The 54601-nt window shown below is 69.8% G+C and carries 58 protein-coding genes and 1 tRNA gene (2 of these 59 only partly in view); 36 read left to right on the top strand and 23 right to left on the bottom strand.

What is annotated here, in order from left to right; all coding sequences use genetic code 11:
* Both EL288_RS10615 and cadR read right to left on the bottom strand, forming a co-directional pair.
* Positions 1-24 carry the start of a nitroreductase family protein gene (locus EL288_RS10615; RefSeq protein WP_010931084.1) on the bottom strand. It extends 561 nt beyond the left edge of the window, so the window shows 24 of its 585 coding nt (coding positions 1-24); it begins with the start codon at positions 22-24; its stop codon lies off the left edge, out of view.
* A 102-nt stretch (positions 25-126) separates the two neighbouring features.
* Entirely contained in the window at positions 127-561 is a 435-nt protein-coding gene (gene cadR / locus EL288_RS10610; RefSeq protein ID WP_003812014.1) for a Cd(II)/Pb(II)-responsive transcriptional regulator, read from the bottom strand.
* Between the two features lie 82 nt (positions 562-643).
* Here cadR and EL288_RS10605 point away from each other — a divergent pair, with 82 nt between their 5' ends.
* From EL288_RS10605 to EL288_RS10590, 4 genes are all read left to right on the top strand, one after another.
* Complete coding sequence (locus tag EL288_RS10605) at positions 644-2959, top strand: heavy metal translocating P-type ATPase (protein WP_033452205.1); 2316 nt, start codon at positions 644-646, stop codon at positions 2957-2959.
* Positions 2960-3257: 298 nt separating this feature from the next.
* Positions 3258-4046 (top strand): amino acid ABC transporter substrate-binding protein, encoded by a 789-nt coding sequence (locus EL288_RS10600; RefSeq protein WP_010926540.1) that lies wholly within the window; start codon positions 3258-3260, stop codon positions 4044-4046.
* Positions 4047-4112: 66 nt separating this feature from the next.
* Positions 4113-4793: an amino acid ABC transporter permease gene (locus EL288_RS10595; protein ID WP_003812020.1), complete on the top strand. Its 681-nt coding sequence runs from the start codon at positions 4113-4115 to the stop codon at positions 4791-4793.
* The gene (locus EL288_RS10590; protein ID WP_003812022.1) at positions 4790-5560 is read left to right on the top strand and encodes an amino acid ABC transporter ATP-binding protein; all 771 of its coding nucleotides are present in this window, start codon (positions 4790-4792) and stop codon (positions 5558-5560) included. The genes EL288_RS10595 and EL288_RS10590 overlap by 4 nt, the downstream gene beginning before the upstream one ends.
* Here the strand turns inward: EL288_RS10590 and EL288_RS10585 are convergent.
* Positions 5557-5859: a SelT/SelW/SelH family protein gene (locus tag EL288_RS10585; protein ID WP_003812024.1), complete on the bottom strand. Its 303-nt coding sequence runs from the start codon at positions 5857-5859 to the stop codon at positions 5557-5559. The genes EL288_RS10590 and EL288_RS10585 overlap by 4 nt on opposite strands.
* 159 nt (positions 5860-6018) lie before the next feature.
* Here EL288_RS10585 and EL288_RS10580 point away from each other — a divergent pair, with 159 nt between their 5' ends.
* The 6 genes from EL288_RS10580 to EL288_RS10555 all read left to right on the top strand — a co-directional run bounded on the left by EL288_RS10580 (position 6019) and on the right by EL288_RS10555 (position 10647).
* Positions 6019-6423: a group III truncated hemoglobin gene (locus tag EL288_RS10580; protein ID WP_003812026.1), complete on the top strand. Its 405-nt coding sequence runs from the start codon at positions 6019-6021 to the stop codon at positions 6421-6423.
* A complete protein-coding gene (locus tag EL288_RS10575; RefSeq protein WP_126621923.1) occupies positions 6416-7642 on the top strand; it encodes an NnrS family protein in 1227 nt (408 codons plus the stop codon). The genes EL288_RS10580 and EL288_RS10575 overlap by 8 nt, the downstream gene beginning before the upstream one ends.
* Positions 7639-8085 (top strand): CopD family copper resistance protein, encoded by a 447-nt coding sequence (locus EL288_RS10570; protein ID WP_010928030.1) that lies wholly within the window; start codon positions 7639-7641, stop codon positions 8083-8085. The genes EL288_RS10575 and EL288_RS10570 overlap by 4 nt, the downstream gene beginning before the upstream one ends.
* 69 nt (positions 8086-8154) lie before the next feature.
* Complete coding sequence (gene xth / locus EL288_RS10565) at positions 8155-8937, top strand: exodeoxyribonuclease III (RefSeq protein ID WP_010926539.1); 783 nt, start codon at positions 8155-8157, stop codon at positions 8935-8937.
* A 41-nt stretch (positions 8938-8978) separates the two neighbouring features.
* Entirely contained in the window at positions 8979-10484 is a 1506-nt protein-coding gene (locus EL288_RS10560) for a M81 family metallopeptidase (RefSeq protein WP_126621922.1), read from the top strand.
* 87 nt (positions 10485-10571) lie between these two features.
* Positions 10572-10647: transfer RNA gene (locus EL288_RS10555), tRNA-Ala, on the top strand.
* Positions 10648-10769: 122 nt separating this feature from the next.
* Here EL288_RS10555 and EL288_RS10550 read toward each other — a convergent pair.
* Genes EL288_RS10550 through EL288_RS10530 form a run of 5 tightly spaced genes read right to left on the bottom strand, consistent with a single transcriptional unit; the run spans position 10770 to position 15707 of the window.
* Positions 10770-11558: an SDR family NAD(P)-dependent oxidoreductase gene (locus tag EL288_RS10550; protein WP_126621921.1), complete on the bottom strand. Its 789-nt coding sequence runs from the start codon at positions 11556-11558 to the stop codon at positions 10770-10772.
* A 2-nt stretch (positions 11559-11560) separates the two neighbouring features.
* Positions 11561-13009, bottom strand: a complete 1449-nt coding sequence (locus EL288_RS10545; protein ID WP_232018726.1) for an amidase — start codon at positions 13007-13009, stop codon at positions 11561-11563.
* Between the two features lie 31 nt (positions 13010-13040).
* The gene (locus EL288_RS10540) at positions 13041-13859 is read right to left on the bottom strand and encodes an alpha/beta fold hydrolase (protein ID WP_003812040.1); all 819 of its coding nucleotides are present in this window, start codon (positions 13857-13859) and stop codon (positions 13041-13043) included.
* 18 nt (positions 13860-13877) lie between these two features.
* Entirely contained in the window at positions 13878-14732 is an 855-nt protein-coding gene (locus EL288_RS10535; RefSeq protein WP_010926531.1) for a polysaccharide deacetylase family protein, read from the bottom strand.
* A gap of 3 nt (positions 14733-14735) precedes the next feature.
* Entirely contained in the window at positions 14736-15707 is a 972-nt protein-coding gene (locus EL288_RS10530) for a tripartite tricarboxylate transporter substrate binding protein (RefSeq protein WP_003812044.1), read from the bottom strand.
* A 122-nt stretch (positions 15708-15829) separates the two neighbouring features.
* Between EL288_RS10530 and EL288_RS10525 the strand changes: the two genes are divergently transcribed.
* From EL288_RS10525 to EL288_RS10505, 5 genes are all read left to right on the top strand, one after another.
* Positions 15830-16567, top strand: a complete 738-nt coding sequence (locus EL288_RS10525) for a Crp/Fnr family transcriptional regulator (RefSeq protein ID WP_033459340.1) — start codon at positions 15830-15832, stop codon at positions 16565-16567.
* Positions 16568-17141: 574 nt separating this feature from the next.
* Entirely contained in the window at positions 17142-17768 is a 627-nt protein-coding gene (locus tag EL288_RS10520) for an isochorismatase family protein (protein WP_126621919.1), read from the top strand.
* Positions 17769-17792: 24 nt separating this feature from the next.
* A complete protein-coding gene (dctP, locus tag EL288_RS10515) occupies positions 17793-18800 on the top strand; it encodes a TRAP transporter substrate-binding protein DctP (RefSeq protein ID WP_003812049.1) in 1008 nt (335 codons plus the stop codon).
* A gap of 41 nt (positions 18801-18841) precedes the next feature.
* Positions 18842-19363, top strand: coding sequence for a TRAP transporter small permease (locus EL288_RS10510; RefSeq protein WP_003812051.1), 522 nt, complete (start codon positions 18842-18844; stop codon positions 19361-19363).
* 3 nt (positions 19364-19366) lie between these two features.
* The gene (locus EL288_RS10505; protein WP_010926530.1) at positions 19367-20665 is read left to right on the top strand and encodes a TRAP transporter large permease; all 1299 of its coding nucleotides are present in this window, start codon (positions 19367-19369) and stop codon (positions 20663-20665) included.
* Between the two features lie 54 nt (positions 20666-20719).
* On the opposite strand, the gene EL288_RS10500 is transcribed toward EL288_RS10505, so the two are convergent.
* The 6 genes from EL288_RS10500 to EL288_RS10475 form a co-directional block, all read right to left on the bottom strand.
* Positions 20720-21523 (bottom strand): family 1 encapsulin nanocompartment shell protein, encoded by an 804-nt coding sequence (locus EL288_RS10500; RefSeq protein ID WP_003812055.1) that lies wholly within the window; start codon positions 21521-21523, stop codon positions 20720-20722.
* Positions 21520-22566, bottom strand: coding sequence for a Dyp-type peroxidase (locus EL288_RS10495; RefSeq protein ID WP_003812057.1), 1047 nt, complete (start codon positions 22564-22566; stop codon positions 21520-21522). Before EL288_RS10495 ends, EL288_RS10500 begins: the two co-directional genes overlap by 4 nt.
* A 77-nt stretch (positions 22567-22643) precedes the next feature.
* Positions 22644-23204 carry a DUF488 domain-containing protein gene (locus tag EL288_RS10490; protein ID WP_010926528.1) on the bottom strand — a complete coding sequence of 187 codons (561 nt, stop codon included), beginning with the start codon at positions 23202-23204 and terminating at the stop codon, positions 22644-22646.
* Positions 23201-23434, bottom strand: coding sequence for a hypervirulence associated TUDOR domain-containing protein (locus EL288_RS10485; RefSeq protein WP_033447224.1), 234 nt, complete (start codon positions 23432-23434; stop codon positions 23201-23203). The genes EL288_RS10490 and EL288_RS10485 overlap by 4 nt, the downstream gene beginning before the upstream one ends.
* A gap of 80 nt (positions 23435-23514) precedes the next feature.
* The gene (locus EL288_RS10480; RefSeq protein ID WP_003812062.1) at positions 23515-24027 is read right to left on the bottom strand and encodes a redoxin domain-containing protein; all 513 of its coding nucleotides are present in this window, start codon (positions 24025-24027) and stop codon (positions 23515-23517) included.
* A 58-nt stretch (positions 24028-24085) separates the two neighbouring features.
* Positions 24086-24631 (bottom strand): carboxymuconolactone decarboxylase family protein, encoded by a 546-nt coding sequence (locus EL288_RS10475; protein ID WP_003812065.1) that lies wholly within the window; start codon positions 24629-24631, stop codon positions 24086-24088.
* Between the two features lie 137 nt (positions 24632-24768).
* On the opposite strand from EL288_RS10475, the gene EL288_RS10470 reads away from it, so the two are divergent.
* From EL288_RS10470 to EL288_RS10455, 4 genes are all read left to right on the top strand, one after another.
* Positions 24769-25611 (top strand): AraC family transcriptional regulator, encoded by an 843-nt coding sequence (locus tag EL288_RS10470; protein ID WP_126622041.1) that lies wholly within the window; start codon positions 24769-24771, stop codon positions 25609-25611.
* Between the two features lie 73 nt (positions 25612-25684).
* The gene (locus EL288_RS10465; protein WP_003812071.1) at positions 25685-25924 is read left to right on the top strand and encodes a FitA-like ribbon-helix-helix domain-containing protein; all 240 of its coding nucleotides are present in this window, start codon (positions 25685-25687) and stop codon (positions 25922-25924) included.
* Complete coding sequence (locus EL288_RS10460; RefSeq protein WP_003812073.1) at positions 25921-26346, top strand: PIN domain-containing protein; 426 nt, start codon at positions 25921-25923, stop codon at positions 26344-26346. Before EL288_RS10465 ends, EL288_RS10460 begins: the two co-directional genes overlap by 4 nt.
* A gap of 109 nt (positions 26347-26455) precedes the next feature.
* Entirely contained in the window at positions 26456-26920 is a 465-nt protein-coding gene (locus EL288_RS10455) for a MarR family winged helix-turn-helix transcriptional regulator (protein WP_003812075.1), read from the top strand.
* 97 nt (positions 26921-27017) lie between these two features.
* Here EL288_RS10455 and EL288_RS10450 read toward each other — a convergent pair whose 3' ends face one another.
* The gene (locus EL288_RS10450; RefSeq protein ID WP_003812078.1) at positions 27018-28523 is read right to left on the bottom strand and encodes a tripartite tricarboxylate transporter permease; all 1506 of its coding nucleotides are present in this window, start codon (positions 28521-28523) and stop codon (positions 27018-27020) included.
* A 498-nt stretch (positions 28524-29021) separates the two neighbouring features.
* Between EL288_RS10450 and EL288_RS10445 the strand changes: the two genes are divergently transcribed.
* Positions 29022-29534 (top strand): hypothetical protein, encoded by a 513-nt coding sequence (locus tag EL288_RS10445; protein ID WP_003812080.1) that lies wholly within the window; start codon positions 29022-29024, stop codon positions 29532-29534.
* Between the two features lie 20 nt (positions 29535-29554).
* On the opposite strand, the gene EL288_RS10440 is transcribed toward EL288_RS10445, so the two are convergent.
* Complete coding sequence (locus EL288_RS10440) at positions 29555-30532, bottom strand: Bug family tripartite tricarboxylate transporter substrate binding protein (protein ID WP_003812083.1); 978 nt, start codon at positions 30530-30532, stop codon at positions 29555-29557.
* A 41-nt stretch (positions 30533-30573) separates the two neighbouring features.
* Positions 30574-32160: a sulfatase-like hydrolase/transferase gene (locus EL288_RS10435; RefSeq protein WP_003812086.1), complete on the bottom strand. Its 1587-nt coding sequence runs from the start codon at positions 32158-32160 to the stop codon at positions 30574-30576.
* 126 nt (positions 32161-32286) lie between these two features.
* Between EL288_RS10435 and EL288_RS10430 the strand changes: the two genes are divergently transcribed.
* Complete coding sequence (locus EL288_RS10430; protein ID WP_225665750.1) at positions 32287-33198, top strand: LysR family transcriptional regulator; 912 nt, start codon at positions 32287-32289, stop codon at positions 33196-33198.
* Positions 33199-33204: 6 nt separating this feature from the next.
* Here EL288_RS10430 and EL288_RS10425 read toward each other — a convergent pair whose 3' ends face one another.
* Positions 33205-34398: an MFS transporter gene (locus tag EL288_RS10425; protein ID WP_003812089.1), complete on the bottom strand. Its 1194-nt coding sequence runs from the start codon at positions 34396-34398 to the stop codon at positions 33205-33207.
* 121 nt (positions 34399-34519) lie between these two features.
* Positions 34520-34942 (bottom strand): VOC family protein, encoded by a 423-nt coding sequence (locus EL288_RS10420; protein ID WP_010926524.1) that lies wholly within the window; start codon positions 34940-34942, stop codon positions 34520-34522.
* Between the two features lie 279 nt (positions 34943-35221).
* Here EL288_RS10420 and loiP point away from each other — a divergent pair, with 279 nt between their 5' ends.
* Positions 35222-35995, top strand: coding sequence for a metalloprotease LoiP (gene loiP, locus EL288_RS10415; protein WP_010928014.1), 774 nt, complete (start codon positions 35222-35224; stop codon positions 35993-35995).
* A 131-nt stretch (positions 35996-36126) separates the two neighbouring features.
* Here the strand turns inward: loiP and EL288_RS10410 are convergent, their stop codons facing one another.
* Complete coding sequence (locus EL288_RS10410; protein ID WP_010928013.1) at positions 36127-36867, bottom strand: SDR family oxidoreductase; 741 nt, start codon at positions 36865-36867, stop codon at positions 36127-36129.
* Between the two features lie 114 nt (positions 36868-36981).
* Between EL288_RS10410 and EL288_RS10405 the strand changes: the two genes are divergently transcribed.
* Entirely contained in the window at positions 36982-37902 is a 921-nt protein-coding gene (locus tag EL288_RS10405) for a LysR family transcriptional regulator (RefSeq protein WP_033448431.1), read from the top strand.
* 15 nt (positions 37903-37917) lie between these two features.
* Here EL288_RS10405 and EL288_RS10400 read toward each other — a convergent pair whose 3' ends face one another.
* Together EL288_RS10400 and EL288_RS10395 are read right to left on the bottom strand one after the other, a co-directional pair.
* On the bottom strand, positions 37918-39066 hold the full coding sequence (locus EL288_RS10400) for a mandelate racemase/muconate lactonizing enzyme family protein (RefSeq protein ID WP_033448434.1): 1149 nt from the start codon (positions 39064-39066) through the stop codon (positions 37918-37920).
* Between the two features lie 7 nt (positions 39067-39073).
* Positions 39074-39799, bottom strand: a complete 726-nt coding sequence (locus EL288_RS10395) for a GntR family transcriptional regulator (RefSeq protein WP_003812103.1) — start codon at positions 39797-39799, stop codon at positions 39074-39076.
* Between the two features lie 99 nt (positions 39800-39898).
* On the opposite strand from EL288_RS10395, the gene EL288_RS10390 reads away from it, so the two are divergent.
* The 4 genes from EL288_RS10390 to EL288_RS10375 are packed head-to-tail and all read left to right on the top strand — an operon-like array spanning position 39899 to position 44191.
* Positions 39899-40666, top strand: coding sequence for an ABC transporter permease (locus tag EL288_RS10390; protein ID WP_003812106.1), 768 nt, complete (start codon positions 39899-39901; stop codon positions 40664-40666).
* 19 nt (positions 40667-40685) lie between these two features.
* Positions 40686-41507, top strand: coding sequence for an ABC transporter ATP-binding protein (locus EL288_RS10385; protein ID WP_003812108.1), 822 nt, complete (start codon positions 40686-40688; stop codon positions 41505-41507).
* 22 nt (positions 41508-41529) lie between these two features.
* Complete coding sequence (locus tag EL288_RS10380; protein ID WP_003812109.1) at positions 41530-42537, top strand: ABC transporter substrate-binding protein; 1008 nt, start codon at positions 41530-41532, stop codon at positions 42535-42537.
* Between the two features lie 16 nt (positions 42538-42553).
* Positions 42554-44191 (top strand): GMC family oxidoreductase, encoded by a 1638-nt coding sequence (locus tag EL288_RS10375; RefSeq protein WP_033448439.1) that lies wholly within the window; start codon positions 42554-42556, stop codon positions 44189-44191.
* A gap of 13 nt (positions 44192-44204) precedes the next feature.
* Here the strand turns inward: EL288_RS10375 and EL288_RS10370 are convergent, their stop codons facing one another.
* Positions 44205-45209, bottom strand: coding sequence for a Bug family tripartite tricarboxylate transporter substrate binding protein (locus EL288_RS10370; protein ID WP_003817045.1), 1005 nt, complete (start codon positions 45207-45209; stop codon positions 44205-44207).
* Between the two features lie 232 nt (positions 45210-45441).
* On the opposite strand from EL288_RS10370, the gene EL288_RS10365 reads away from it, so the two are divergent.
* From EL288_RS10365 to EL288_RS10325, 9 genes are all read left to right on the top strand, one after another.
* Positions 45442-47184, top strand: coding sequence for an IlvD/Edd family dehydratase (locus EL288_RS10365; RefSeq protein WP_015063696.1), 1743 nt, complete (start codon positions 45442-45444; stop codon positions 47182-47184).
* Positions 47185-47190: 6 nt separating this feature from the next.
* Positions 47191-47871 (top strand): GntR family transcriptional regulator, encoded by a 681-nt coding sequence (locus EL288_RS10360; RefSeq protein WP_003812116.1) that lies wholly within the window; start codon positions 47191-47193, stop codon positions 47869-47871.
* A gap of 96 nt (positions 47872-47967) precedes the next feature.
* Entirely contained in the window at positions 47968-48648 is a 681-nt protein-coding gene (locus EL288_RS10355) for a GntR family transcriptional regulator (RefSeq protein WP_033448442.1), read from the top strand.
* A 40-nt stretch (positions 48649-48688) separates the two neighbouring features.
* Entirely contained in the window at positions 48689-50401 is a 1713-nt protein-coding gene (gene ilvD / locus EL288_RS10350; RefSeq protein WP_033459665.1) for a dihydroxy-acid dehydratase, read from the top strand.
* Positions 50398-51294 (top strand): NAD(P)-dependent oxidoreductase, encoded by an 897-nt coding sequence (locus EL288_RS10345; RefSeq protein WP_033459667.1) that lies wholly within the window; start codon positions 50398-50400, stop codon positions 51292-51294. The genes ilvD and EL288_RS10345 overlap by 4 nt, the downstream gene beginning before the upstream one ends.
* Positions 51291-52097, top strand: a complete 807-nt coding sequence (locus EL288_RS10340) for a hydroxypyruvate isomerase family protein (RefSeq protein WP_015063694.1) — start codon at positions 51291-51293, stop codon at positions 52095-52097. Before EL288_RS10345 ends, EL288_RS10340 begins: the two co-directional genes overlap by 4 nt.
* The gene (locus EL288_RS10335; protein WP_010926514.1) at positions 52085-53044 is read left to right on the top strand and encodes an SDR family oxidoreductase; all 960 of its coding nucleotides are present in this window, start codon (positions 52085-52087) and stop codon (positions 53042-53044) included. Before EL288_RS10340 ends, EL288_RS10335 begins: the two co-directional genes overlap by 13 nt.
* Positions 53045-53099: 55 nt before the next feature.
* A complete protein-coding gene (locus EL288_RS10330; protein WP_003812137.1) occupies positions 53100-54131 on the top strand; it encodes a TRAP transporter substrate-binding protein in 1032 nt (343 codons plus the stop codon).
* 9 nt (positions 54132-54140) lie between these two features.
* Positions 54141-54601, top strand: the 5' portion of a protein-coding gene (locus EL288_RS10325; RefSeq protein WP_003812139.1) for a TRAP transporter small permease. It continues 31 nt past the right edge of the window; 461 of the gene's 492 nt are visible here — the first part of the coding sequence; the start codon lies at positions 54141-54143; its stop codon lies beyond the right edge, outside the window.

Below are 54601 nucleotides of genomic sequence, written 5' to 3'. Positions count from 1 at the left end.
CGCGTGCAAGGGAGATACGGTCATAGGCGCGGAAAATCTCGACGAGAAGAAAACATATTCTCATCATAGCCCAGCGCAGGGGGCCGGCCGGCCTATTCCCGGCCGCGCGCCAAGGGCATCGCCGCGCTAGCCGAGGTGGGTGTGGCGCTCGGGACGCTCTTCGACCTGCATCTCGCTCAGGCCGTGCAGGATGCCGCAGTCCTCGGCGTCCGGGCGGGCCGAGGCGCAGCGCTGGCGCAGCTCGCCCAGCTGGGCCTTCAGCTGGGTCAGCTCGGCGATGCGGGCGTCCACGTGGGCGATGTGCTCGTCGAACACCTGGTTGATCGGAGCGCAGCCGGCCTCGTGGTTGTCCGCCAGGGCCAGGACGGTGCGGATCTCGTCCTGCGTCATGTCCAGCGCGCGGCAATTGCGGATCAGGCGCAGCCGCTCGACATGGGCCTCGCCGTAGCTGCGGTAGTTGTTCAGGCCGCGCTCGGGCGCGGGCAACAGCCCTTCCTTCTCGTAATAGCGCACGGTTTCCACCGTGGTGCCCGCCGTGCGGGCCAGTTCGCCGATTTTCATGGGGGCTCCTTGATCCGGGTGCTTGACCCTATAGTAACTCCAGGGTGTGAAATGCGTCCAACATCCAGAAAGGACGTACCAGATGCCCTCCACGACCCGCGACCTTGCCCTCGATACGCCATCCGGCCAACGCACGGACGGCCACGACCACGCAGGCCATGACCATGCCGGGCACGACCATGCCCACGACCATGGCATCCCGGCCTGCTGCGGCCATGGGCACGGCCAGCCGGCCGCGCCCGCGGCCGCCCCGGCCTGGCAGCCCGGTCCGGGCCAGCAGGTCACGCGGGTGCGCATCGGACAGATGGACTGCCCCACCGAGGAAACGCTGATCCGCAAGAAGCTGGCCAGCCTGCCCGAGGTGCACGAGCTCGACTTCAACCTGATGCAGCGCGTACTGACCGTGCTGCATGCCGACGGCGCGCTCGATCGCATCGACGCGGCGATCCGCTCGCTGGGCATGACGCCCGAGCCCCTGGCCGGCGACGCCCCGGCGACCCCGGCCGGCGCGGCCGCGCCTTCGCGCGGCTGGCGCCTGCTGGCCGCCGGCGGGGTGCTGGCGGCGCTGTCCGAGCTCGCCCACTTCACCGGCCAGCCGGTCTATGTCGCCGCCGCCCTGGCGCTGGCGGCCATCCTGGCCTGCGGGCTGTCGACCTACCGCAAGGGCTGGATCGCGGTGCGCAACGGCAACCTCAACATCAATGCCCTGATGAGCATCGCCGTGACCGGCGCGATGCTCATCGGCCAATGGCCGGAAGCGGCCATGGTGATGTTCCTGTTCAACGTGGCCGAGCTGATCGAGGCCCGCGCCCTGGACCGCGCCCGCCATGCGGTGCGCGGCCTGCTGGACCTGGCGCCGCAGACCGCCACCGCGCGCCAGCCGGACGGCTCGTGGGCCGAGGTGCCGGCGGCGCGACTGCGCCCGGGCGACCTGGTGCGGGTGCGCCCGGGCGAGCGCATCGCCGCCGACGGCACCATCAGCGAAGGCCAGTCCGCGATCGACCAGTCGCCCATCACCGGCGAAAGCCTGCCGGTGGAAAAAGGCCCGGACGACGACGTCTACGCCGGCACCGTCAATGCCTCCGGGTCGTTCGACTACCGCGTCACGGCGGCGGCCGGCAATACCACGCTGGACCGCATCATCCACGCGGTCGAACAGGCCCAGGGCGCGCGCGCCCCGACCCAGCGCTTCATCGACCGCTTCTCGCGCATCTACACGCCGGCCGTGGTCGGGCTGGCGGTGCTGGTCGCGCTGGCGCCGCCGCTGCTGCTGGGCCACGCCTGGCTCGACTCCGTGTACCGCGCGCTGGCGCTGCTGATCATCGCCTGCCCCTGCGCGCTGGTGATTTCCACCCCGGTCAGCGTGGTCAGCGGCCTGACCGCCGCCGCGCGGCGCGGCATCCTGATCAAGGGCGGCGTCTACCTGGAGGAAGGACGCAAGCTGCGCTGGCTGGCGCTGGACAAGACCGGCACGCTGACCCAGGGCAAGCCGGTGCAGACCGACCTGGAACTGCTGCACGACGCCAGCGCGGGCGGGCGCCCGGCGCTGCGCGCCGCGGTCAGCCTGGCGGCGCGCTCGGACCACCCCGTGTCGCGCGCGCTGGCCCAGGCCGACCACGCCCTGGACGCGCCGCTGGACGAGGTGAACGGTTTCGCCGCCCTGCCCGGCCGCGGCGTGCAGGGCGAGATCGGCGGCGAGCGCTTCCAGCTGGGCAACCGCCGCCTGATGCGCGAGCTGGGCGTCAGCACGCCCGATATCGAGGCCCGCATCGACGCCTATGAAGCGGCCGGCAAGACCGCCATCGCCCTGGCCGACGGGCAGCGCGTCCTGCTGCTGGCCGCGGTGGCCGACACGCTCAAGGCCAGCAGCGCCGCCGCCGTGGCCGACCTGCACCGGCTGGGCGTGCGCACCCTCATGCTGACCGGCGACAACACCCGCGCCGCCCAGGCGGTGGCCGCCCAGGCCGGCATCGACGAGGCGCGCGGCGACCTGCTGCCGCAGGACAAGCTGGACGCCGTCGAGGCCAAGCTGGATCCGGCCCTGCGCGTGGGCATGGTGGGCGACGGCATCAACGACGCGCCGGCGCTGGCGCGCGCCGACATCGGCTTCGCCATGGGCGCGGCCGGCACCGGCACCGCCATCGAAACCGCCGACGTGGCGCTGATGGACGACGACCTGCGCAAGATCGGCACGTTCGTGCGCCTGTCGCGCGCCACCCACCGCATCCTGACCCAGAACATCGTCCTGGCGCTGGGCATCAAGGCGGTGTTCCTGGTGCTTGCGATGGCCGGCCAGGCCACGCTGTGGATGGCGGTGTTCGCCGACGTCGGCGCCAGCCTGCTGGTGGTCGCCAACGGCTTGCGGCTGCTGCGCGCGGGCAGGCACCAGGCGTCCTGATGACGGGGTGCCTGTCCCCGCAGGGGGGACGGGTGCCTGTCCCCAGCGGGGACTGGCACCTGGGGCGCGGGAAAGTGCAAGCATGGGGTGCCTGTCCCAGCGGGGACGGGCACCTGGGGCGCCGGCAAGTAGAAGTCAGCGGGAGCCAGTCCCCGTCCGGGGACAGGCTCCCGGGTATATTGCTTTTTCTTATGTTTTCACGATTTCTTATTCTTTGTGGAAAAATAGGCGCGTTGCTAGAGTGCTCAGTTCCGCGGGGCGCTGCGCCCCGTCCACCTCTTCCTGTGGAGCACGCGCCATGAACTTCTCCTTGCGCAAACTGCTGCTTGCCGGCCTGGTGCCGCTGGCCATGGTCGGCACGGCCGCCCAGGCCGACGACCTGGCCGCCATCAAGGCGGCCGGCGTCATCAAGATCGGCACCGAGGGGACCTACGCCCCGTTCAGCTATCACGACGCCAGCAACAAGCTGACCGGCTTCGACGTGGAGATCGGCCGCGCCATCGCCCAGAAGCTGGGCGTGAAAGCCGAGTTCGTCGAAGGCAAGTGGGACGGGCTGATCGCCGGCCTGGACGTCAAGCGCTACGACGCCGTCATCAACCAGGTCGGCATCACCGATGCGCGCAAGGCCAAGTACGATTTCTCGGACCCCTACATCTCGTCGCAGGCCGCGCTGATCGTGCGCGAGGACAACCAGGCCATCAAGTCGTTCGCCGACCTGAAGGGCCGCAAGTCGGCCAATACCCTGACCAGCAACTTCGGCAAGCTGGCGCAGAGCTATGGCGCCGAAGTGGTGCCGGTGCAGGGGTTCAACGAAGCCATCGACCTGCTCATGTCGGGCCGCGTCGAGGCCACGGTCAACGACAACCTGTCGTTTCTCGACTTCAAGAAGCAAAAGCCCAACGCCAAGGTCAAGGTGGCCGCCTACGACAAGAGCAAGGAGTTCAGCGAATCGGGCGTGCTGATCCGCAAGAACAACCCCGAGCTGCAGGCCGCCATCAACAAGGCGCTGGCCGAGCTGAAGGCCGACGGCACCTACCGGAAGATCTCCGAGCAGTACTTCGGCGCCGACCTGTCGGCCGCCCAGTAAAGCCCGCCGCCGGCCCCGCCCGGCGGCGCCGCCCTTCCCCGCCCGCAACGCACAGGAGCCCCCATCGTGCCGGCCTGGCTACAGCTCATGCTCGATTCGTTCTGGCCCCTGCTGCATGCGGGGTTGATGTTCACCGTGCCGCTGACGCTGCTGTCGTTCGCCGCGGGCCTGGCGCTGGCCTTCGTGGTGGCGCTGCTGCGGCTGTTCGGCCCCTGGCCCATCGTGGCGCTGATGCGCTTCTACGTCTGGCTGATCCGCGGCACGCCGCTGCTGGTGCAGTTGTTCGTGATCTTCTATGGCCTGCCCAGCGTCGGCATCGTGCTCGACCCGCTGCCGGCCGCCCTGATCGGCTTCACGCTGAACGTCGGCGCCTACAACTCGGAAGTGATTCGCGGCGCCATCGAATCCATCCCCAGGGGCCAATGGGAAGCGGCCTATTCGCTGAGCATGACGCGCGGCCAGGCCATGCGCCGCACCGTGCTGCCGCAGGCCGCGCGGGTGGCGGTGCCGCCGCTGGCCAATTCGTTCATCGCGCTGGTCAAGGACACCTCGCTGGCGGCGGTGCTGACCGTGCCCGAAATCTTCCAGGCCGCCCAGCGCATCGCGGCGGTGACCTACGAGCCGCTCATTCTCTATACCGAGGCGGCGCTGATCTACCTGGTGTTCAGTTCGGCCCTGTCCTCGCTGCAGGTGCGCCTGGAAAAACGCTTCGGCCAGCACGCCGTCTTCGCGGAGCAACATCGATGATAGGGCTGCAAGGCATAGACAAGAGCTTCGGCGGCAACCGGGTATTGCACGGCGTGGACGTCGTCATTCCCGAGGGCAGCGTCACGGCCCTGATCGGCCCTTCGGGCAGCGGCAAGAGCACGCTGCTGCGCTGCGTGAACCTGCTGGAGATTCCCGAGGCCGGTGTGCTGCGGCTGGGGCCGGAAACACTGGCGTTCGACGGTCGGCGCCCGGCGCGCGACGCCGTGCAGCGCATCCGCCGCCAGACCGGGATGGTGTTCCAGAACTTCCAGCTGTTTCCCCACCAGAGCGTGATCGACAACGTCATGGAAGGCCTGGTCACGGTGCAGCGCTGGGACAAGCCGCGCGCCCGTGCGCGCGCCATGGAGCTGCTGGAGAAAGTCGGCATGACCGCCAAGGCCGACGCCTGGCCGGTCACGCTGTCGGGCGGCCAGCAGCAGCGCGTGGCCATCGCCCGCGCGCTGGCGCCGTCGCCGCGCGTCTTGCTGTGCGACGAGCCGACCTCGGCGCTGGACCCGTCGCTGGCCATCGAAGTGGTGGACGTGCTGCGCCGGCTGGCCGGCGAAGGCATGACCATGCTGATGGCCACCCACGACCTGCGGCTGGCCGCCAGCATCGCCCAGCAGGTGGTGTTCCTGGAGGGCGGCGCGGTGGTCGAGGCGGGTACGCCGCGCGAAGTCTTCGCGCAGTCGCGCGATGCGCGCACCGCCGCGTTCGTCTCGACCCTGACCCAGGGCCTGCCCGAGGAATGGAGCGCGCCCGCCTAGGGCTTGGGACGGCCGTCGATATGGCCGAGCGGACGGCCCGGATCGAGATGGTCGCGCACCCGCTGCTTGAGCACCTTGGCCTCGGGAAAGCCGCCGTCGACCTCGCGGTCCCACAGCGGCGCGCCGTTGTAGTGGATGCGGAACACCCCGCCGGTGCCGGGCACCAGGGCCACCTCGCCCAGGTCGGCGCCGAAGGTCGAAAGCAGCTCCTGCGCCATCCAGGCCGCGCGCAGCAGCCACTGGCACTGCGTGCAATACTGGATGGCGATGCGGGGGGGATGGTCTGGCGGCGTGATCATGGCGGCTGGGCTGCGGAATACGCGGGCGCATGCCCGTCGGCCCAGTGTAAAAGAGAAAGCGCCGCGCTTGCGCTGCGTCAAGGCCCGAGCCCTTCCTTCCCCATGCCTAAGATATAAGATGTATTATAGATACATCTTATAAACCGCAGGAGAGGCCTCGTGGGCGCGCCCGATCTCTGTACCGAAGAAGACATCACGCAACTGGTGCACCAGTTCTACGCCGAAGTGCGGCGCGACGCCGAGTTGGGGCCGATCTTCAACACCCATGTCGACGACTGGGACGTCCACCTCGCCAAGCTGGTCGACTTCTGGTCGTCGATACTGCGCGGCACCGGACGCTTTCGCGGCACGCCCATGCCCAGGCACGTGGCCCTGCCCGGCCTGCACGCGGGCCTGTTCGAGCGCTGGCTGCGGCTGTTTCGCGCCACCGCCGCGGCGCAGCCCAACCAGGCCATGGCCGAACAGGCCTGCCTGATGGCCGGCCGCATCGCGCAAAGCCTGTGGTACGGCTATCAGCTGCACCGCAGCCCCGACCAGGCCCCCACGGACCTCGCCCATGGCTGAACTGCTGCAAATCGACGAGCCCGCCGCCGCACGCGCCGCGCCGCAATGGCGCGCCTTCCTGGAACTGGGCTTTCGTCCGCTCTACCTGGTGGGCGCGGCCTGGGGCGCGCTGTCGGTGGCGCTGTGGATCGGCGCGCCGCAGTGGCTGGGCGGCGCCATGGCGGGCGTCATCTGGCATGCGCATGAAATGCTGTGGGGCTTCATCGGCGCCATCGCGGTGGGCTTCCTGCTGACCGCCGCGGCCACCTGGACCGGCGTCAACCCGCTGCGCGGCGCGCCGCTGGCCGCGCTGGCCGCGCTGTGGCTGGCGGCCCGCGCCGCCTTCCTGCTGCCGGGCATGGCCGCCTTCTGGACCGGCGTGGCCTGCGAGCTGCTGTTCTTCGCCTGGGCCGCGGCCGCGCTGGGCCGGGCCATCTACCGGCGCGGCGCCAGCCGGCGCAACGACGGCGTGCCCTTGCTGGTGCTGGGGCTGGGCGCGGCCGACGCCCTGTATCTGCTGGCCGCCCGCGCCGGCGACTACCCCTTGCTGCTGCAGCGCTTCAACGCGGGCCTGCTGTGCATGGCCGTGATCGCCCTGCTGATCGCGCGCCGCATCATTCCCTTTTTCGCCATGCGCGCCATCGCCGGCCTGCAGATCCCCATGCATACGCGCAGCGGCCAATGGCAACTGGCCGCCGGCCTGGTCGCCGTGGCGGCGACGCTGGCGCAGGCCGGCGCGCTGACCGCCGTGGCGCTGGCCGCGGCCGGCCTGATCGCGCTGGCGCAATGGCTGTCCTGGCGCCCCTGGGCCACGCGCGGCGTGCCCCTGCTGTGGATCCTGTACGCCGGCTACCTGGGCCTGGCCGCCGGCCTGCTGGTGGCGGCGGCAAGCGCGGCGGGCGGCATCGCGCGCGCCGCGTGGCCTGCGCACGTCATCGGCATGGCCGGCTTCGGCCTGCTCATCATCGGCATGATCACCCGCACCGCCCTGGGCCACCTGGGCCGGCCGCTGCGCACCGACCGCCTCATGCTCGCCTGCTACCTCCTGGTCATCGGCGCGGCCGCGCTGCGCCTGGCCGCCCTCTGGCCCGGCCCGCACACCCTGGCCGCGCTGCACGGCGCCACCGCCGCCTGGGTGCTGGCGTTCGTCCTGTACCTGTGGCGTTTCGCGCCCCTGCTGGTGCGCCCGCGCCTGCGCGCACCAACCGCCGCCGCCATGCCCGTGCGGTCCCGCCCATGACCTACCCCATCCTGCTGGCCCTGCACCTGCTGGCCGCCTTCGTCTTCATCGGCACCGTCTTCTTCGAAGTCCTGATCCTCGAAAGCGTGCGGCGGCAAGTGCCGCGCGAAGCCATGAACGCGGTCGAGCGCGGCATCGGCAACCGCGCCCGCGCCATCATGCCGTGGGTGCTGCTGGCGCTGTTCGGCGCCGGCATCGGCATGGCCTGGCAGCACCGCGGCGCGCTCGAGCAGCCGCTGGCCAGCAGCTTCGGCCTGCTGCTCAGCCTGAAGATCGTGCTGGCGCTCAGCGTCCTGGGCCATTTCGCCGCCGCCATGCGCTGGCGCCGGCGCGGCCAATTGCGCGGCCGGCGTTCGCGGCGGCTGCACCTGAGCGTGTTCTGCCACCTCGTGGCGATCGTGTTGCTGGCCAAGGGGATGTACTACATCGACGCGTTGCGCTGAGCGTTTCCTGCCCGCCTGGCCCAAATCTGCGAAAATCCGCCGTTGGCCGAACTTTTGCAGTGAGAACCCGTGAAACTCGCGACTTGGAACGTCAACTCCCTGAATGTGCGCCTGCCGCAGGTGCTGGACTGGCTGGCCGCCAATCCGGTCGATGCGCTGTGCATCCAGGAACTCAAGCTGACCGACGACAAATTCCCGCTCGACGCCTTTACCGAGGCCGGCTACCACGCCGCCTGGGCCGGCCAGAAGACCTATAACGGCGTGGCCATCATCTCGCGCGAGCCCGGCTTCGCGCTGGTGCGCAACAACCCGCGCTACGAAGACCCGCAGCAGCGCATCCTGGCCGTGACCCTGCCCAGCCCGGCCGGCGACGTGCGCGTGATCTGCGCCTATTGCCCCAACGGCCAGTCGGTCGACAGCGACAAGTACGTCTACAAGCTGGCCTGGTTCGACGGCCTGCGCGACTGGCTCGAGGAAGAAATGCGCACCTATCCGCGCCTGGCCATCCTGGGCGACTACAACGTCGCGCCGGCCGACGCCGACGTGCACAACCCCGAGAAATGGGAAGGCCAGGTGCTGGTCTCCGAGCCCGAACGCGCGGCCTTCCGCGCGCTGCTGGACCTGGGCCTGACCGACTCCTTCCGCCTGTTCGAGCAGCCCGAGAAATCCTTCAGCTGGTGGGACTACCGCCAGTTCGCGTTCCGCCGCAACGCCGGCCTGCGCATCGACCACGTGCTGCTGTCCGACGCGCTCAAGCCGCACTGCGTGGCCTGCGTCATCGACAAGGCGCCGCGCGCCAACGAACAGCCGTCCGACCACGCGCCGGTCATCGCCACCCTGGCGTTCGGCTGACGCCCGGCGCCGCGGCGGCGCCCCACGCCCGGGAGGCAAGCATGCATATCCTGGTTGCCGGTTTCCAACACGAAACCAACACCTTCGCGCCTTCCAAGGCCGGCTATGACAACTTCCTGCGCGGCGAAGGCTTTCCCGCCCTGGTGCGCGGCGACGACCTGCTGGCGCTGCGCGCCGTCAACATCCCCGCCGGCGGCTTCCTGAACGCGGCCCTGGCGGACGGCCACAGCGTGCACCCCGTCATCTGGGCCGGCGCCAGCCCCTCGGCGCACGTCACGCGCGACGCCTTCGAGCGCATCGCCGGCGAGATCGAGGCGGCCGCCCGCGCCGGCCGCTACGACGCCGTCTACCTGGACCTGCACGGCGCCATGGCCACCGAACACCACGACGACGGCGAAGGCGAACTCCTGCGCCGCCTGCGCGACGCCGTCGGCCCCGCCACGCCCATCGTCGCCAGCCTGGACCTGCACGCCAACGTGACTCGCGCCATGCTGGCGCATGCCAGCGCGCTGGTGGCCTATCGCACCTATCCGCACGTCGACATGGCCGACACCGGCGCGCGCGCCGCCGCCCTGCTGCAAGCGCGCGCGCAGGCCGGCAAGCACTGGCATGGCGCCGCGCGGCGCCTGCCGTTCCTCATTCCCATCAACGGCATGTGCACCCAGCTCGAACCCGCCCGGGGCGTGTATGCCCTGCTGGCCGAGCTCGAGCGCAGCGAACCGGGCATCGCCAGCCTGTCCTGCGCCCTGGGCTTTCCGGCCGCCGATTTCCCCGAGTGCAGCCCGGTCGTCTGGGCCCACGGCCCCGACCGCGACGCCGTCGAGCGCGCCGTGCAGACCCTGGCCGACCGCATCGCCGGGCTCGAAGCCCAGTGGGCGCCCGACTTCCTCGCCCCGGACGAAGCCATCCGCCAGGCCCGGCAGCTGGCGCAAGGCGCCCGCCGCCCCGTGGTCATCGCCGACACGCAGGACAACCCCGGCGCCGGCGGCGACGCCAACACCACCGGCATGCTGCGCGCCCTCATCGACGCGGACGCCGACAACGCCGCCATCGGCCTCATGTGCGACCCCCAGGCCGTCGCCCAGGCCCTGGCCGCCGGCGTGGGCAAGCGCGTACGGCTGCGCCTGGGCGGCCAGTCCGGCGTCGCCGGCGACGCCCCCTGCGAAGCCGAATTCATCGTCGAACACCAGTCCGACGGCAAGACCCGCTACGACGGCCCCATGATGCACGGCATGGCGGCCGACCTCGGCCCCACCGTCTGCCTGCGCCACCGCGGCGTGCGCGTCATCGTCAGCAGCAACAAATCCCAGACCCTGGACCGCAACCTCATCCGCCTGGGCGGCATCGACCCCGAAGACCTCGCCATCCTGGTCGTCAAGAGCTCGGTGCACTTTCGCGCCGACTTCGAACCCATCGCCCACGCCGTGCTGATCGCCAAGGCCCCCGGCCCCATGCAGGCCGACCCCGCCGACCTGCCCTGGACGCGCCTGGCGCCCGGCATGCGCACCCGCCCGCGCGGCCGGCCCTTCGTCCCTGCCCGGCCCTGAAAGCCTGGCGGCCCGTCAAGCCGGCGAAAATTTTCCGCCGGCCGCTACCAAAACGGCCGGAATCCGTGTATAGTTGCGGACTTCATTGGGGCGGTAGCTCAGCTGGGAGAGCGTCGCGTTCGCAATGCGAAGGTCGGGAGTTCGATCCTCCTCCGCTCCACCAAACACCAGACGGAAAAGCCTTGGACACGCCACGTGGTCCAGGGCTTTTTTGTTTCCGGCGTGCCTGTCCCGGCGGGGACAGGCGCGCCCTCCCCGCGCCGCAACAAGCGCCTTGGGTCTGCCTCAGAACGCCGAGTACCCGCCGTTGGCGGCGATGGCCTCGCCGGTGATCATGCGCGACTCGTGGCTGGCCAGGAACAGCGCGATGTGGGCAATGTCGATCGGGTCGCCCTCGCGGCACGGATAGCGTTGCGCCGCGCCGGCTTGCGCCGGTGCGCCGGCGTCCAGGTTGCGCAGTATGCGTTCGGTGCGGATGCGGCCCGCGCAGATGGCGTTGACCCGCACTCCATGCGGCGCGTATTCGGCGGCCAGCGCGCGGGTCAGGGCAATCACCGCGCCCTTGGCGGCCGTGTAGGCATGCCCGCCGAAGCTGCCGCGCAGGCCGGCCCCGGACGACATGTTGACGACCGCGCCGCCGCCGGCGCGCACGATGGCCGGCACGGCGTGGCGGCAGCACAGCATGGTGCCGTCCAGGTCCAGGCGCAGGGTGCGGTTCCACAGCGCCAGCTCCACCTTGTCCACCGCCGTATCGCCCGCCACCGATCCGCCGGCGCAGTTGAACAGCGTATCGATCCAGCCGTAGTGATCGACGGCCCGCCGTACGGCCTGGCGCACGCTGTCGTCGTCGGTCACGTCGGCGGCCACGCCTATCGCCTGCCCGCCCTGGCCGCAGATCCGGCCGGCCAGTTGCTCGATGGCGTCGGGGCGCCGATCCAGCAGCGCCAGCGCGGCGCCTTCGGCCGCGAAGCGCAGCGCGGCGGCGCTGCCTATGCCGCCGGCCGCGCCGGTGATCAGGGCGACCCGCCCCGCCAGCCTGCCGGCCGCCGGCGCGCAATCGGTGCGGCCTGCCATGTTCAGGCCCCTGCGCCTGCCGCAGGCGGGAACCGTCCCGCCCACGGCGCGGCGCGCTCGAGCTGCGCGGCCAGGCGCAGCACCAGGTCGTCGCGGCCCAGGGCGCCGATCAGCTGCACGCCGATGGGCAGCCCCTGCCCGTCGATATGCAGGGGCACGCTGGCCGCCGGCTGCCCCGAGGCGTTGATGACGGCCAGGAAGGTCGTGTAGCGGGCCGCCTTCTGGCGAAACGATACGAAGTCGTCCGCCATGCTGATTTCGCCCAGCGGCACCGGCGGGCGCGTCAGGGTGGGCGACAGCAGCAGGTCGTAGCCCTGCATGCAGGCCGCCATGGCGCGGCCCACCGCGTGCAGCGCCTGGATCATGCCGGCGTAGTCGGTGGCGGAAATGCCGCGCGCGCGCCGATAGCCGTCCAGGATGGCCGGCTCCAGGTCGTCGTCGCGCAGGCCGCGCCGCAGGACGGCCAGGCGGGCGTCGACGGCCAGCGCGATATGCGTGCACAGAATGCCGATATGCGCCCGCACGAAGGCCTGGTAGTCGATGGGCGGCGCGGCGATGGCTTCGGTGGCGTGGCCCAGTTGCCGGCACAGGGCCTCGGCCTGCGCCAGCGCCGCCGAGCACGCCGGATCGACCTCGATGCCGTCCCAGGCATGCTGCCACACGCCGATGCGCAATGGCCGCTCGAAAGGCTGGTCCAGGGCGGCCAGGTAGCCGCCTGCCGGCGGCGCCGGCGCCGCATAGGGAGCGCCGCGCTCCATGCCGGCGATCGCATCGAGCGCGGCGGCGGTGTCGCGCACGCTGCGGCTCAGCACGCCATCGCCCGCCATGCCGCCCCATGCCTCGCCGCGCGCCGGCCCCAGGGGCACCAGGCCGCGGCTGGGCTTCAGGCCGAAGACGCCGCAGCAAGACGCCGGAATGCGGATCGACCCGCCGCCGTCGCTGCCGTGGGCCAGGGGCACCACGCCGGTGGCGACCGCGATGGCGGCGCCGCCGCTGGAGCCGCCGGCCGAACGCTGCGGCGCCCAGGGGTTGCGGGCGGGCCCGCCGTTGACGAGCGCCTCGGTGGTGGGCGCCATGCACAGCGCCGGCACGGTGGTGCGGGCAAAGGGCAACAGGCCGGCGGCGTCGAAGCGTTCCACCAGCGTGGCGTTGCCGGCAAAACGCATGTCCTTGCACAGCGCCAGCCCGATGCTCGAGGGCAGGCGGTCGCAGGCCAGGCCGGAGTCCTTCAACAGGAACGGCAGGCCGCCGAACACGCCCGTCGGCCGCCAGGCCGCCGCGCGCGCCAGCGCCGCGTCGTAGTCGGGATAGCACAGGGCGTTCAGGGGCTCGGCGCGCTGCCGGGCCAGCGTGATCGCGCATTGCATCAGGGCCTGCGGGTCGGTGGCGCCGGCCCGCAATTGCGCGGACAGCGCCAGGCCGTCCTGCTGCACGTATTGTTCGATGTTCATGACAGACGCCAAGGTCGACGAGCGCGATGGGTCAAGGCCAGGCCGGTCCGCCGTGGCGGGCCAGGAAGCTGCGCAGGTCCGCCACGCAGCGTTGCGGCAGGTACTCGCAGATGCTGTGCCGCTCGCCTTCGTAGACCAGGATCTCGGCCCGCTTGAGGTGGTCGCGCATGGGCTGGTAGGCGTCCATGGCGCCGATGCGGCCGGCCCCCGGAATCACCACCAGCGTCGGGCAGGTGATGCGGTGCAATTGATCGCCCCACTCCTGTTGCGCCATGTAGCCGACGAACCTGCCGATATAGGCCATGTCGTGATCGGACAGCGCATCGAGGAACTGCTCGCAGCGCGGCGTGCCGACCAGCTCCGGAGGGAAGCGATCGTCGATGGTGTCGGCCAGGAATTGCCGCAAGCCCTTTTCGGCCACTCGTTCGAGCCAGGTCGAAGCCTGGCTGTTGCGCAGGCCTGGCGCCGAACCGAACAGCGCCAGGGTCTCGATGCGTTGCGGGTGCTGCATGGCCAGATGCTGGCCCACGTAGCCGCCGGCCGAATTGCCGGCCAGGTGCACGCGCTCGCAGCCCAGGTGATCGAGCAAGGCCAGGATGTCCTCGGTCAGCACCTGCAGGTCCAAGGGCTTGTCCGCCGGCGGCACGTCGGACAGCCCATGCCCGCGCAGGTCGGCGCGCACCACGCGGTAATCGCGGCTCAGGCCGGGCACCCAGGAGTAGAAGCGCTGGGCATTGGCCATGGCGCCGTGCAGCAGCAGCAAGGTGGGTGCCTGCGTCCAGGGGTCGGTATAGTCGTCCAGGTAATAGCTCAAGCGCACGCCGTCGCGCTCATAGTAGTGCTGCATCATCGTCCTTTCCCTCGTTGGTCATGCGGCGCCGGCGGCCAGCGCCTGCCGTTGCCGGTACGCGTCCACCGCTTCCTCCATGCGCACGAACGTCGCGCCCTCGTCGATCAGGCGCCGCAGCAGGCGCTCGAGCATGCGCATGCGGTGGCCGCGGCCGATCACGAAAGGATGGAAGGTGTAGGTGATGACGCCCCAGTCGAAGTTCTCCTTCAGGTACAGGAAGTCCTCGATCCAGTTGTCCATCACGCTGTTGGCATTCATCAGGCCGGGGATGACGCTCTGCCCGGCGCGCACGAACTCGAAGTGCGGATAGTCGTCCAGCGACCAGCTGACAGGCACCTCGATGAGGCGGGTGGGCGCGCCGAACACCGCGGGTTCGTCCAGGGGAAAACTGTCTCCCTGGCGCACCGGATACGGCAGATAGTCGTGCCCCATCATGCTGCTGTCGTAGTCGAAGCCGTGCTCGAGCAGCAGCGCCAGGGTGTGCGGACTGAGGTCCCACGATGGCGAGCGGTAGCCGCGCGCGGCCCGCCCCGTCAGCGCGCGGATCGCCTCGTTCGCGCGCACCAGGCCGTCGAGCTCTTCCTCGCGCGTCATCAGGTTGGGCGCGACGTGCGTCCAGCCGTGGTGGCCGATTTCATGGCCGGCCTCGTGCACGCGCCGGCAATGCTCCGGATAGCTGGCCAAGGTATGGCCGGGGATGAACCAGGTCGACGGCAGGCCCAGCCGTTCGAGCAAGTCCAGCACGCGGTCGGCCGCCACGGCGCAGAACTCGCCGCGCGACACCGGCGTCGGACTGTCCATGCCGCGCGCCAGCCACACCGAGATCGCGTCGAAATCGAAGGTCAGGCAAACCAGGGATTGTTTGGCGGCCATGGCTTACTCCAGTCGGATGTCCGCTTCCTTGACGAAGGCGCCCCAATCGCCAATCATCGTCTTCATCTGCGCCGTATGCTCGGCGGCGCTGTTGCCGATCAGGGTCAGGCCCAGGTCGCGGGTGCGCTGTTGCACGGCGGGGTCGCGCAAGGCGCCGGTGTAATAGGCATTCAGCTTCTCGATGACCGCATCGGGCGTCCTGGCCGGGGCGTAGACGCCCCAGTACGTATCGGCGTTCACGCCCTGGATGCCGCGCGACACGAAGGTCGGCACCTCGGGCAGCAGCGGACTGGGCGCCTCGCCCGTCACCGCCAGCGCGCGCAGCTTGCCCGACTGGATATGCGGCAGGCCCGTCGTGGTGCCGCCGAAATACATCTGCACCTGCCCGCCCAGCAGCGCCGACATGGCCGGCGCCACGCCCTGGTACGGCACATGCACGACATCGATGCCCGCGGCGCGGCGGAACATCTCGCCCGCCATGTGGGTCGAGGTGCCGTAGCCGCCCGAGGCGAAGTTCAGCGTACCCGGCTTGGCCTTGGCCAGCGCGATCAGCTCGTCGAGGGTGTTGGCCGGCACCGACGGGTGCACCAGCAGCACCAGCGGCGCGCGCGCCAGCATCGTGACGCCGCGGAAATCCCGCAAGGTGTCATACGGCAGGTCTTTCATCAGCGAAGGGTTGACCAGCATCGACAGGTCGCCGCCCAGCACGGTGTAGCCATCCGGGGCCGCTTGCGCCACGTGCGAGGTGCCGATGACCGACGCGCCGCCCGGCCGGTTGTCGACCACCACCGATTGCCCCGCGGCGTCGGCCACCGGCTTTTGCAGCAGGCGCACCAGCACATCGGTGGTGCCGCCCGGCGGATAGGGCACCACGACGCGCAGCGCCCGTTCGGGAAAGCCCTGGGACAGCGCGGCGGCCGATACCCCGGCCATCGATACCGCCAGCACGGCAAGCAGCATGCTCTTGATCTTCATGTATATCCTCGCGACTAGGGTCTGATGTCTGATGCGCCATGATTCTAGGAGGCGCCCCGGGCCACGAATATGATCTACATTACATTCCCGCGCCCCTGCGGCGGCGCCATCACAGTCAAGCAATGAGCCAGGCAGCCAATCCGACCGCCCTCCCCGCCTGGGACCCGCCGGCGATCCTGGCGCAACTGCGCGCCAATACCTGCTTCGGGCACATGGCCGAACCGACGCTGGCCGCGTTCGCCGCCATCGCCCAATGGCGCCGGCTGGACCATGGCGAACTGCTGGCCGGACGCGGCACGCCCGCCCCCGGCGTGGTGATCATCCTCAAGGGCGCCATCCACACCAGCTCGTTTTCCGACGACGGCCACGAGTTCGCGCTGTCGATGCTGGAATTCGACGGCCTGTGGGGCGTCGCGGCGGTACTGGATGGCGGCGGGATGCTGCGCGACAGCCGGGCCTACCAGCAGACCGACATCCTGCTGCTGCCGCGCGCGGCCTTCCTGGACATACTGGACGGCGACCCCGGACTGTATCGCTACTTCGTCAAGCTGCTGTGCAGCCGCATACGCACCGCCCATGCCATCATCGACGAACTGGCGCTGCGCAGCCTGCCGCAACGGCTGCCGCGCCTGCTGGGCGCCCTGACGGCCGGGCGGCCCGGCGACGACGAACGCGGCATCGCCGTGGCGCAGACCCAGGACGCCCTGGCCACCCTGCTGGGCGTGTCGCGCCATGCGGTCAACCGCGAACTCAGGCAATTGGCGAACCAGGGCCTGGTCGGACTGGGTTACGGGGAAATCTGGGTGCGGGACCTGGAACGCCTCAAACAGCTCTGGCACGAACGCGGCGCCCAACCCTGAACCAGGCCGCCGCCGCGCGGCCGTCGATGACGCATGCACACAAGTGCATACGTGTACATTTTCAAGGCTGTTTTCCACTAAAGCAAATCCGACATGGCACAGGCGGCCAAGCCGGACAACGGCACGCCGGCAAACCATCATCGCGCTCAATAGCCCTATAAGTAAATACTATTGATGCAATCTTGCTAAGGAAAACCCCAATTCCGCGCCCGTTCATCCCGGCCTAGACTTCCGCAAAACATCAATGCACACGTGTGCCTTACAAGCTACCATGCAGTCAGCTTGCATGAACATGACCAGAACGCGGGGGATGCAATGGGATATCGGTCACCAGCCGTGGCGGCCAAGCCGCCTGCCATGCTGTCCAGACGCCTCCCGGCCAGGCGCGCGCACGCCTGCGCGCGCCCGCTTCCTGCCCTCTCCAACGCGCGCGCCTCGCGCCTGACGCCCTTCCCGAGCAAGGCCTGGCCGGTCCAGGCCCACGGCTAGGCGTTTTCCGCCATCCCTTTCTGTCCGCGCGGCGGGTCCGGTCCCGCGGCGCGGCACGCCCACATACTTTCCATCAGGAGCGTTCATGCTAGACCTCGACAATGCCCGAGGCGGTTTCATCGGTTCACACCCGTTCGGGCGACGCCCGGCCCTGGTGGTGATCGATTTCCAGCGGGCTTTCACCGACCCGGACGTCAGTCCGCTGGCCAGCGATTGCGCGCCCACCATCGCGCAGGCCAATCGCCTGATCCAGGCGATGCGCGGACGCGGTCCGGTGGTGTTCACGGTGGTGGGCTACGACGGCAACCATGGCGACGGCGGCTGTTTTCATCGCAAGTGCCCGCCGCTGAAGGACCTGGTACGCGGCTCGGCGGGCTGCGCACTCGACGAGCGACTGGATTACGACGCGGCGACCGACGTGCTGCTGCACAAGACGCAGGCCTCGGCGTTTTTCGGTACGCCGCTGGCCGCCATGCTCGCGCACGCGGGCTGCGACGCCGTGCTGATCGCCGGCTGCACCACCAGCGGCTGCGTGCGCGCCAGCGCGGTCGACGCCATGCAGCACGGCTTTCCGCCTTTCGTGGCGCAGGACGCCGTCACGGACCGTTCCGCGGCCCAGCACCTCAGCAACCTGATCGACCTCAAGAGCAAGTACGCGGAAGTCCTGCCGACCGACGCGCTCCTGCCCCTGCTTCTCAACCCGACGGCCTGAGCGCCACTGCGGAGTACATCAATCATGAACAAGACCTGGATCGCCAAATTGCTGCCGGCCGTGCTGCTGGCGCTGTCGGCCAACGCCGGCGCGGCGGACAAGCCGATCGAACTGACGCTGTCGACCTATGCCCCGCCTTCCTATGAGTACATGTGGAAGCCGCTGGAGACCTTCATCGCGTATGTGGAGAAGGAAAGCCAGGGCCGCGTGAAGATCAAGGCCTTCCACTCCGCCCAGCTGTTCGACGGCTACGAGGAATTGCCGGCGCTGTCGCGCGGCGACATCGATATCACCACCGTGGTCTCGACCTACGCCAGCGGCGCCATGCCGGTGCTGAATCTGTTCACCATGCCGTTCGTGTTCCAGGATACGGCGCACCTGGAGCGCGCCGCCAAGGCCGGCCTGCTCGATGTGAGCATACGCGGCGAAATGCGCGACAAGCATGGCATCGAAGTGCTCGGCCTGGCGCCTATCGATCCCTACCAGATCTATTCGCGCCGCGCGCCGGTCCGCACGGCCGCCGATTTCAAGGGCAAGGTGTGGGCCACGACCGGCGCCGCCGACGCGCGCGCGATCCAGCTGCTGGGCGGCTCGCCCACCAGCATGCCGTCGTCCGAGCTGTACCTGGCGTTGGACCGCGGGGTGGTGGACGGCACGCCGCGCCCGCTGATCACCGGGCTGGGACGCAGCCTGCACGAGGTGGTCAAGCACCTGTCGCTGGCGACGCTGGCCATCGACACCTCGCTGCTGTCGATGAACAAGGCGAAGTTCGATTCGCTGCCGCCGGATATCCAGGACATCATCCGCCGCGGCGCGCAGGTGCGTGACGAGGAGCAATTCCGCCAGGTGTATGCCTACATCGAACAGGGCGTGGCGAAGTTCGAGAAGAATGGCGTATCCGTGTACACGATCGAACCCGCCGCCTTGCAGGATATGCGCGCCGCGACCCAGCCCGCGGTCCAGGAGTGGGTCGCGCAGGAGCCCGCGGCCAGCCGCCACCTGGAGCTGCTGGAAAAGACCCGGGCGAACTGAGGCCCTTTCGACATGACCGCCTATCGATCTGGATCCCCCCCATGAAATCGCTTCTTGATCGGCTGACACGGATCGGCCACGGAACCAACCGGGCCGCCGTTTTCATCGCGCAGGCAGCCTTGCTGCTGATGATGCTGCTGACCGTTTACTCGGTCATCGCGCGGTACGTGCTCCAGCGGCCCAGCGTCCACGCCGTGGAGATCAGCATTTACCTGTTGCTGCTGGTGACCTGGCTTTCGGTGGGCTGGACCCATCTGCTCGAGCGCCACGTCAGCATGGAAATGCTCAGCATCCGCGTGCGCGGACGCGGCAAGCGGCTGCTGAACGTGTTTCGCGAGCTGGTGGTGCTGGTGTTCTGCGGCTTCCTGCTGCATGCCGGCGTCCAGATCGCCGCCACGGCACTGGCGCGCAATTACCGCTCGACGTCCCTGCTGGCCTTTCCCATGTGGATCGCCTACGGACTGATCGCGGTCGGCGCGCTGCTCTTGGCGATCGCCGCCGCGTGCAAGCTGAACCATCCCGACGGCAACGCCGCCATTGCGCCACCCAGCCCGGAGGCATGACCCGTGGACGCCGTACTCATTCTGACCGTGATACTCGGGCTGTTCGGCCTGCTGCTGGTATTGGGCATCCCGATTTTCGCCGCGCTGGGCGTGCCCAGCATTCTCGGCATCTATCTGGTGGGCGGCGCCTCGGCGCTGAACGTCGTGCCGTCGGTGCTGCATCGCGGCATCGCCAGCTACTCGCTGATCTGCATTCCGCTGTTCATCCTGATGGGCGAGACGCTGGCCCGCACCAGCATCGGCGCGCGCCTCTATACCTTGTTCTACACCTGGCTGAGCCGCGTGCGTTGCAGCCTGGCGATTGCCAGCGTGGGGGCCTCGGCCATCTTCGGCGCCATGAGCGGCGTCAGCGTGGCCGGCGCGGCCACCATAGGCCGCGTCGCCATTCCGGAGATGCTCAAGCGCCGCTATGACCCTGGCCTGGCCGGCGGATCGGTAGCCGCGGCGGGTTCGCTGGCCTTGCTGATTCCGCCCAGCGTGGGCTTCGTGCTGTATGGCGAGATCGCCAGCCAGTCGATCGGCAAGCTGTTCAGCGCCGCCATCGTGCCCGGCCTGCTGCTCAGCGTCCTGATGATGCTTTATCTGTACGGATTGAGCCGCATCAAGCCCTCGGTGGCGCCGGACGAAGCGCAGAAGGTCTCGTGGCGGGAGCGCTGGCAGGCGCTGCGCGATGTATGGGCCGCCATTGTGCTGATCGTCGCCGTGCTGGGCACGATCTATCTGGGCATCGCCACGCCGACCGAGGCTTCGGGCCTGGGCGCGGCCGGCGCGCTGCTGGTGGCGCTCGGCTACCGCGAACTGGACCGCGCGAAGCTGCGCGAGATCGTCCGCTCCACCATCGTCACCAGCAGCATGATCCTGCTGATCGTGGCGGCCGCGCTGTTGTTCGGCCATGTCCTGATGCGCCTGCAGGCGCCGCAGATGCTGATCGCCTGGGTCGCCGCGCTGGCCCAGCCGGATTGGGTGATCCTGCTGCTGATCCTGGTCTTCCTGCTGATCGTCGGGATGTTCCTGGACATCGTCTCGATCATCCTGATCACGACCCCGATCGTGCTTCCGGTGATCACGTCGCTGGGCCTGGATCCGATCTGGTTCGGCGTGGTCATGATCATCATGTGCGAGATGGCGGTGATCACGCCGCCCATCGGCCTGAACCTGTATGTCATCAAGGGGGTGGCGCCGGAGATCTCGCTGCGCGACATCACCATGGGCGCCCTGCCGTTCGTGCTGGTGGAAGCGCTGGCCGTGCTGATCCTGGTGCTGTTTCCGCAACTGGCCTTGTGGCTGCCCAGCCACATGTAGGCCGGGGGGAAAGCGCGGCGGGCCTGGCCATCGGCCGGACCCGCCGCGTCCGCCCTATCCCTTGGGCGCCACCGGGACCGACGCCTCGCTCGTGAGCATGAGGAAGGTCAGGGTTTCGCGCAGGTACAGGCGCACGACCTTGTCGGTGTGGCTCTGGTAGCCGATCGACAGGTCCTGTCCGAGGTGCAGTTCGAAGTCGCCGCCGCGCGTGGAGAGCACGCAGCCGCCGTTCAGGGCCGGCGCCCAGATGATGTCGCCGCTGACGATGCGCTTGATGTGGTCGATGGTGGGGTAGCCGTCGTCGCTGCCCTCGCTCAGGGCGGTGTAGGCGTCGGCGCCCAGCAATACCGAGTACGGCCCGTCCACGCCGGCCAGGCGCAGCTGCTCGAGGGCGCGGCCGACGGCCGCCGGGTAGTCGGCGGCGTCCGTGGGCAGTTCGAGCCGGCTGTTGGACGAACCCTCGCGGATGCCGACGATGCCGGCGGCCTTGTAGCCGTCGAAAATGGCGCGGTCCTCGGCATACGCCAGTTCGGTGGCGGCGTCCTTGGCGGGCTGCCAGTCGGCATCGTTGGCGCCGCGCTCGACGGCGTCGATTTCGTCGCGCTGCAGCTCGAAGGGCACGGTCAGCTCGACCAGGGCCTTGACTTCGCGCAGCTTGGCGTCGACGCCCTTCTGCGGCGCGGCGATGCCGCGCAGGTGGCCGGTGCCCACGGCCGCCAGGCCGAAGCCGCCAGGATCCTTGACATCGACCACGCGCCGGCCGGCGACCGAACGCTTGAAGGTGCGCGCCACCTCTTCTTCGATTTGCGCCCAGGCGGCGGCGGAAATGGGAGCCAGGTCGCGATACAGGTTGTTCATTGCTGGGGGTTTCCTTTCAGGGAGCCAATGTTCAGCGAGCCGTCATGCGGCGCGCGCGCGGCCGGCGCGGGGTCAGGCCGGCTGCCGTCGGTGTCTTGCGGGTCGCGTTCGGCCAGCGCTTCGAGCAGGTCGGCCGAAGGCGCGAAGAACAGGCCGCCGGTCACCGCGCGGCTGAAGTCGAGCAGGCGGTCATAGTTGCCCGGCGGGCGTCCCACGACCATGTTCTCGAGCATTTGCTCGATGGGCGCGGGCGAGCGGGCATAGCCGATGAAATAGGTGCCGAACTCGCCGGAGCCGGGCCGGCCAAACGGCATGTTGTCGCGCAGGATCTTGATTTCCTGGCCGTTTTCTTCGAGCGTGGTCAGGGCGCTGTGCGAGTTGCTGGGCTTGACGGCCTCGTCCAGTTCGATGTCCGACAGCTTGGTGCGCCCGATGATGCGCTCCTGGGTCTCGACGGACAGCGCGTTCCAGCCGTCCATGTCGTGCAGATATTTCTGCACCAGGACGTAGCTGCCGCCGGCGAAATCCGGATCGGCGTCGTCCACCAGGGTGAAATCCAGCGCTTCGCGCCCGGTGGGGTTTTCGGTGCCGTCGACGAAGCCGACCATGCTGCGCAGGTCGAAATAGCGAAAGCCGTGCACTTCGTCGACCACGGTGACGGCGTCGCCCAGCTGCGCCATCACATGGGTGGCCAGCTCGAAACAGAGGTCCATCTGCTCGGCGCGGATGTGCAGCAGCAGGTCGCCCGGGGTGGCCGGAGCGCGGCGCTCGCCGGCGCTGAATTCGCGAAAGGGGTGCAGCTCGGCCGGCCGCGGCTGGCCGAACAGGCGGTCCCAGCCCGCGGCGCTGAAACCGCATACACAGGAAAGATTGCCGGCCGGCACCCGCTTGCCGACGGCGCGCGCCAGGTCGGCCAGCTTGCCGCACAGGGCGCGGACCTTGTCGGCGGCTTCGTTGTCGGCGCCGACAGTGGCGACGAGGAAAATGGCGCTGCGTGTGATCGGACTGACGACGGCCTGTGGTTCCGGATTGTTCTGAGGCATGGGTCTCTATAGGCGGTTGGCAAGGTCTGCGGTCGGGCTGGCACTCATTCTAGTCGGCGCCGCGCCTTGTAGCCACATCACGGCATGGGCGGGCGCACAGCGGCGTCCGCGCCAGGATAGACCACCATGCCGTCCGGGCGCACGAGCGCGCCCGGCGTCAGGCTGGCCGGATCGATGCGGCCCGCTTCCATGATATGGAACACGGTCTCCCCCCGGGCCAGCAAATGGTCGGCCACGATGCGGCGGTGGCAACGCCACCACACGGCCTCCGAACACATGACGGCGCTGCGCTGTGCGCGCCCGCGCGCAACGAGATGCTCCAGGCCCGCATGGAAGGCCTGCGAAAGCGCGTAGTCCGCGTAGTTGTGGAAGCTGTCGTTGTCCCAGTAGCCGTTGACCTCGCGCGGCACCGTGCGCGATCTGGGCCGCAGCCCGCCCAGCGCGGCCAGGTGTTCGTAGGCGATGCCGCGCCCGTCCAGCGAGCCGGGCAGCGCGTCCTGGTTGAACTGCGGGTTGGCGCGCGAGCGCGGTACGGTCCGGATATCGACCACGAGCTCGATGCCGGCCGCCTCCAGCAAGGCGACGAAGGCCTCGAGACTGCGGTTGGAATGGCCTATGGTATGAAACGGCGGCCTCATGCCCCGCCCTTTGCGCGCACGCGCCGCAGCACCTCGCCGCGGTGCGCGGCGATGTGATCGGTCTTGTCGCTCTTGATTTCGTACTGCGGATGGTCGGGCGAGGCGCGATGCGTGTGCCCCTTGTAATCGAAGTCCCGCGTGTGGATGGCGATGATGGTGCCCGACACCTGGCCGGCCTCGGAGTTCCAGGCCACGTGGTCGCCGATCCTGAATGCCGTCTTGCCGGTCATGCCATCGCCTCCTGTCGCGAACGCCCGGCCGGCGCGCGGCCGGGCCTCCCGCATAGGCTACCGCATGGCGCGCCCGGACGTCACGCCGGCGGCGCGCCCGCGGGCTCGGCGTCCTCGGCCAGCAGCCGGCCGATCGCCGCGCCCAGGGCCAGGTCGTCGAGCCGGCCCAGGTGGTGCAGGCGGATCCGCCCGCGGCGGTCCAGCAGCACCAGGCTGGGCGTACCGCCCAGGCTGTAGGCGCGCATGGTCATCGGCATGTCGCCCTCGGGATCGGGGCGGTCGATCCCGATCGGAAAGCTCCAGCGGTACTCGTGATTGAAAACCCGCAGCGCCTCGGGCCCCATGACCGCATGATGCTCGAAGACCGTATGCAGGCCGATCACCACCACGCCGTCGTCGCGAAACAGGCGGTGCAGGCGCTCGGCCTGCGGCAGGCCATGCGCAAGACAGCCCGGGCACAGCATCTGGAAGGCGTGCAGCACCACCACCTGCCCGCGCAGCCGGGCCAGCTCCAGCGGGTGCGGGGTATTGAGCCATGCGTCCACCTGCAAGGGCGGCGCGGTAACGGTGGCGAGGGCTTCGTGGCGGGACATGGCGGCTCCTGGGGAATGGACGCGGCCCGCGGCGCGGCGCGGCGGGCCGGCGCGACGCTCAGGCTGCCTGGCGCAGCGCGACCTTGGGAAAGTCTACCGGGACGGCAAACGCGACGTTGACATAGTTGGTGAACAGGTTGAGCGCCACGTGGGCAAGGATCTCGACGATTTCCTCGTCGCTGAAACCGGCGGCCCGCACGGCCTGCACCTCGGCCTCGCCGACCTGCCCGCGCGCCTCGACCAGCTGCAGCGCGAAGCGCAGCGCCGCCGCCGTGCGGGGATCGGCCGAACGGCCGTCCTGCGCGGCCGCCATGTCCCCGGCGCTGGCGCCGGCCTTGCGGCCCAGCGCGGTGTGCGCGGCCAGGCAGTATTCGCAGCGGTTGCGGTTGGCCACCGCCACGGCGATCTGCTCGCCGAGCCGCGCGGCAATGACGCCGCCGCCCAGCGCGCCGAAGGCCTCCCACATGCTCTTGAGCGCCGCGGCGGAGTTGGCCACGGCCTTGAACATATTCGGCGTGGCGCCGAACGCGCCTTGGATCTGCGCCAGGATCGCCTGGCGCTCGGCGCCGGCCTGGGAGGGATCGATCAGGGGAACACGTGACATGGCTTGCTCCTGGAAACGGTAGGGATAAGGTCCGCCGTGACGGACCAGCCCATCGTACGTAGAATATCTGGACAAAAAATCGAGTTTCGTCCATGAAAGTTTCCAAATCGTCTAAAACCTCGGCCGCGCCGGCGCCCGTGGACAGGCTGTCGGCCCTGCTGGAACGCTTCCGCGTGCGCACCGCCCTGTTCCACGCCGGCACGCTGTGCGGCCACCACCGCTTCGAGGCGCAGCCCGGGCGCGCCTTCCTGCACGTATTGCGCCGCGGCGATATGGAAGTGCGCCACCGCCCGGGCGAAACCGCGCTGCCGCGCCTGCGGCTGGCCGAGCCCACTCTGCTGTTCTACCCGCGTCCCTTGCATCACGAGTTCATCAACCCGCCCGCCGAGGGGCCCGACTTGACCTGCGCCACGCTGGATTTCGAAGGCGGCGACCGTCATCCGCTGGTGCGCTCGCTGCCGCCGGTCGTCTGCGTGCCGCTGGACGCGGTGGCCGGCCTGCGGCCCGCGCTGGACCTGCTGTTCGCCGAGGCCGATCAGGTGCGTTGCGGTTCGCGCGTCCTGGCCGACCGCCTGTTCGAGGTCGTGCTGATCCAGCTGCTGCGCTGGATGCTCGACCACCCGGCCCAGGTCGGCGTGAGCGACGGACTGATCATGGGCCTGTCGGACCCGCGCCTGGCCAAGGCCCTGGCGGCGTTGCACGGCGCGCCAGGCCAGGCCTGGCCGTTGACGCGGATGGCGGATATCGCGGGCATGTCGCGCAGCGCCTTTGCCGCGGCGTTCAAGACGGCGACGGGGGTCACGCCCGCGGCCTACCTGGCCGATTGGCGGCTGAGCCTGGCGGCGTCCATGCTGCGCGCCGGCCACCCCATGAAGCGCATCGCGCCCGAGCTGGGCTTTGCCGGCGTGCCGGCGCTGTCCAAGGCCTTCCGGCAGCGGATGGGCGCTTCGGCGCGCCAGTGGCTGGACGCCCAGCGCTGAAGCCGCGCCATTGCCGAAATGATTGCATTTTGCTAAAATGAAATCATTGCATGCAAAAAATGGAGGTGCTGTCGTGTCTTCGATTACGGTAAGAAATGTTCCCGAGGAAGTGCATCGCGCCTTGCGCGTACGCGCGGCCACGCATGGGCGCAGCACCGAGGCCGAGATCCGCGCCATCCTGGAAAACGCCGTGCTGCCCGATGGCCGCGTCAAGCTGGGCACCCTGCTCAGCCACATCGGCCGCGGCGCGCGCGGCATGGACCTGACCATCGAGCGCAATCCGGCGCCCGCCCGCCCGGCCAGTTTCGAATGATCCTGCTCGACACCGACGTGCTGCTCGAGCCGCTGCGGCCGGCCCCCGACCCGGCCGTCGCGGCATGGCTGGATGCCCAGCACGTCGAAACCCTGTACCTGGCCGCGCCCGGCGCGGCCGAAATCCAGCTCGGGCTGGCCCGCCTGCCGCGCGGCAAGCGGGCCGAGGCCCTGCGCCACGAATTCGAGCGGCGCGTCCTGCCGCTGTTCATGGGCCATGTCCTGCCCTTCGACACGGCCGCGGCCGATGCCTACGCCGCCGTCATGATGCGGGCCGCGGCGGCGGGCCATGCGCTGTGCGCAATCGATGGCTGCATCGCCGCCATCGCCACCGCGCACGGCCTGGCCATCGCCACGCGCCATCCGGCCAGGTTCGAGGCGGCCGGGCTCGCCGCCGTCGATCCCTGGCACGCCGCCGCTTGACGGCAGGCTGACAACGCCCCTGCCCCATTTCTTCTAGAATGATTCTTGCGTACGCGCCCGCCCGGTTGGCGCGCGGTCGAAAATGTACAGATCATAGGCCGGCCTTGCCATGTCAGACGTCCAGACCTCTTCCCCCAGCCCCGCGCCGCCACGCGGCCGCAAGCTGGATAAAGCCGATTTTGCCGCCCTGGCGGACCTGCGCTACGCGCTGCGCCGCTTCATGGCCTTCAGCGAAGCCGCGGCCACCGAAAGCGGCCTGACCGCGCAGCAACACCAGGCCCTGCTGGCCATCAAGGCATCGGACGACACGCTGAGCGTAGGCGAACTGGCCGACCGGCTGCTGATCCGCCATCACAGCGCCGGCGAACTGGTCGACCGGCTCGCGCGCATGGATATGGTGCGGCGCATTCCCAGCAACGCCGACCGCCGCCGCGTGCTGGTGGCCCTGACCCCGCTGGCCGAGCACACGCTGGATACGCTGTCGGCCGCGCACGTCGAGGAACTGCGCTCGGTCGGACCGCTGCTGCGTACGCTGCTGAGCTATTTCGATTCGCCGGCGTATCGGCGCAAGTAAGCCGTCGCGGGGCGCCAGGCCCCATGCGAAACATAGCCACCCCAAAAAAAACGGGTGCCGTCGCCAACACCCGCAATCACTCAACTTCACGCTGCGATCATTCTTCTTCGACGAAGGTCTCGTCGCGCTTCTTGCGGATCGACGGCAGCGCCACGATGATCACCAGCAGGGCCGCCGCACCCAGCAGCGAGGCCGACAGCGGCCGCTCGACGAAGGTCAGGAAGTCGCCGCGCGACAGCAGCAGCGCGCGCCGGAAGTTCTCTTCCATCATGGGGCCGAGCACCAGGCCCAGCAGCAGCGGCGCGCCCTCGCATTTCAGCTTGGACCATACATAGCCCACCACGCCGAAGATGGCGGTGACGAACACGTCGAAGACGTTGTAGTTCAGCGAGTACACGCCGATGGTGCAGAACACCAGGATGGCCGGGTACAGGATGCGGTACGGGACCTTGAGCAGCTTGACCCACAGGCCGACCAGCGGCAGGTTCAGCACCACCAGCATCAGGTTGCCGATCCACATCGAGGCGATCAGGCCCCAGAACAGCTCGGGGTGGCTGGTCATGACCTGCGGACCCGGCTGGATGTTGTGGATGGTCATCGCGCCGACCATCAGCGCCATCACGGCGTTGCCCGGGATGCCCAGGGTCAGCAGCGGGATGAACGAGGTCTGCGCGCCGGCGTTGTTGGCCGATTCGGGGCCGGCCAGGCCGGCCGGATGGCCCTTGCCGAAGCGCTCGGGATTGCGCGACAGCTTCTTTTCCAGCGAGTACGAGGCGAAGGCCGACAGCACCGAGCCGCCGCCCGGCAGGATGCCCAGGCACGACCCCAGCGCGGTGCCGCGCACGATGGCCGGCGCGGCTTCGCGCATTTCCTGCTTGTTCGGATACAGCGAACCGACCTTGTCGGTGATGTCGACGCGGTTTTCCTTCTGTTCCAGGTTGGTGAGGATTTCGGCGAAGCCGAACACGCCCATGGCGACGATGGCGAAGTCGATGCCGTCCTGCAGCTCGGGGATGCCGAAGTCGTAGCGGGCCACGCCGGAGTTCACGTCGGTGCCGACCATGCCCAGCAGCAGGCCGAGGATGATCATGGCCACCGCCTTGAGGATGGAGCCCGACGCCAGCACCACGGCGCCGATCAGGCCCAGCACCATGAGCGAGAAATATTCGGCCGGGCCGAACTTGAAGGCGACTTCGGCCAGCGGCGGCGCGAAGGCGGCGATCAGCATGGTGGCGACAGTGCCGGCGAAGAACGAACCAATGGCCGCCAGCGCCAGCGCCGCGCCGGCGCGGCCGTTGCGCGCCATCTGGTGGCCATCGAGCACGGTCACCACCGCCGATGTCTCGCCGGGCAGGTTGACCAGGATGGCCGTGGTCGACCCCCCGTACTGCGTGCCGTAGTAGATGCCGGCCAGCATGATCAGGCCGGCCACCGGCGGCAGCACATAGGTGATGGGCAGCAGCATGGCGATGGTGGGCACCGGCCCCAGGCCGGGCAGCACGCCGACCAGGGTGCCCAGCACGCAGCCCAGCAGCGCGTACAACAGGTTTTCCGGCGTGAACGCTACCGAAAAGCCAAGCGCCAGATTTTGCAGCAGTTCCATTTCGCCCCTTTCCTTTCTTTTGCTGCTGCCCCCGTCGCGGCACATGGTCACGATACCGGCCGAACGGGGCACAGAGTGGTGTAACGGATTGCGACCGGAACGCCGCCATCAGGAAAACGGAATAGATCGTAGCACGATGCTTTTGCTTGAAAACCCCGGGTTTACGATTAGCTTACGGTCTGCTTTCAAACTGAAAGCATCGCTGCAACGCGCTGATATTACGATGAAATAATTGGTCCGCAGTACGATTTTGCGGGCCTTCCGCGCGTGATTCTCGTGCCGGCCTAATCCAAAAGAATTAATTCATATCGCTCTACGATATAGTTTTTCTCATCCAGACGGCGGATGGAATGAGGCCGGACTCAGCCCCGCGGTTGATTTCCGCCGTTCGCGCCGATACGGTTGCGCAACGCCGACCCCGCCGCCCATGCCGCCCATGCCGCTCTTGAACCCGCCTGCCCCCCGCCATTCGTACCGCCTGCCCGCGAGAAACCGCCGATGATGCGCCATGAACGCCTGCGCTTCTGGCTGGCCGGCCTGGCGGCGGCGGCCACCGGCTGGCTGTGCTACGCCGGCCTGGCGCGGCTGGCGGGCGCGCTGGGCGTGGCGACCTGGATTCCCTATCCGGCGCCGCGCCGCCAGTGGCTGCTGATCGGCGAGAGCTGGCAATCGGCCGAATTCAGCGGCGCCATCGCCGACGCGTCGGTTTTCCTGACGGCGCTGGCGGCCGTGGCCGCGTATTACTGCGCGCGCATCGTGTACCACCTCAGTTTCGCGCCGGTCCGCCAGCGCCGGGCGCGCTGGCTGATTGCCGGCTGGATCGTCGGCACGGTCGCCATGGTCGCGCTGTCGCAAGGCCTGGGCTGGCTGTACGGCGCGTTTCCCGGTTTCGCGCGCATCGGCTGGCTGTCGGCCGCGCTGGGCTTTGCCGTGCTGGCCGGCGCGGCCAGCGGCTTTGCGCGCGCATGGGGCCGGCTGATGCGCGCGCGCAAGGTGCCTGCCACGGAGTGAAGCCCCGGGCAGGCGGGGCGTTACGGCTTGATGCCCGCCGCCGCCACCACCTTTTCCCAGCGCGCCGCGCGCGTGCGCATCCACTGCGCCGCCTGCTGCGCGTCGCCGAAGGTCGGCGCGATATCCAGGGCCGCGAGCCGCTCGAGGAATTCCGGGCTGGCGTAGATCCTGGCCAGTACCCGTTGCCAGGCCTGGACCGCCTCGTCCGGCACGCCCGCGGGCGCCATCAGCAGATAGCCGAAGCTGGTGTCGAAGTCGCGCACCTGCGCCAGGCCGGACTCGGCGATCGTCGGCACGTCGGGCAGCGCGGCGTCGCGCTGCGCGCCCGAGACGGCCAGCGGCACCAGCTTGCCCGCCTGGATATGCTGCAGCACGCCCGGCACCACCAGAAAGCCCGCCTCGACCTGGCCGCCGAGCAGATCGTTGACCGCCGGCGCGGTGCCGCGGTAAGGCACGTGCGTGACGTCGAGGTCGAGCGCCTGGCGCAGGCTTTCGAAGGTCAGGTGGCCGGGCGTGGCGTTGCCGGCCGAGGCGTAGGTGCCGCCGTGCTGCCTGAGATAGGCCATGTAGTCGGCCAGGTTGCGCACGCCCAGGCTGGGCTGGACCACCAGCACCTGGTTGAACGTGCCGGTCAGCGCCACCGGCTGCAGGTCCTTGAACGGATCGGCCGGCATGCTTGCATAGACGAACGGATTGACGGTGGCCAGCGTATCGGTGGTGATCAGCAGCGTATAGCCGTCGGGCGCGGACTTGGCCACCACGTCGGCGCCGATATTGCCGCCGGCGCCGGCGCGATTCTCGACGATGACGGTCTGTCCCAGCTCGCGGCTGGCGCGCTCGGCCACCAGGCGGGCCAGCAGGTCCAGCGGACCGGCCGGCGTGAAGTTGACGACCAGCCGCACCGGCTTGTCGGGATAGGCGGCGGTGGCGGCCGCCGCCGCGCCCAGGCTCAGGGCGGCGGCCAGGGCCGCGTGGCGCAGGGCTTGGAAAATACGCATGTCTTGTCTCCTCGAATTCTGTTGGCGCGCTTGCCTGGCGGTCAGGCCAGCGCGGTCGGATGGGGGCTGGTCTCGCCATGCCCGATCAGGTTCTGCGCGAGCTGGAACAGCAGGTCCTGCCGTAGCGCGGCGCTGCCCGGCTCGTCCCACAGGTTGCGCAATTCCAGCGGATCCTCGCGCAGGTCGTACAGCTCGCCCCAGGACACGCCGTGATAGACGCTCATGCGGTAACGGCCGGTCTGCAGGGTGCGCATGCGCACCCGCTTGTCGAAGCCGAACATGACGCGCTGGCCTTCTTCCTCGATCAGCACGGCCTCGCGCGGCGCGGCCTGCTCGCCGCGCATCAGCGCGCCGAGATCGGCGCCCTGGATGCCGTTGTAGGGCAGCAAGCCGGCGCGCGCCAGGATGGTGGGCGCGATGTCGGTGGTCGAGCACAGCGCGTCGCTGCGCGCGCCTTGCGCGCCGGCCGGATCGGCCCAGATGAACGGGGTGCGGATGACGCTCTGGTAGTGGACCGGCCCTTTCCACAGCAGCTGGTGGTCGCCCAGGTAGTCGCCGTGGTCGCTGGTGAAGATCACCACGGTGTTGTCCGCCAGGCCCAGCCGCTGCAGATGCGCCAGCACTTCGCCCACCGTGTGGTCGATGTGCGAGATCGAGCCGTAGTTCAGCGCGATCGCCTCGCGCGCCTCGCGCTCGGTGCAGGCGAACATCGCCGGCGTGTGCTTGACGGCGCGGCCGCTGTCGCGCTGCGCGTACATCCACTGCACGTGCGGCGGGGGCTGCCTGCCGGCGGCCGCGCTGGCATGGAAGGACGCGGGCAGTTCGACGTCCTCGGGCCGGTACATGTCCCAGTACTTGCCCGGCGGCGTGAACGGATGGTGCGGATCGGGAAACGAGCACTGGATGAAGAACGGCTGTCCGCGCTGCGCGTAGCCGTCCAGGGCCTGCATGGTGCGGCGGCCCAGGTAGGCCGTGGTCGAACAGGATTCGGGCACGCGCGTGCGCCAGGCCTGCCCTGCCCGCACCAGTTCGAAGCCGGGCGCGGGCAGCGCATGGTCGGGCCCGGCCTGCGCCGCGACCTCCGGATGCTCGCGCTGCAGCCAGCGCCAGTAATGCCCCCAGACCCGGTCGCCATGGTCGACCGCCAGGTCCACCTGCGAAAAACCATAGAACGGCGTGGCCAGGTCATGGGCCGGATCCTCGCGCCACAAGGGCCCCCACTCCTGGTCGTAGTCGCCCGGCTCGGGCGCCCAGGCCTCACCCTCGGCGGGCGGATCCTGCGGGCGCGGCCAGACCGGACCGTTGCCCGTCATGTTCTGCAGGTGCGACTTGCCCACCAGCGCCGTGCCATAGCCGGCCTGGCGCAGGCGCTCGACGAAGGTGGTGGCGCGCTGCGACAGCGGAATCCCATTGTGGCGCGCCCCGTGCGCCGAAGGCATCCGGCCGGTCATCAGGGTGGCGCGGTTGGGCATGCAGATGGGCGAGGCGACGTAGAAGCGCTCGGCCAGCCAGCCGCGCCGCGCCAGGGCGTCGAGCGCCGGCGTGCGGATCTGCGAATTGCCGTAGGCACCAAGGTGATCGGCGCGGTGCTGGTCGGTAATGAACAGCAGGAAATTGGGCTGGGACATGGCAGGTGCGGCGCAAGCCGGACATAAGTACACGACGAGGCCCGATTGTGCGTGCCCTAAACATAAATGAAAAATGAAAAGATATTAGAATTCCATAACCCATTAGTTATGTCATATCCGACGCCCATGCTCACGAACTGGATCGACCGGCTGCGGCCCCGCCACCTGCGCCTGCTGATACGCCTGTGCGAAACCGGCAACCTGACCGAAGTGGCCAACGAATACGGCATCAGCCAGCCCGCGCTGTCGAAATGGCTCAAGGACCTCGAGGCCGACATCGGCCAGCGCCTGTTCGTGCGCGAGCCGCGCGGCGTGACGCCGACGGCCTGCGCGCGCGAACTGCAGGCGCACGCGCGCGCCATCATCGGCCGGCTCGAACGCGCCCGTACCGCGGTAGACCACATCGCAAGCGGTTTCGCGGGCCATCTGTCGGTGGGTTTCTCGCCGGTGGTGGGGCCGGTCGTGCTGCCCGAAAGCATCCGGCGCTTTCGCGCCGCCTATCCGGACGTGCTGGTCAGCGTGATCGAAGCCTCGATCGATCTGCTGCTGCCGGGCCTGCGCAACGGGGATTTCGATATCGTCGTCGGGCGCCTGGAAGAGGTTGCCATGCCCGAGGATGTCCGCTGCGAGACGCTGTACGACGAACCGGTCTGCCTGGTGGCGGGCCGCGCGCATCCGCTGGCCGGCCGCCGGCGCATCAGCTGGGAGGACGCGCAGGCCTATCCGTGGATCTCGCCGCAACAGGGCACGCCGCTGCGCATGCGGCTGGAAATGGAACTCGCCGTGGCCGGCCAGCCCCTGCCGCGCCATGCGGTGGAGTCGACCTCGGTGCAGACCAACGTCGCCCTGCTCGACCGCTCGGACATGATCGCGCCCATGTCGCGCCGGCTGGCCGAGCACTTCCAGCGCCAGGGCGTGCTGCGCATCCTGCCGCTGACGCTGGGCAGCGGCGGCCCCATCGGCATGCTGTGGCGGGCCGACGGCGTGCATGGCACCCATACGGCCCATTTCATCGCCTGCCTGCGCCAGGCGGTGTGATCCCTGCTAGGCGCTGCCCGCGGCGCCGGCCGGCAGCGGCTTGAACCAGCGCAGCGCGAACGCGGCCACGGCCAGCGGCGGCAGCGCCAGCCAGCACACGACTTCCCAGCCGTAGCGCATCAGCAGATCGCCCGAGACGAACGAGCCCACCACCATGGTGCCGAAGATGATGAAATCGTTGGCGGCCTGCACCCGCGTGCGCTCTTGCGGCAGATGGCATTCCAGCACCATGGCCGACGCGCCGGCGAAGCCGAAATTCCAGCCCACGCCCAGCAGCGTCAGCGACACCCAGAAATGCCATGCGTCCATGCCCGCCAGGCCGACCACGGCCGCGGCCGCGGTCAGCAGCAGGCCGGCCGCGACCACCGGCACCGCGCCGTGGCGGGTGATCAGCCCGCCGGCCACGAAGCTGGGCGCGTACATCGCGATGACGTGCCATTGCACGCCCAGGTTGGAGGCGTGCTGCGACAGGCCATGCATGCGCATCGCCAGGGGCGCCGACGTCATGAGGAAATTCATCAGCATGTAGGTCACCACGCCGCACACCACCGCCGCGATGAAGCGCGGCTGGCGCGCGATGACCCGCAGGGGCCGTCCGCCCGCGGCGGCGGCGCGCGCCGGCCGCGGCAGGTCGACGCCGCCCAGCACCACGGCGGCCAGCACCGCCACCGCCGAAGCCGCCAGGTACGTGCCGGCGAAAACATGGCCGCTCCAGGCGTCCATGGTGTAGGACACCAGTTGCGGGCCGAGCACGCCGGCCAGCACGCCGCCGGCCAGCACGGTCGACAGGGCCCGGGCCTTGCGGTGCGGTTCGACGCACTCGGCGGCGGCAAAGCGGAACGTCAGCACCACGGCGGCATAGGCGCCGCCGAAGGCCATGGCGGCGCAGAACAGCGCGAACGATTCCAGGTAGATGCCCAGCGCGGCCAGCAGGCCGAGCAGCACGCCGCACAGCGTGCCCAGCATGAACGCCGCGCGCCGGCCGTGGCGTTGCGCCACGGCGCCGGCCGGCAGCGTGCTGGCGGCCATGCCCACCACGAATACCGAAATCGGCAGCGTCGCCAGCGATTTGGACGGCGCGAGCGCCTCGCCGATGATGGCGGCGGTGGCGTACACCACGGTCGTGTTGGCGCCGGCCAGCGCCTGTGCCGCGGCAAGCCGCAGAACGTTGGAGGAGGACTGCGCGGAACGGGACGGCATGGCGGCTTCGATGGAATGGGACGGGGCCCGCGCCTGGCGCGCGGGCCCCTTATAACCGCTGGAAATATGCGGCCGGTCGCATTATGCCCGATTCGCCGCGCCGCCCCGGGACGGCCTCCGCTCAGCCCGCCGGCGCAAGCTGCGGGTTATGGACCACTTCCCAGAGGTGCCCGTCCGGGTCCTGGAAGTAGCCGGCGTAGCCGCCCCAGAAGGTGTCGCCGGCCGGCTTGACGATGGCGGCGCCGGCCTGGGCGGCCTGCGCCATCACCGCGTCGACCTCGGCGCGGCTGGTCACGTTGTGGCCCAGGCTCAGTTCCGTGGCGCTGGGCGGCGCCAGCGGCAGGCCGGTATCGTGCGCCAGGCTGCGGCGCGGCCACAGCGCCAGCTTCAGGCCGGCCTGCAGGTCGATGAACACGACCGCGCCGTGCTCGAACTCCCGGCCCACGATGCCGGCGGTCGGCAGCCCCAGTCCGTCGCGGTAGAAGCGCAGGGCGCGCTCCAGGTCGTCCACGCCCAGGGTGATGACAGTCAGGTTGGCTTGCATGGTGTGCTCCGCAAGGCGCCGGCCGCGGCGCGGCGCAAGCGTCGATTATGCGGCCAGGCGGCGCCTGCGCCGACATTACCGCGTCATTGCACTGGCATTCTGTTGCAGTTTGAAAATCAATAACACCCGCCCATCCGTCACTGGTAATTACAGTCTAGCCCGCGAACTTTCGATCCGGCCTGGGCCGCGAGCCAGGAAGCGCGCCGCCTCGGGACGGCGCGCGCACCTGCCGGACGAACGCGCTCCCGCCCAAACTCGGCTTCGAAGAAAGAGGAATGCATGATGAAGAGCAAGACGAAACTGCTCGGCGGCGCCCTGGCCGCCAGCCTGCTGCTGGCCGGCTGCGCCAGCATGAAGAGCATGGACACCAACAGCCTGCTTTCGGCGGGCTCCGACATGGCCAAGGCGGCCAATCTTTCCGACGCCGACATCATCCAGCTGTCGGACGCCGCCTGCAAGCAAAGCGACCAGGAATCGAAGATCGCCCCGGCCGGCAACAAGTACAGCGTGCGCCTGACCAAGCTGATGCGCGGCTTCGGCAACATGACGCTCAACGGGCAGAAGGTCAACTACAAGGTCTACATGACCGAGGACGTCAACGCCTGGGCCATGGGCAACGGTTGCGTGCGCGTCTACACCGGCCTGATGGACCTGATGAACGACGACGAGCTGCGCGGCGTGATCGGCCATGAAATGGGCCACGTCGCGCTGGGCCACACCAAGAAGGCCATGCAGACCGCCTACGCGGTCAGCGCCGCGCGCCAGGCCGCCGGCGCCGCCGGCAACAGCGTGGTGGCTTCGCTGAGCGCTTCGCAACTGGGCGAGATGACCGAGAAATTCATCAACGCGCAGTTCTCGCAGTCGCAGGAAACCGCCGCAGACGACTTCTCGTTCGACCTGCTCACCGAGAAGAAGATGAACCGCAAGGGCCTGGTGACGGCCTTCCAGAAGCTGGCCGAGCTCGACGGCGGCGAGAGCAGCATGTTCAGCTCGCACCCGTCCTCGCCGGACCGCGCGGCGCGCATGGAAAAGCGCCTGCAAGCCGGCAAGTAAGCAGGCCGGCGCCCAGCGCCCCCGCACACCCGCCCCTCGGGGCGGGTTTTGCATGGGCGGGCGCGGGACAGGCCAACGCCTTGGGTCCCGCGCCCTCGCCGCATGCGGCGCCCCCTTTCGATCCGCCTGGATCAGGCGAAGCCGCCATTGACGCGCAGCACCTGCGCGTTGACCCAACGGCCGTCCGGGCCGGCCAGGAAGGAAACGGCGGCGGCGATTTCGTCCGGCATGCCGATGCGCTCCATCGGCGCCTGCCTGGCGATGCTGGCGACGGCTTCCTCGCTCTTGCCGTTGAAGAACAGGTCGGTGCCGACCGGGCCGGGCGCGATCGCGTTGACCGTGATGTTGCGGCCGCGCAATTCGTTGGCGAGCACATGCACCAGGCCCTCGACGCCGGCCTTGCTGGCGATGTAGGGCCCATAGCCGGGCAACGACTTGGCGATCACGCTGGTCGACAGCGCGATGATGCGCCCATCGTCGCCGAGGTTGGCCGCCGCCTGGGCCAGCACCAGGAAAGCGCCGCGCAGGTTCGTGGCGATGACCTGGTCGAAGGCGTCGAGATTGGCGGCATCGATGCTGGCCATCGGCATCACGCCGGCGCTGTTGACGACCACGTCGATGCGGCCGAAGGCTGCCCTGGCCTGGGCGAACAGGTTCGCCACGTCTTGCGGCTTGCCGACATCGCCCTGGATGGCGATGGCCTTGCCGCCGGCCGATTCGATGGCGGCCACGGTTGCGTGGGCCTTGGCGCCATTGCCGGCGTAGTTGACGACGACCGCAAAGCCATCGGCGGCCAGCCGCGCGGCAATGGCCCTGCCTATGCCGCGCGAGCCGCCCGTGACGATGGCGGCCTTGGATATATCCATGTTCATTGAGGTGCTCCAGGTCGAAAGGCAGGACATGGCGCCCATTGTCCACGTTTAAAATTAATGAATAAATGCATGCGGATTGGAATCTAAATTCAAGCATGGACAACAATCAGGCCTATGGATCGCTTCGACTCCCTGCAACTGTTCACCCGCATCGTCGAGCTGGGCAGCTTCAGCCGCGCCGCGGCCGCGCTGGACATTCCCCGCGCCACCGCCACGCATGCGATCAAGCAACTGGAGGCCCGCCTGGGCGCGCGGCTGCTGGACCGCACCACGCGCCACGTGCGCGCGACGCCCGACGGGCAGGCGTTCTACGAGCGGTGCGTCCATGTGCTCAGCGAACTGGACGATGCGCAGTCTTCGCTGCAGCGCGTCGCTTCCAATCCGCGCGGCCTGCTGCGCGTGGACATGCACAGCACGCACGCCACCAAAATCGTCCTGCCTCGAATCGATGATTTCCGCGCGCGCTATCCCGGCATCGACCTCGCGGTCAGCGGCGGCGACAGGCTGGTCGATCTGGTCAGGGAAGGCATCGATTGCGTGATCCGCGCGGGCAATCCGCGCGACTCGTCCCTGGTGGCAAGGCGGCTGGCCGTCATGCCGCAAGTCATTTGCGCCAGCCCCGAATATCTCGCCGCCTTCGGCGCGCCGCGCCACCCGGACGAACTTGCGGCGCATCGGGGCGTGAAATTCTTCGCCGCCAGCGCGGCCGTGGACTATCCGCTGGAACTGCGCATCGGCGGCGAGATCCGGGCGTTCGCGCTCAATGGCTGGATATCGGTCAGCGACGCGGAGAACTATGTCGTCTGTGCGCTGCGCGGCTGTGGCTTGATTCAGTTGCCGCGCTTTCACGTCGAGGACGATCTGCGCGCGGGACGGCTGGTCGAAGTGCTGAGCGATTGGCCGAGCCCGGACTTGCCGGTGTCCGCGCTGTATCCCTCGCACCGTCACCTGTCCCCCCGCGTGCGGGTATTCGTGGACTGGCTCGGCAAGCTGTATGAGGAGGCGTTCCCCGCTGCCGCGCCGGCGCGACGCTAGCGAGGCCGGGCGCCTTCAGCGAGCGGCGCAGGCGGCGCGCAAGGCCGCCAGGTCGGGCGTAACGCCCAGCCCGGGCGCGCCGCCCAGCGTGATGCGGCCTTCGTGCAGGGTCGCCAGCGCCGGACTGAGCAGGCTGCGCAAGGGGTTGTCGTTGGCGTCGACTTCGAGCAGGCCGGGACTGGCCAGGCCCGGCACGGCCGCCAGCAGATGCGCCGACGCCTGCAGGCCGATGCCGGCGCCCAGGTAATGCGGACAATAGCGCAGGCCGGCGGCGACCACGGCGCGCGCCACCGGCAGGCAGCCGCTGAAACCGCCCCACTTGGCCAGGTCGGGCTGCATCACGCGCAGGCTGCGCGCGGCCAGCGCCGTCTCGAACGCCGCCACGCCGGCGATGTTCTCGCCGCCGGCCAGCGGCATGGGCGCGGCCTGGGCCAGCTCGGCCCACTCGGCGGCCGGACGGTCGGCGCGCAGCGGCTCTTCCAGCCAGTCCAGCTGCGCCGGCCCCAGGCGCTGCGCCATCTGGCGCGCACGCGGCAGGTCCCAGCCCTGGTTGGCGTCGGCCATCAGCGGCGTGGCCGCGCCCAGCAGTTCGCGCACATGCAGGGCATTGCGGACGTCGCGCGCATCGTCGAAGCCCACCTTCAGCTTGAAGGCGCGGTAGCCTTCGGCCGCCTTGCGCGCCACGACGTCCTCGGGATTTTCGGGGTTGATGCCGCTGGCGTACACGCCGATGCGATCGCCGCTGCCGCCCAGCCAGGCCCACAGCGGCTGGCCGGCGCGCCGCGCGGCCAGGTCGCACAGCGCGATGTCCAGCCCCGCGATGGCCTGGGCCAGCGGGCCGGGCTCGCCGGTCTGGATGGCCAGCACCGCGGTGCGCGCCTCGAGATGGGCGAAGGCCTGCGCCGGATCGGCGAACGCGCGCGCGGTCAGCAGCGGCGCCAGCACGGTCTCGACCAGGCGGGCGCGGTGTTCGGCGCCGCAGGCCGGGAAGTTGCACCAGACCTCGCCCCAGCCCACCGCGCCATCGCTGTCCTCGACCTCGACCAATACCGCCGGCCGGTCGTGCATGGTGCCGAACGAGGTCTTGACCGGCGTGCTGACCGGATAGCGGAACACATGCGCGCGCACCCGCGCGGGCGTGATCGGAGCGGCATCGCGTGTCATGGCGTCCTCAGGGGATCAGGTTCATTTCCAGGTGGATGAAATCGCCGCGATACGAGACTTCGCTCAGGTACACCACCTTGCCGGCCTCGTCGAGGAACAGCCGCCGCACTTCGGCGATCGGCGTATTGACCGGCACCTGCAGATGGCCGGCGACTTCCATGTCGGCGGTGCCGATGGTCAGCACCTGGTGCGCGCGGGCGATGCGCAGGGCCGGGTCGGACACCAGCAGCGGGATGACGGTTTCGTTGCGGTAGCGCACCGGATCGCGGCGGAAGATCTGTTCGTCCAGGTAGATATTGATGACGCAATACGGCCGCCCTTCGCGCTCGTGCACGCGGCGCATGTAGACATAGCGCTCGGCCGCCACGCCATCCTGCGCGGTCAGCGGCGGATTGGTGATGGTTTCGTCGATGTTGACGATCTTGGGCTTGGTGTCGCGGTAGACCTTGGCCAGCTCGGCCAGCGTGGTCTGCACCTGCAGCCAGCGGTCGTTGGGCGGCAGGCCGGTGACGAAGGTGCCGCGCCCCTGCTGCGGCGACACCAGCCCCTCGCGCGTGAGCACGTCGATGGCCTGGCGCACCGTCACGCGCGCCACGCCGAACTCCGCCACCAGTTCCTCCAGCGACGGCAGGCGGTGCCCCTGGCCCCACTGGCCCCGGGCAATGCGCTGGCGCATCAGGTCGGCCAATTGCAGGTAGCGCGGGATGGGACTGTCGTGGAAATTGATGGCCATAAGCTCAGCGGAATTCTTTATTTGCTTAACGTATGGTCTATGGTACGATCTGATCACAATAAGAGCAAGCCGCTGCCTGCCAATCCCCAAGGAGGAAACGTGAAGCGTCGATCCGCGCTCATGCGTGCGCTGCTGGTCCTGGCCCCGTGGTTGTTGATCGTGCTGCTCTGGTACGGCATACGCGCCAGCGGGCTGGTCAGCCCGGCCCTGGTGCCCAGCCCCGGCGAAGTCTGGACGCGGTTCGTGGCCCTGATGCAGGCGCGCCTGCCGCACGACATCCTCATGTCCACCCAGCGCGTGTTCGTGGGCGTCTGCCTGGGCACCCTGCTGGCGGTGCCGGTGGGCTTCGTGCTGGGCTGGTACCGCGGCGTGCGCAGCTTCATCGATCCGGTCATCAACTTCTTCCGCGCCCTGCCCCCCATCGCGCTGATCCCGCTGGTCATCGTGTATTTCGGCATCGGCGAGACGGCCAAGATCGCCATCCTGTTCTACGCCTCGTTCTTCGCCGGCGTCATCGTCATGTACGAGGGCATCTCGCAGATCAACCCGATCTTCGTGCGCGTGGCCAAGACGCTGGGCGCGACCGACGGCGAGATCTTCCGCAAGGTCATCGTGCCGCTGACCATCCCGCACATGCTGACCGCGCTGCGCGTGGCGCTGGGCGTGGCCTGGGCCACGCTGGTGGCCTCGGAACTGATCGCGGCGCAACAGGGGCTGGGCGCGCTGATCCAGGACGCCTCCTCGTTCTTCCAGCTCGACATCATCTATGTCGGCATCATCTGCATCGGCTTCATCGCCCTGGCCATGGACCTCGCCCTGCGCGCGGCCGCGCGCCGGCTGGTGGCCTGGCAGGACCGCATCGCCTGACCGACCACGGAGACCCTGCATGAGCGCGACTCCCGCCTCCGACGTGCGCATCCGCTTCGAGGATGTCTGCGTGGACTACCCCACCGCCGACGGTCCGATGCGCGTGCTCGACGGCATCAATTACGAAATCCGCCAGGGCGAGTTCGTCTCGGTGATCGGCCCCTCGGGCTGCGGCAAGACCACCATGATGGGACTGGTGGGCGGCTTCGTGCAGCCCACCGCCGGCCGCGTGCTGCTCGACGGCCAGCCGGTCGGCGGGCCCGGGCCCGACCGTGGCGTGATCTTCCAGGAATACGGCGTGTTCCCGTGGCTGACGGTGCGCGAGAACATCGCCTTCGGCCTGAACCTGCGCAGCAACCGCGTGGCGGCCGGCGAACGGGCGCAGATCTGCCAGCGCTACATGACCCTGATGGGCCTGGGCGACTTCGCCCACCACTATCCCAAGCACCTGTCCGGCGGCATGCGCCAGCGCCTGGCGCTGGCGCGCGCCTATGCGGTCAAGCCGCAGTTCCTGCTGATGGACGAGCCGTTCGGCGCGCTCGACGCGCAAACCCGCTCGGCCATGCAGGACCTGCTGCTGCAGGTGCAGATGACCGAGGGCAAGACCGTCATGCTGATCACGCATTCGGTCGAGGAAGCCATCTACCTGTCGTCGCGCATCGTGGTGGTCACCGCGCGGCCGGCGCGCATCCGCACCATCATCGACGTGCCGTTCGGCTACCCCCGGGCCGAGAACCTGCACGAGGACCCGCGCTTTGGCGAGCTGCGCTCGCACATCCGCGCGCTGGTCATGGAAGAGTATGCCAAGCAGGCGCGCCAGACCGTGCGCCTGTCCGATTGAAGCCCACTCGAGGAGCCACACCATGATGAACCCGCAGCGCAGAACCTTGCTCAAGACCGGCGCCCTGGCGGCCGCCATGGCCGGCATCGGCATCCCCTCCCTGGCGCGCGCCCGCGACAAGGTGCGCGTCGGCTATCTGCATACGCCGGCCGTCGACGGCCAGATCTGGACCGGGCAGCAGACCGGCGCGTTCGCCAAGCACGGGCTGGACCTGGAACTGATCCAGTTCACCACCGGCCTGGAACTGTTCCAGGCCATGATAGGCGGCAGCCTGGACATGCTCTCGACCGGCGCGGTGGTGTCGAACTTCCCGGCGCGCGGACAAGGCAAGGTATTCCTGGTCAACAATATCGAATACGCCACCGCCCAGCTGTGGGTGCGCGACGACGCGGGCATCAAGACCCTGGCCGACCTCAAGGGCAAGAAGATCTCGACCACCACCGGCACCACCGCGCACGTGTTCCTGGACCGCGCCCTGCGCAGCGTCGGCCTGCAGGCCGGCAAGGACGTGCAGATCGTCAACCAGCGCATGGCCGAGGCCGTCACCTCGTTCATTTCGGGCGCGGTGCCGGCGGTGGCGCTGTGGGTGCCGTTCGACGTGACCATCCGCCAGAAGCTGCCCGGCGCGCGCAAGCTGCTCGACGCCTCGACCTTCTACCCCGAGGCGGCCATCGTGGGCGGCTGGGCGGCGCGCAACGACTACTACGACAAGAACCCCAAGATCATCAATGCCCTGATCCAGGCCTGGGCCGAGACCAACGACTACCTGCTGTCGCATACCGACGAGGCGCTGGTGGCCTTGCAGAAGAACCACTACCAGCAAGTCCCGCTGCCGGACCTGAAAGAGCAGTTCAAGGCGTCGAAGTATTTCACCGCGGCCGAATGGCGCCAGCGCTATGCCGACGGCACGGTGACCAGGTGGCTGCAGCAGGTCACCGACTTCTTCGTGCAAAGCGCCAACATCGCCCAGCCGGTGCCGGCCGAGCGCTATTTCGATCCCAAACCCTACCTGGAGGCCGTGCGCGCCTGAGCGCGCCCGGGATCCGATGCCGCCCGCCCTGTCCGCTTCGTATGACTACATCATCGTCGGCGCCGGCTCGGCCGGCTGCGTGCTGGCCAACCGCCTCACCGCCGACCCGGCCTGCCGCGTACTGCTGCTGGAGGCCGGCGGCGAGGACCGCAACTTCTGGCTGCGCCTGCCGGTGGGGTACTTCCGCTCGATCTACGATCCGCGCTTCTCGTGGCAGTTTCCGGTCGAGCCCCAGGTCGAGACGGGCGAGCGCCCCATCGTCTGGCCGCGCGGCCGCGTACTGGGCGGCTCCAGTTCGATCAACGGGCTGATCTACATCCGCGGCCAGCACGCGGATTACGACGACTGGGCGCGCGCCGGCGCGCAGGGCTGGGGCTATCGCGACGTGCTGCCCTACTTCCGCAAGTCCGAGCGCTACAGCGGCGGCGCGAGCGAATACCACGGCGGCGCCGGCGAGCTGTGCGTCTCGGACCTGCGCAACGACCACCCGCTGTGCCGCGACTGGGTCGAGGCCGGACTGCAGGCCGGCTTCGACCCCAATCCCGATTTCAACGGCGCGCGCGACAGCGGCCTGGGCAATTACCAGCTCACCCTCAAGGGACGCTGGCGCTGCAGCGCTGCCACCGCGTTCCTGCATCCGGTGCGCGGCCGGCCCAACCTGACCGTGCTGACCGGCGTGCGCGTCACGCGCCTGCTGATCGACGGCGGCGTCTGCCGCGGCGTGGAATGGGTGAACGAACGCCGGCGCGGCCAGCCGGTGCGGACGCAGGCCGACGCCGAGGTGCTGCTGGCCGCCGGCGCGCTGCAATCGCCGCAGCTGCTGCAGCTGTCGGGCGTGGGCCCGGCCGAACTGCTGCGCCGCCACGGCGTCGCCGTGCAGGTGGATGCGCCGGAAGTCGGCCGCAATCTGCAGGACCACTACCAGGCGCGCGTCATCGTCAAACTGAAGCATCCGCTCTCGCTCAACGACGACGTGCGCAAGCCCCTGAAGATGCTGGGCATGGGCGCGCGCTGGCTGCTGCGCCAGGATGGTCCGCTGACCGTAGGCGCCGGCCAGGTGGGCGGCATGGTGTGCAGCGAGCACGCGCGCGACGGGCGCGCCGACGTGCTGTTCAATGTGATGCCGTTGTCGGTGGACAAGCCCGGCGACGCGCTGCATGGCTTCTCGGGCTTTTCGGCGTCGGCCACGCAGTGCCGGCCGCTGTCGCGCGGCACGGTGGCGCTGCGCAGCGCCGACCCGTTCGAGGCGCCGCGCATCGTCGCCAACTACCTGACCGACCCGCACGATATCAAGGTGCTGGTGGCGGGGTTGAAACTGCTGCGCGAGATCTACCACCAGCCGGCGTTTCGCCAGCACCTGAGCGGCGAGGAATACATGCCGGGCGCAGCCATCCGCGGCGATGCCGACCTGGAACAGTTCGCGCGCACGCGCGGCGGCACGGTCTTCCACGCCAGCGGTTCGTGCCGCATGGGCGGCGACCCGGCCTCGGTGGTGGACCCCGAGCTGCGGGTGCGCGGGGTGGACCGGCTGCGGCTGATCGATGCGTCGGTGATGCCGGCGATGGTATCGGCCAACACCAATGCCGCGGCCATCCTGATCGGCGAGAAAGGCGCCGACCTGGTGCGGGGCAGGCAGCGGCTGGACGCCGCCTGACCCGCTGCCGGGCTTACTCGGCCTTCACGCCGGCTTCGGCGATCACGGTGGCCCACTGCTGACGCTCGGCGCTGATGCGCGCGGCGGCGTCGGCAGGCGTGGTCCAGGTCGAGATGGCGCCCTGGTTCAGCAAGGCGGTCTGCACCTCGGGCTTGGCCAGCGCTTCCTTGAGCACGGCGTTCAGGCGCTCGACCACCGGGGCCGGCGTGCCGGCCGGCGCGGCGATGCCGAACATCGAACTGACCTGGAAATTGGGCAGGCCGGCCTCGGCCGTGGTCGGCACGTCGGGCAGCGATTCGACGCGCTGCGCCGAGGCCACCGCCAGCGCGCGCAGCTTGCCGCCCTTGACGTTGCCCTGCGCCGCCGGCACGGTCTCGATCATGCTGAGCACCTGGCCGCCCATCAGGTCGGTCATGGCCGGGCCGCTGCCCTTGTACGGCACGTGCAGCAGGTCCACGCCCGCCACGCGCTTGAACATTTCGCCGGCCAGGTGCTGCGGCGAACCGTTGCCGGCCGACGCCATGGTCAGGTAGCCGGGCTTGGACTTGGCCAGCGCGATCAGGCTTTGCAGCGAATCGGCCGGCACGGCGGGATTGACCACGAACACCAGCGGCACCGTGCCCACGATGGCCACGGGCGCGAAACTCTTCTCGATGTCGTACGACACGCGGCCCTGGTAGAGCACGGCGTTGATGGCGTGGCTGGTCATGGCGCCCATCAGGATGGTGTAGCCATCCGGCGTGGCCTTGGCCACCACGTCGGCGCCGATGTTGCCGGCCGCGCCGGCGCGGTTCTCGACCACCACCGACTGGCCCAGCGCACCGCTCATTTCCTTGGCCAGCACGCGGCCGATCACGTCCGTGGCGCCGCCCGGGGGATACGGCACGATCATGCGGATCGGACGGTCGGGGTAGGCGCTCTGCGCGGCGACGGGCTGCAGCGCGAAACCGGCGCACAGCGCCAGCATGGAACAGAGGGCGGCGCGGCGCGGCAGGCGCGCGGATTGACGGTCGGACATGGATGTTCTCCTCCTGTGTGCCGGGTGGTGGATCTGGACGGAGCGGGTGCAGGCGCCCCGCTCGCTTTGGCCGCAGTGTAGGCGCCATTTCTTGATTGATGAATACGTATTTTTCTATTGAATGATCTACAAAACAGATCAATAAAGAAAATCCTGGAATTCGCTTGCGGCCTGGATTGCGCGCTGGCTATGATAGCCGCCACGATTATCAATAATATTATCGAGGTGTTCCATGACCCAGCGCGACCAAGGCGGCAAGCCGCCCGGCGGCCTGTCCAAGGGCCTGACCAACTACGGCGACACCGGCTTTTCGCTGTTCCTGCGCAAGGCCTTCATCAAGGGCGCGGGCTATACCGACGACGCGCTGGCGCGCCCGGTCATCGGCATCGTCAACACCGGCAGCAGCTACAACCCCTGCCACGGCAACGCCCCGCAGCTGGTCGAGGCTGTCAAGCGCGGCGTGATGCTGGCCGGCGGGCTGCCGGTGGACTTTCCCACCATCTCGGTGCACGAGAGCTTCTCGCAGCCCACCAGCATGTACCTGCGCAACCTGATGTCGATGGACACCGAAGAGATGATCCGCGCCCAGCCCATGGACGCGGTGGTGCTGATCGGCGGCTGCGACAAGACGGTGCCCGCGCAGCTGATGGGCGCGGCCTCGGCCGGCGTGCCGGCCATCCAGCTGGTGACCGGCTCGATGCTGACCGGCTCGCACCGCGGCGAACGGGTCGGCGCCTGTACCGATTGCCGCCGCTACTGGGGCCGCTACCGCGCCGACGAAATCGACACCGCCGAGATCACCGACGTCAACAACCAGCTGGTGGCCAGCGTGGGCACCTGCTCGGTGATGGGCACCGCCAGCACCATGGCGTGCCTGACCGAGGCGCTGGGCATGATGATCAGCGGCGGCGCCTCGGCGCCCGCGGTCACGGCCGACCGCATCCGCGTGGCCGAACGCACCGGCGCCACCGCCGTGGCCATGGCCGCGGCGCGCCTGACGCCCGAGCGCATCCTGACCGGCAAGGCCATCGAGAACGCGTTGCGCGTGCTGCTGGCCATCGGCGGCTCGACCAACGGCATCGTGCACCTGACGGCCATCGCCGGCCGCCTGGGCATCGACATCGACCTGGCCGGCCTGGACCGCATGAGCCGCGAGACGCCGGTACTGGTGGATCTCAAGCCCTCGGGCCAGCACTACATGGAAGACTTCCACAAGGCCGGCGGCATGCCGGCGCTGCTGCGCGAACTGCGCCCGCTGCTGCACCTGGACGCCCTCACCGTCTCGGGCCGCACGCTGGGCGAAGAGCTCGACGCCGCGCCCGCGCCGTTCGCGCAGGAGGTGATCCGCGCCTTCGACGCCCCGATCTACCCGGTGGGCGGGCTGGCGGTGCTGCGCGGCAACCTGGCGCCGGGCGGCGCCATCATCAAGCAGTCGGCCGCCGACGCCCGGCTGATGGAGCACGAAGGCCGCGCCGTGGTGTTCGAGGACGCCGAAGACATGGCGCGCCGCATCGACGACGACGCGCTCGATGTCACGGCCGACGACATCCTGGTGCTCAAGCGCATCGGCCCCACCGGCGCGCCCGGCATGCCCGAGGCGGGCTACATGCCGATTCCGCGCAAGCTGGCGCGCGCCGGCGTCAAGGACATGGTGCGCGTATCCGACGGCCGCATGAGCGGCACCGCCGCCGGCACCATCGTGCTGCACGTCACGCCCGAGGCCGCCATCGGCGGACCGCTGGCCCACGTGCGCAATGGCGACCGCATCCGCCTGTCGGTGCGCCAGCGCGAGATCAGCCTGCTGGTCAGCGAGGCCGAACTGGCGCAGCGCGCGGCCGCCCAGCCGATCGAACGGCCGCAGGCCGAGCGGGGCTACCGCAAGCTGTTCCTCGACACGGTCACGCAGGCCGACCAGGGGGTAGACTTCGACTTCCTGCGCGCACCCGCCAGCAAGCAAACCGTGCCGCCTCGCTGAGCCGCCATGACCCTGACCGCCCTGCCCGCCGACCCGCCGCCCGCCGACGCCCTGGACCTGGCGGTGGAACAGCTGGAAGAAGACATCGTCTTCGGCCGGCTGTTTCCGCGCCAGCGCCTGACCGAGGACGAGCTGATGGCGCGCTTCGGGCTGAAGCGGCACGCGGTGCGCCAGGTGCTGGCGCAGCTGGAGCAGCGCGGCGCGGTCGAGCGCAAGCGCAACGTGGGCGCCGAGGTGCGCGCCTTCACGGCGCGCGAAGTCATGGACCTGTACGACCTGCGCGAACTGCTGGAGACGCGCGCGGCCGAGCGCATCGCCCTGCCCGTGGACGAGGCGCGCCTGGCCGCGCTGGTGGCCGTGCAGCGCGAGCACGACGCCGCGGTGGCCGCAGGCAACGCGCGGCGCGTGTTCCGCAGCAACCAGCGGTTCCACCGCGAATTGTTCGGCCTGCTCGACAACCCGGTGCTGCAACAGGCCATCGAGGAATACGCGCGCCGCACCCACCCGATCCGCTTCGGCAGCCTGGCCGCGGCGAGCTACCGCGAGCGCGCGCGCCAGGAACACTGGGCCATGATCCAGGCGCTGCGCCAGGGCGACCGCGCCGCCCTGGTGGCCCTGTGCCGCAACCATCTGCTGCCTTCGCGCGACGCCTATCTGGCCGCCGCCGGACTGCGCGCTGGCGCCTGAACGCCTCGTCCTGACACGCAACGGCCGGGCAAACCCCTATGGCGGCCTTGCCTGCCGGCCCGGTAGCGTAGCGAAAAATCTTTGATCAAAGATCAAATGCCTGCGCTCACCCACCCCGATCCGCTCGTCCATACCTCCGTCAACGAAGCCATCTACCGCCGCCTGCGCGACCACCTGATGCGCGGCGACTACGCCGCCGGCGCGGTGCTCGGCATCCAGGAACTGGCCGATGCGTTCGGCACCAGCGCCATGCCGGTGCGCGAGGCGCTGCGCCGGCTGGTCACGCAGCGCGCGCTCGAACCGATGAAGAGCCGCTCGGTGCGCGTGCCGATGATCTCGCGCGCCAGCCTGGAGGACATCCGCCGCGCCCGCGTGCTGATCGAGGGCCATGTCACCGCCTGGGCGGTCGAGCACATCACCGCGCCGGAACTGGCCGAGCTGCGCGCGCTGGCCGACCAGATCGGCAGGTCGCTCAGCGATACGGCGTCGGTCCAGGCCGGGCTGGAGAACAACCAGCGCTTTCACTTCACCATTTACCGCGCCGCGCGCTCGGACTCGATGCTGGCCACCATCGAAAGCCTGTGGCTGCAGTCCGGGCCCTACCTGCGCGCCACGCGCGAGCTGATGCATTCCGACGAGCGCCCCTCGGCCGAGCTGCACGCCGCCATCGTCGACGCCATCGCGCGGCGCGACGCCGAAAGCGCGCGCGCGGTCATGGCGCAGGACATCAGCTGGGCCTTCGACAGGCTGCAGGCGCTGCAGCCCGCCATGCCCTAGCCGGCGCCGCCCTTCTTCGCCTTTTCCATGGAACCGATTCATGTCCCTGCATAAGCACCGTTCCCGCATGGTTACCCAAGGCCTGACGCGCACCCCGCATCGCGCCTTCCTGCGCGCCACCGGCTTCGACGACGCCGCCCTGGAGAAATCCATGGTCGGCATCGTGAGCACGCAAGGCGAGAACACGCCCTGCTCCATGGCGCTGGGGCCGCAGGCCGACCGCGCCCGCCTGGGCGTGGCCGCCGGCGGCGGCGTGCCGGTCAGCTTCTCGACCATCTCGATCTCCGACGGCACCTCGATGAACCATGCGGGCATGCGCATGAGCCTGCTGTCGCGCGAGACCATCGCCGACAGCGTCGAGCTGGTGGTGCGCGGCCACGCCTATGACGCACTGGTGGCGTTCGCCGGCTGCGACAAGACGCTGCCGGCCATGATGATGGCCATCGTGCGGCTGAACGTGCCGGCGGTGTTCCTGTACGGCGGCGCCACCCTGCCCGGCCATGCGGCCAGCGGCCAGGTCACCATCCTCGACACCATCGAAGCCGTCGGCCGGGTACAGCACGGCACCATGCCGGCGGCCGAGCTCAAGGCGATGGAGCGCACCTGTACGCCCTCGGCGGGCTCGTGCCCGGGCCAGTTCACCGCCAACACCATGGCCATGGTGGGCGAGGCGCTGGGCCTGTCGCCGCTGGGTTCGGCGATGATGCCCGCGGTCTACAGCGAACGGCTGGCCATCGCGCAGCGCGCCGGCGAGCACGTGATGCGCGCCCTGGCCGCGGGCGGCCCGCTGCCGCGCCAGCTGGTGACGCGCGCCAGCCTGGAGAACGCCTGCGCCGCGGTGGCGGCCACCGGCGGCTCGACCAACGCGGCCCTGCACATTCCGGCCATCGCGCACGAGGCCGGCATCGCCTTCACGCTGGACGACGTGGCCCGGGTGTTCAAGCGCACGCCGCTGATCGCCGACCTGCAACCCGGCGGCCGCTATCTGGCGCGCGACCTGCACGAGGCCGGCGGCGTGCCGGTGGTGCTCAAGGCGCTGCTGGACGGCGGCCATATCGACGGCAGCGTGCTGACGCTCGACGGCCGCACCCTGGCCGAGGCCCTGGCCGACACGCCCGCGCCCGACGGCAAGGTGGTGCGCGCCTGCGGCCAGGCCCTGCACCCCACCGGCGGCGTCGCCGTGCTCAAGGGCAATCTCAGCCCCGATGGCGCGCTGCTGAAGATCGCCGGCCTGAAGTCGCTGAAATTCTCCGGGCCGGCGCGCGTGTTCGAGAACGAGGAAGCCTGCATGCGCGCGGTGTCCACGCACGCCTACCAGCCGGGCGAAGTCCTGGTCATCCGCAACGAAGGCCCCCGGGGCGGGCCGGGCATGCGCGAGATGCTCAGCGTCACGGCCGCCCTGTATGGACAGGGCATGGGCGAGAAAGTGGCGCTGCTGACCGACGGCCGCTTCTCGGGCGCCACGCGCGGCCTGTGCATCGGCTACGCCGGGCCGGAAGCGGCCGCCGGCGGCCCCATCGCGCTGCTGCGCGATGGCGACGTGATCCACATCGACGCCGAGGCCGATACGCTGGACGTGGCGCTGTCCGACGAAGAGCTGGCGCGGCGCCGCGCCGCCTACCAGGCGCCGCCGCAGGCGCGCCTGGCCGGCGCGCTGGAGAAATACGCCGCGCTGGTGCGCCCGGCCTGCCTGGGCGCGGTCACCCACTCCGGCCAGGTCGATTGGCCTTACGAAACGCCGGAGGCCGAATGAGCGCCACCCTGGCTTTCTGCGGCGCCGGCCTGATGGGCGCGCCGATGATACGGCGGCTGCTGGCGGCCGGCCATCGGGTGCGCGTATGGAACCGCAGCGCGGCCAAGGCGCAGGCGCTGGCGGCCGACGGCGCGGTGGTCTGCGCCACGCCGGCCGAAGCGGCGGCGGGCGCGCAGGCGGTGTTGCTGTGCCTGACCGACCTGGCCGCGGTGCAGGCCACGGTGTTCGGGCCGCATGGCGTGGCCGACGTGGCCGGCGGCCTGCTGGTGGACCACTCCAGCATCGAGCCGGACGCCACCCGCGCGCTGGCCGCGCGCCTGCTGGCCGCCAGCGGCCGCGTATGGATCGACGCGCCGGTCTCGGGCGGCGTGGCCGGCGCGCAGGCCGGCACGCTGTCCATCCTGGCGGGCGGGCCGGCCGCGGCGATCGAGACCGCGCAACCCTGGCTGCGCGCCTACGCCGGCCGCGTGACGCGGCTGGGCGATACGGGCGCCGGCCAGATCGGCAAGCTGTGCAACCAGACCATCGTGGCCACCACGGTCAACGCCATCGCCGAGGCCGTGGCCCTGGCCCGCCGCAACGGCATCGACGCCGCCGCCCTCGATACCGCCCTGGCCGGCGGCTGGGCCGATTCGGTCTTGCTGCGCATCTTCGTGCCGCGCATGACCGCGCCCGTCGACCAGCCGCTGGGCGCCCTGCAGACCATGCTGAAAGACCTGGAGAACGTGGCCGCCCTGGCCGCCGCCAGCGGCACGCAACTGCGCGGGCTGCAAGGCGTGCTCGACAGCTACCGCACCGCCGCCGCGCGCGGCCTGGGCCCCGGCGACCTGTCCGACATCGTGCGCGTGGCGTGGCCCGAACGGCCCGCCGCGCCCACCAGGGAGCCCGCATGAAACTGGCCGCCAACCTGACACTGCTGTACCCCGGCCTGCCGCTGGCCGCGCGCATGGCCGCCGCGCGCGAAGACGGCTTCGCGGGGGTGGAGATCCTGTTTCCGTACGACCAGCCGCCCGCGCAATTGGCGGCGCAGCTGCGCGAGCACGGCCTGGCCCTGGCGCTGGTCAACACGCCGCTGGGCGCGGCCGGCGAAAAAGGCCTGGCCTGCGTGCCCGGGCGCGAAGCCGATTTCGCGGCCGCGCTGGACCAGGCGCTGGCGCTGTGCCGCGCCACCGGCTGCCGCATCGTGCACGCCATGGCGGGCATGCCGCCGGCGCCCGCCGGCATGGACGAATGCCGCGCCACGCTGATCGGCAACCTGCAGCGAGCCGCGCCGCGCGCCGCCCAGGCCGGCGTCACGCTGACCCTGGAGCCGCTCAACCGCGCCGACATGCCGGGCTATTTCTATTACCTGCCCGAGCAGGCCGCCGACATCATCCGCGCGGTCGACCATCCGAACGTCGGCCTGCAGTTCGACATCTATCACAACCTGCGCGAAGGGCTGGACCCGCACGCCGAGCTGCGCCGCGTGCTGCCGCTGGTGCGCCACGTGCAGTTCGCCGGCCCCGACGGGCGCCACGAACCCGATCCGGCCAGCCCGCCGGTGGCCGCCACCCTGCGCCTGCTGGCGCAAAGCGGCTATGGCGGCTGGGTGGGCTGCGAGTACACGCCGCGCGGCCTGGCCAGCGCCGGCCTGAAGGCCTGGCGCGGCGCCTACGACGCCGCCTGCGGCAGCGGAGGTGCGGCATGCGCGTCCTGATCACCGGCGCCAACGGCTATATCGGCCGCGCCCTGGCCGAGCGCCTGTGCGCCCTGCCCGGCGTGCCCGGCCATGGCGCGCTCGAACAGCTGACGCTGTGCGACCTGGCCTTCGACGCCGCGCCGGCCGACCCGCGCGTGCGCCAGGTGGCCGGCGACTTCGCCGACCCCGCCACGCTGGCGGCCATCACCGATCCGCCGCCGGACCTGGTGTTCCATCTGGCCTGCGTCGCCAGCGGACGCGCCGAGCTGGAGTTCGAGCTGGGCCTGCGCGTCAACCTGGAAGGATCGCTGCGATTGCTGGAGCAGCTGCGCCGCCAGGGCCGCTCGCCCGGACTGGTGTTCACCAGCAGCATCGCCGTCTACGGCGCGCCGCTGCCCGCGCTCGTCACGGACGACACGCCGCTGGCGCCGGCGCTGAGCTATGGCGCGCAGAAGCAGGCAGTCGAAATCCTGTTGGCCGACTACACCCGGCGCGGCTTCGTGCGCGGGCGCGCCGTGCGCCTGCCCGGCGTGGCGCCCCGCCCGCCGGCGCCCAACGGCGCCTGGTCGGCCTTCTCCAGCACGCTGCTGCGCGCGCTGGCGGCGGGCCAGCCTTGCGAAATGCCGGTCGGCCCGCAGGCCACGCTGTGGCTGATGTCGCTGCCGTGCTGCGTGGACAACCTGCTGCGCGCCGCCGAGCTGACCGCCCAGGCGCCGCCGCCCGGCGGGCGCACCGGCTGGACGCTGCCGGCGCTACGCGTGTCGGTGCGCGACATCGTGCAGGCCTTCGATGCGCGCAGCCAGGGCGCGGCCACGCCGTTGGTCAGTTACGCGCCGCGCCCGGATATCGAGGCGCAGTTCGGCAACCAGCCGCCCCTGCAATGCGATGCCGCGCAGGCGGCGGGCTTTCGCCACGACGGCAGCCTGCCGGCGCTGCTGGAGCGGGCCGTCGGCCCGCCGCCTTGATCCTGTCGCACCAACGGCCCGCCGCCGAGCGGGCCATCCCATAAAACAAGGAGACATGATGCACAAGACCCTCGCCGCCGCCCTGTTCGCCCTTGGCCTTGCGGGCACGGCCCCCGCCATCGCGCAAAAGCCGGTCGAGCTCACCCTGTCGAGCTGGCTGCCGCCCACCCATGCGGTCGTGGCGGACTTCCTCATGCCCTGGGGCGAGGAAATCCGCAAGGCCACCGATGGCCGCGTGACGCTGCGCCTGCTGCCCAAGGCGGTCACCAACCCGGCCGGCCACTTCGACGCCGTGCGCGATGGCCTGGTCGACGTGACCTTCGTCTCGCACGCCTATTACCCCGGGCGCTTCCAGCTGACCAAGTTCGCCGTGCTGCCGTTCTCCGGCGACACCGCGACCTCGCGCTCCATCGCGGCCTGGGACACCTACGAGAAATACCTGCTCAAGGCCGACGAGCACAAGGGCGTGCGCCTGCTGGGCATCTACGCGCACGGCCCGGGCATCGCCTTCACCACCAGCAAGCCGGTCAAGCAGATCGGCGACTTCCAGGGCCTGAAGATCCGCGTCGGCGGCGGCATGGCGGCCGACGTGGCCAAGGCGGTGGGCGCCAGTCCCATCGCCAAGCCGGCGCCCGAGTCGTACGAACTGCTCAGCACCGGCGTGGCCGACGGCGTGTTCTTCCCGGCCGAATCGCTGGTGTCGTTCAAGCTGGACAGCATCATCAGGCACGCCACCGAATTCCCCGGCGGCCTGTATTCGGACACGCACGCGGTCATCATCAACCGCGACGCCTTCGCGCGCCTGTCCAAGCAGGACCAGGACACGCTGGTGCGCCTGTCGGGCCGCCACCTGGCCGAGCTGGCCGGACGCGCCTGGGACACGCACGACGCGGCCGCGCGCAAGGTGCTCGAAGGCGGCGAGATCGAACTGGTCAAGGCCGACGACGCGCTGATCGAGGCCGTGCGCGAACGCACCAAGGGGTTCGAGCAGGCATGGCTGGACGCGGCCAAGGCCAAGGGCATCGACGGGCCCGCCGCGCTGGCGTCGTTCCGCGCCGAGATCAAGCAGCTGGACCAGCAACGCTGAGCGCGCGCCATGCGGATCCTGGACCGGGCCGTCACGGCCCTGCTGCGCGCCATCGTGGTCATCAGCCTGTGCGGCATGAGCCTGCTGACGGTGGCCGACGCCACCGGACGCTACCTGCTCAACCGTCCCATCATGGGCACCGTCGAGATGGTCGAGCTGCTGATGGTGGCGGTGATCTTCGCCAGCATCCCGCTGGTGACCCGCGCGCGCGGCCACATCACGGTCGACAGCTTCAGCCACCTGTTCTCGCCCGCGACCCTGCGCGCGCAGGACTGCGTGGCCGGCCTGCTGGCGCTGACGGTCAGCGCCTGCCTGGCCTGGGTGGCGCTGCGCAAGGCGCAGAGCACCGCCGACTACGGCGACATGACGCCCATGCTCAACATTCCCCTGGCACCCTTCGTATACGCCATGGCGGTACTGCTGGCCCTGGACGCCGCCTACCGGCTGGCGGCCCTGGTCGGGCCTGCCGC

Source organism: Bordetella bronchiseptica (assembly GCF_900636925.1).
GTDB classification, from domain to species: Bacteria; Pseudomonadota; Gammaproteobacteria; order Burkholderiales; family Burkholderiaceae_B; genus Bordetella; species Bordetella pertussis.
Note: the sequence above shows the minus strand (reverse complement) of the source record. Positions and strands in the feature narration are given on the sequence as shown.

What these genes read in the sequence shown, in the direction of transcription:
- EL288_RS10425 (WP_003812089.1), bottom strand. Translation starts at nt 34,398, where the DNA reads ATGCCGTCCCGTTCCGCGCAGTCCTCCTCCAACGTTCTGCGGCTTGCC.
- EL288_RS10420 (WP_010926524.1), bottom strand. Translation starts at nt 34,942, where the DNA reads ATGCAAGCCAACCTGACTGTCATCACCCTGGGCGTGGACGACCTGGAG.
- dctP (WP_003812049.1), top strand. Translation starts at nt 17,793, where the DNA reads ATGAACAAGACCTGGATCGCCAAATTGCTGCCGGCCGTGCTGCTGGCG.
- EL288_RS10345 (WP_033459667.1), top strand. Translation starts at nt 50,398, where the DNA reads ATGAGCGCCACCCTGGCTTTCTGCGGCGCCGGCCTGATGGGCGCGCCG.
- EL288_RS10530 (WP_003812044.1), bottom strand. Translation starts at nt 15,707, where the DNA reads ATGAAGATCAAGAGCATGCTGCTTGCCGTGCTGGCGGTATCGATGGCC.
- EL288_RS10520 (WP_126621919.1), top strand. Translation starts at nt 17,142, where the DNA reads ATGCTAGACCTCGACAATGCCCGAGGCGGTTTCATCGGTTCACACCCG.
- EL288_RS10510 (WP_003812051.1), top strand. Translation starts at nt 18,842, where the DNA reads ATGAAATCGCTTCTTGATCGGCTGACACGGATCGGCCACGGAACCAAC.
- loiP (WP_010928014.1), top strand. Translation starts at nt 35,222, where the DNA reads ATGATGAAGAGCAAGACGAAACTGCTCGGCGGCGCCCTGGCCGCCAGC.
- EL288_RS10455 (WP_003812075.1), top strand. Translation starts at nt 26,456, where the DNA reads ATGTCAGACGTCCAGACCTCTTCCCCCAGCCCCGCGCCGCCACGCGGC.
- EL288_RS10475 (WP_003812065.1), bottom strand. Translation starts at nt 24,631, where the DNA reads ATGTCACGTGTTCCCCTGATCGATCCCTCCCAGGCCGGCGCCGAGCGC.
- EL288_RS10490 (WP_010926528.1), bottom strand. Translation starts at nt 23,204, where the DNA reads ATGAGGCCGCCGTTTCATACCATAGGCCATTCCAACCGCAGTCTCGAG.
- EL288_RS10375 (WP_033448439.1), top strand. Translation starts at nt 42,554, where the DNA reads ATGCCGCCCGCCCTGTCCGCTTCGTATGACTACATCATCGTCGGCGCC.
- EL288_RS10450 (WP_003812078.1), bottom strand. Translation starts at nt 28,523, where the DNA reads ATGGAACTGCTGCAAAATCTGGCGCTTGGCTTTTCGGTAGCGTTCACG.
- EL288_RS10440 (WP_003812083.1), bottom strand. Translation starts at nt 30,532, where the DNA reads ATGCGTATTTTCCAAGCCCTGCGCCACGCGGCCCTGGCCGCCGCCCTG.
- EL288_RS10380 (WP_003812109.1), top strand. Translation starts at nt 41,530, where the DNA reads ATGATGAACCCGCAGCGCAGAACCTTGCTCAAGACCGGCGCCCTGGCG.
- EL288_RS10355 (WP_033448442.1), top strand. Translation starts at nt 47,968, where the DNA reads ATGCCTGCGCTCACCCACCCCGATCCGCTCGTCCATACCTCCGTCAAC.
- EL288_RS10400 (WP_033448434.1), bottom strand. Translation starts at nt 39,066, where the DNA reads ATGACACGCGATGCCGCTCCGATCACGCCCGCGCGGGTGCGCGCGCAT.
- EL288_RS10605 (WP_033452205.1), top strand. Translation starts at nt 644, where the DNA reads ATGCCCTCCACGACCCGCGACCTTGCCCTCGATACGCCATCCGGCCAA.
- EL288_RS10535 (WP_010926531.1), bottom strand. Translation starts at nt 14,732, where the DNA reads ATGGCCGCCAAACAATCCCTGGTTTGCCTGACCTTCGATTTCGACGCG.
- EL288_RS10570 (WP_010928030.1), top strand. Translation starts at nt 7,639, where the DNA reads ATGACCTACCCCATCCTGCTGGCCCTGCACCTGCTGGCCGCCTTCGTC.
- EL288_RS10395 (WP_003812103.1), bottom strand. Translation starts at nt 39,799, where the DNA reads ATGGCCATCAATTTCCACGACAGTCCCATCCCGCGCTACCTGCAATTG.
- EL288_RS10545 (WP_232018726.1), bottom strand. Translation starts at nt 13,009, where the DNA reads ATGAACATCGAACAATACGTGCAGCAGGACGGCCTGGCGCTGTCCGCG.
- EL288_RS10370 (WP_003817045.1), bottom strand. Translation starts at nt 45,209, where the DNA reads ATGTCCGACCGTCAATCCGCGCGCCTGCCGCGCCGCGCCGCCCTCTGT.
- EL288_RS10360 (WP_003812116.1), top strand. Translation starts at nt 47,191, where the DNA reads ATGACCCTGACCGCCCTGCCCGCCGACCCGCCGCCCGCCGACGCCCTG.
- EL288_RS10385 (WP_003812108.1), top strand. Translation starts at nt 40,686, where the DNA reads ATGAGCGCGACTCCCGCCTCCGACGTGCGCATCCGCTTCGAGGATGTC.
- EL288_RS10550 (WP_126621921.1), bottom strand. Translation starts at nt 11,558, where the DNA reads ATGGCAGGCCGCACCGATTGCGCGCCGGCGGCCGGCAGGCTGGCGGGG.
- EL288_RS10445 (WP_003812080.1), top strand. Translation starts at nt 29,022, where the DNA reads ATGATGCGCCATGAACGCCTGCGCTTCTGGCTGGCCGGCCTGGCGGCG.
- EL288_RS10430 (WP_225665750.1), top strand. Translation starts at nt 32,287, where the DNA reads ATGCTCACGAACTGGATCGACCGGCTGCGGCCCCGCCACCTGCGCCTG.
- EL288_RS10540 (WP_003812040.1), bottom strand. Translation starts at nt 13,859, where the DNA reads ATGATGCAGCACTACTATGAGCGCGACGGCGTGCGCTTGAGCTATTAC.
- EL288_RS10500 (WP_003812055.1), bottom strand. Translation starts at nt 21,523, where the DNA reads ATGAACAACCTGTATCGCGACCTGGCTCCCATTTCCGCCGCCGCCTGG.
- EL288_RS10435 (WP_003812086.1), bottom strand. Translation starts at nt 32,160, where the DNA reads ATGTCCCAGCCCAATTTCCTGCTGTTCATTACCGACCAGCACCGCGCC.
- EL288_RS10340 (WP_015063694.1), top strand. Translation starts at nt 51,291, where the DNA reads ATGAAACTGGCCGCCAACCTGACACTGCTGTACCCCGGCCTGCCGCTG.
- EL288_RS10575 (WP_126621923.1), top strand. Translation starts at nt 6,416, where the DNA reads ATGGCTGAACTGCTGCAAATCGACGAGCCCGCCGCCGCACGCGCCGCG.
- EL288_RS10335 (WP_010926514.1), top strand. Translation starts at nt 52,085, where the DNA reads ATGCGCGTCCTGATCACCGGCGCCAACGGCTATATCGGCCGCGCCCTG.
- EL288_RS10585 (WP_003812024.1), bottom strand. Translation starts at nt 5,859, where the DNA reads ATGATCACGCCGCCAGACCATCCCCCCCGCATCGCCATCCAGTATTGC.
- EL288_RS10485 (WP_033447224.1), bottom strand. Translation starts at nt 23,434, where the DNA reads ATGACCGGCAAGACGGCATTCAGGATCGGCGACCACGTGGCCTGGAAC.
- EL288_RS10560 (WP_126621922.1), top strand. Translation starts at nt 8,979, where the DNA reads ATGCATATCCTGGTTGCCGGTTTCCAACACGAAACCAACACCTTCGCG.
- EL288_RS10525 (WP_033459340.1), top strand. Translation starts at nt 15,830, where the DNA reads ATGAGCCAGGCAGCCAATCCGACCGCCCTCCCCGCCTGGGACCCGCCG.
- EL288_RS10410 (WP_010928013.1), bottom strand. Translation starts at nt 36,867, where the DNA reads ATGAACATGGATATATCCAAGGCCGCCATCGTCACGGGCGGCTCGCGC.
- EL288_RS10365 (WP_015063696.1), top strand. Translation starts at nt 45,442, where the DNA reads ATGACCCAGCGCGACCAAGGCGGCAAGCCGCCCGGCGGCCTGTCCAAG.
- EL288_RS10600 (WP_010926540.1), top strand. Translation starts at nt 3,258, where the DNA reads ATGAACTTCTCCTTGCGCAAACTGCTGCTTGCCGGCCTGGTGCCGCTG.
- EL288_RS10405 (WP_033448431.1), top strand. Translation starts at nt 36,982, where the DNA reads ATGGATCGCTTCGACTCCCTGCAACTGTTCACCCGCATCGTCGAGCTG.
- EL288_RS10480 (WP_003812062.1), bottom strand. Translation starts at nt 24,027, where the DNA reads ATGTCCCGCCACGAAGCCCTCGCCACCGTTACCGCGCCGCCCTTGCAG.
- EL288_RS10460 (WP_003812073.1), top strand. Translation starts at nt 25,921, where the DNA reads ATGATCCTGCTCGACACCGACGTGCTGCTCGAGCCGCTGCGGCCGGCC.
- cadR (WP_003812014.1), bottom strand. Translation starts at nt 561, where the DNA reads ATGAAAATCGGCGAACTGGCCCGCACGGCGGGCACCACGGTGGAAACC.
- EL288_RS10495 (WP_003812057.1), bottom strand. Translation starts at nt 22,566, where the DNA reads ATGCCTCAGAACAATCCGGAACCACAGGCCGTCGTCAGTCCGATCACA.
- ilvD (WP_033459665.1), top strand. Translation starts at nt 48,689, where the DNA reads ATGTCCCTGCATAAGCACCGTTCCCGCATGGTTACCCAAGGCCTGACG.
- EL288_RS10590 (WP_003812022.1), top strand. Translation starts at nt 4,790, where the DNA reads ATGATAGGGCTGCAAGGCATAGACAAGAGCTTCGGCGGCAACCGGGTA.
- EL288_RS10330 (WP_003812137.1), top strand. Translation starts at nt 53,100, where the DNA reads ATGATGCACAAGACCCTCGCCGCCGCCCTGTTCGCCCTTGGCCTTGCG.